General features: G+C 61.5%; 55 protein-coding genes and 1 tRNA gene (2 of these 56 only partly in view). 36 read left to right on the plus strand and 20 right to left on the minus strand.

The window, feature by feature from the left end; all coding sequences use genetic code 11:
- The 4 genes from NBH21_RS10405 to ung all read right to left on the minus strand — a co-directional run.
- On the minus strand, nt 1–839 hold the 5' portion of the coding sequence (locus NBH21_RS10405; RefSeq protein WP_250915571.1) for a DMT family transporter. Its footprint begins 52 nt before the window's first position; only the first 839 of its 891 coding nucleotides appear in the window; the start codon lies at nt 837–839; the stop codon falls past the left edge of the window.
- A gap of 147 nt (nt 840–986) precedes the next feature.
- Complete coding sequence (locus NBH21_RS10410) at nt 987–2,414, minus strand: aldehyde dehydrogenase family protein (protein ID WP_250915570.1); 1,428 nt, start codon at nt 2,412–2,414, stop codon at nt 987–989.
- Between the two features lie 117 nt (nt 2,415–2,531).
- The gene (locus tag NBH21_RS10415) at nt 2,532–3,818 is read right to left on the minus strand and encodes an NAD(P)/FAD-dependent oxidoreductase (RefSeq protein ID WP_280925012.1); all 1,287 of its coding nucleotides are present in this window, start codon (nt 3,816–3,818) and stop codon (nt 2,532–2,534) included.
- A gap of 173 nt (nt 3,819–3,991) precedes the next feature.
- A complete protein-coding gene (gene ung / locus NBH21_RS10420) occupies nt 3,992–4,696 on the minus strand; it encodes a uracil-DNA glycosylase (RefSeq protein ID WP_250915569.1) in 705 nt (234 codons plus the stop codon).
- 204 nt (nt 4,697–4,900) lie between these two features.
- On the opposite strand from ung, the gene NBH21_RS10425 reads away from it, so the two are divergent.
- Nucleotides 4,901–6,097 carry a ceramide glucosyltransferase gene (locus NBH21_RS10425; protein WP_250915568.1) on the plus strand — a complete coding sequence of 399 codons (1,197 nt, stop codon included), beginning with the start codon at nt 4,901–4,903 and terminating at the stop codon, nt 6,095–6,097.
- A gap of 217 nt (nt 6,098–6,314) precedes the next feature.
- Here the strand turns inward: NBH21_RS10425 and NBH21_RS10430 are convergent, their stop codons facing one another.
- From NBH21_RS10430 to NBH21_RS10440, 3 genes are all read right to left on the minus strand, one after another.
- On the minus strand, nt 6,315–7,886 hold the full coding sequence (locus NBH21_RS10430; RefSeq protein WP_250915567.1) for a GMC family oxidoreductase: 1,572 nt from the start codon (nt 7,884–7,886) through the stop codon (nt 6,315–6,317).
- Between the two features lie 105 nt (nt 7,887–7,991).
- On the minus strand, nt 7,992–8,522 hold the full coding sequence (locus NBH21_RS10435; RefSeq protein WP_250915566.1) for a gluconate 2-dehydrogenase subunit 3 family protein: 531 nt from the start codon (nt 8,520–8,522) through the stop codon (nt 7,992–7,994).
- A 131-nt stretch (nt 8,523–8,653) separates the two neighbouring features.
- A complete protein-coding gene (locus NBH21_RS10440; RefSeq protein WP_250915565.1) occupies nt 8,654–9,049 on the minus strand; it encodes a VOC family protein in 396 nt (131 codons plus the stop codon).
- Nucleotides 9,050–9,262: 213 nt separating this feature from the next.
- On the opposite strand from NBH21_RS10440, the gene NBH21_RS10445 reads away from it, so the two are divergent.
- Nucleotides 9,263–9,571, plus strand: coding sequence for a ribbon-helix-helix domain-containing protein (locus NBH21_RS10445; protein ID WP_250915564.1), 309 nt, complete (start codon nt 9,263–9,265; stop codon nt 9,569–9,571).
- An 82-nt stretch (nt 9,572–9,653) separates the two neighbouring features.
- Here NBH21_RS10445 and NBH21_RS10450 read toward each other — a convergent pair whose 3' ends face one another.
- A complete protein-coding gene (locus NBH21_RS10450; RefSeq protein ID WP_250915563.1) occupies nt 9,654–10,985 on the minus strand; it encodes a dicarboxylate/amino acid:cation symporter in 1,332 nt (443 codons plus the stop codon).
- A gap of 264 nt (nt 10,986–11,249) precedes the next feature.
- Between NBH21_RS10450 and NBH21_RS10455 the strand changes: the two genes are divergently transcribed.
- Nucleotides 11,250–13,061, plus strand: a complete 1,812-nt coding sequence (locus NBH21_RS10455; protein WP_250915562.1) for a sensor histidine kinase — start codon at nt 11,250–11,252, stop codon at nt 13,059–13,061.
- 4 nt (nt 13,062–13,065) lie between these two features.
- Complete coding sequence (locus tag NBH21_RS10460; RefSeq protein ID WP_250915561.1) at nt 13,066–14,415, plus strand: sigma-54-dependent transcriptional regulator; 1,350 nt, start codon at nt 13,066–13,068, stop codon at nt 14,413–14,415.
- A 23-nt stretch (nt 14,416–14,438) separates the two neighbouring features.
- On the opposite strand, the gene NBH21_RS10465 is transcribed toward NBH21_RS10460, so the two are convergent.
- Both NBH21_RS10465 and hpaR read right to left on the minus strand, forming a co-directional pair.
- Nucleotides 14,439–14,909, minus strand: coding sequence for a MarR family winged helix-turn-helix transcriptional regulator (locus NBH21_RS10465; RefSeq protein WP_250915560.1), 471 nt, complete (start codon nt 14,907–14,909; stop codon nt 14,439–14,441).
- 118 nt (nt 14,910–15,027) lie between these two features.
- Nucleotides 15,028–15,567, minus strand: coding sequence for a homoprotocatechuate degradation operon regulator HpaR (hpaR, locus tag NBH21_RS10470; protein WP_250915559.1), 540 nt, complete (start codon nt 15,565–15,567; stop codon nt 15,028–15,030).
- 654 nt (nt 15,568–16,221) lie between these two features.
- Here hpaR and NBH21_RS10475 point away from each other — a divergent pair.
- From NBH21_RS10475 to NBH21_RS10520, 10 genes are all read left to right on the plus strand, one after another.
- The gene (locus tag NBH21_RS10475; protein ID WP_250915558.1) at nt 16,222–16,893 is read left to right on the plus strand and encodes a spermidine synthase; all 672 of its coding nucleotides are present in this window, start codon (nt 16,222–16,224) and stop codon (nt 16,891–16,893) included.
- Nucleotides 16,894–16,962: 69 nt separating this feature from the next.
- Entirely contained in the window at nt 16,963–17,916 is a 954-nt protein-coding gene (locus NBH21_RS10480) for a sugar-binding transcriptional regulator (RefSeq protein ID WP_250915557.1), read from the plus strand.
- Nucleotides 17,917–18,070: 154 nt separating this feature from the next.
- Complete coding sequence (locus NBH21_RS10485) at nt 18,071–19,384, plus strand: ABC transporter substrate-binding protein (protein ID WP_250915556.1); 1,314 nt, start codon at nt 18,071–18,073, stop codon at nt 19,382–19,384.
- A gap of 187 nt (nt 19,385–19,571) precedes the next feature.
- Nucleotides 19,572–20,444: a carbohydrate ABC transporter permease gene (locus NBH21_RS10490; RefSeq protein WP_250915555.1), complete on the plus strand. Its 873-nt coding sequence runs from the start codon at nt 19,572–19,574 to the stop codon at nt 20,442–20,444.
- 1 nt (nt 20,445) lies between these two features.
- Complete coding sequence (locus NBH21_RS10495; RefSeq protein WP_112828626.1) at nt 20,446–21,276, plus strand: carbohydrate ABC transporter permease; 831 nt, start codon at nt 20,446–20,448, stop codon at nt 21,274–21,276.
- Nucleotides 21,277–21,287: 11 nt separating this feature from the next.
- Nucleotides 21,288–22,286, plus strand: a complete 999-nt coding sequence (locus tag NBH21_RS10500) for an ABC transporter ATP-binding protein (protein ID WP_250915554.1) — start codon at nt 21,288–21,290, stop codon at nt 22,284–22,286.
- Nucleotides 22,283–23,059 (plus strand): L-iditol 2-dehydrogenase, encoded by a 777-nt coding sequence (locus NBH21_RS10505; protein WP_250915553.1) that lies wholly within the window; start codon nt 22,283–22,285, stop codon nt 23,057–23,059. The genes NBH21_RS10500 and NBH21_RS10505 overlap by 4 nt, the downstream gene beginning before the upstream one ends.
- 46 nt (nt 23,060–23,105) lie before the next feature.
- Nucleotides 23,106–24,590, plus strand: coding sequence for a mannitol dehydrogenase family protein (locus NBH21_RS10510; RefSeq protein WP_250915552.1), 1,485 nt, complete (start codon nt 23,106–23,108; stop codon nt 24,588–24,590).
- A gap of 7 nt (nt 24,591–24,597) precedes the next feature.
- Nucleotides 24,598–25,275 (plus strand): HAD family hydrolase, encoded by a 678-nt coding sequence (locus NBH21_RS10515; RefSeq protein WP_250915551.1) that lies wholly within the window; start codon nt 24,598–24,600, stop codon nt 25,273–25,275.
- A gap of 25 nt (nt 25,276–25,300) precedes the next feature.
- Nucleotides 25,301–26,881, plus strand: a complete 1,581-nt coding sequence (locus tag NBH21_RS10520) for an FGGY-family carbohydrate kinase (RefSeq protein WP_250915550.1) — start codon at nt 25,301–25,303, stop codon at nt 26,879–26,881.
- A gap of 1 nt (nt 26,882) precedes the next feature.
- Here NBH21_RS10520 and dgcA read toward each other — a convergent pair whose 3' ends face one another.
- A complete protein-coding gene (dgcA, locus tag NBH21_RS10525) occupies nt 26,883–27,869 on the minus strand; it encodes an N-acetyl-D-Glu racemase DgcA (RefSeq protein ID WP_250915549.1) in 987 nt (328 codons plus the stop codon).
- A 201-nt stretch (nt 27,870–28,070) separates the two neighbouring features.
- Between dgcA and mnmA the strand changes: the two genes are divergently transcribed.
- The 4 genes from mnmA (at nt 28,071) to NBH21_RS10545 (ending at nt 30,586) form a co-directional block, all read left to right on the plus strand.
- Nucleotides 28,071–29,267, plus strand: coding sequence for a tRNA 2-thiouridine(34) synthase MnmA (gene mnmA / locus NBH21_RS10530; protein ID WP_250915548.1), 1,197 nt, complete (start codon nt 28,071–28,073; stop codon nt 29,265–29,267).
- A gap of 136 nt (nt 29,268–29,403) precedes the next feature.
- Nucleotides 29,404–29,480, plus strand: a tRNA-Met gene (locus NBH21_RS10535).
- 104 nt (nt 29,481–29,584) lie between these two features.
- The gene (locus NBH21_RS10540) at nt 29,585–29,878 is read left to right on the plus strand and encodes a hypothetical protein (protein ID WP_250915547.1); all 294 of its coding nucleotides are present in this window, start codon (nt 29,585–29,587) and stop codon (nt 29,876–29,878) included.
- A 123-nt stretch (nt 29,879–30,001) separates the two neighbouring features.
- The gene (locus tag NBH21_RS10545) at nt 30,002–30,586 is read left to right on the plus strand and encodes a transglycosylase SLT domain-containing protein (protein ID WP_163900657.1); all 585 of its coding nucleotides are present in this window, start codon (nt 30,002–30,004) and stop codon (nt 30,584–30,586) included.
- A gap of 129 nt (nt 30,587–30,715) precedes the next feature.
- Here NBH21_RS10545 and NBH21_RS10550 read toward each other — a convergent pair whose 3' ends face one another.
- The gene (locus NBH21_RS10550) at nt 30,716–31,711 is read right to left on the minus strand and encodes a Tim44 domain-containing protein (RefSeq protein WP_250915546.1); all 996 of its coding nucleotides are present in this window, start codon (nt 31,709–31,711) and stop codon (nt 30,716–30,718) included.
- 276 nt (nt 31,712–31,987) lie between these two features.
- On the opposite strand from NBH21_RS10550, the gene NBH21_RS10555 reads away from it, so the two are divergent.
- The gene (locus NBH21_RS10555) at nt 31,988–32,806 is read left to right on the plus strand and encodes a DMT family transporter (RefSeq protein WP_250915545.1); all 819 of its coding nucleotides are present in this window, start codon (nt 31,988–31,990) and stop codon (nt 32,804–32,806) included.
- Between the two features lie 74 nt (nt 32,807–32,880).
- A complete protein-coding gene (locus NBH21_RS10560) occupies nt 32,881–33,522 on the plus strand; it encodes a TetR/AcrR family transcriptional regulator (protein ID WP_250915544.1) in 642 nt (213 codons plus the stop codon).
- A gap of 81 nt (nt 33,523–33,603) precedes the next feature.
- Here NBH21_RS10560 and serA read toward each other — a convergent pair whose 3' ends face one another.
- The 5 genes from serA to NBH21_RS10585 all read right to left on the minus strand — a co-directional run bounded on the left by serA (nt 33,604) and on the right by NBH21_RS10585 (nt 41,315).
- Complete coding sequence (serA, locus tag NBH21_RS10565) at nt 33,604–35,199, minus strand: phosphoglycerate dehydrogenase (protein WP_250915543.1); 1,596 nt, start codon at nt 35,197–35,199, stop codon at nt 33,604–33,606.
- A gap of 87 nt (nt 35,200–35,286) precedes the next feature.
- A complete protein-coding gene (locus NBH21_RS10570) occupies nt 35,287–36,465 on the minus strand; it encodes a phosphoserine transaminase (RefSeq protein WP_250915542.1) in 1,179 nt (392 codons plus the stop codon).
- A 219-nt stretch (nt 36,466–36,684) separates the two neighbouring features.
- Nucleotides 36,685–37,527 (minus strand): outer membrane protein, encoded by an 843-nt coding sequence (locus NBH21_RS10575; RefSeq protein WP_250915541.1) that lies wholly within the window; start codon nt 37,525–37,527, stop codon nt 36,685–36,687.
- A 293-nt stretch (nt 37,528–37,820) separates the two neighbouring features.
- Entirely contained in the window at nt 37,821–40,142 is a 2,322-nt protein-coding gene (locus NBH21_RS10580) for a methyl-accepting chemotaxis protein (protein WP_250915540.1), read from the minus strand.
- A 171-nt stretch (nt 40,143–40,313) separates the two neighbouring features.
- Nucleotides 40,314–41,315, minus strand: coding sequence for an LLM class flavin-dependent oxidoreductase (locus tag NBH21_RS10585; RefSeq protein WP_250915539.1), 1,002 nt, complete (start codon nt 41,313–41,315; stop codon nt 40,314–40,316).
- Nucleotides 41,316–41,510: 195 nt separating this feature from the next.
- Between NBH21_RS10585 and ruvC the strand changes: the two genes are divergently transcribed.
- From ruvC to NBH21_RS10625, 8 genes are all read left to right on the plus strand, one after another.
- A complete protein-coding gene (gene ruvC / locus NBH21_RS10590; protein ID WP_250915538.1) occupies nt 41,511–42,023 on the plus strand; it encodes a crossover junction endodeoxyribonuclease RuvC in 513 nt (170 codons plus the stop codon).
- A 59-nt stretch (nt 42,024–42,082) separates the two neighbouring features.
- Nucleotides 42,083–42,334 (plus strand): AbrB/MazE/SpoVT family DNA-binding domain-containing protein, encoded by a 252-nt coding sequence (locus tag NBH21_RS10595; protein ID WP_250915537.1) that lies wholly within the window; start codon nt 42,083–42,085, stop codon nt 42,332–42,334.
- A gap of 3 nt (nt 42,335–42,337) precedes the next feature.
- A complete protein-coding gene (locus NBH21_RS10600) occupies nt 42,338–42,751 on the plus strand; it encodes a type II toxin-antitoxin system VapC family toxin (protein ID WP_250915536.1) in 414 nt (137 codons plus the stop codon).
- 12 nt (nt 42,752–42,763) lie between these two features.
- Entirely contained in the window at nt 42,764–43,381 is a 618-nt protein-coding gene (gene ruvA / locus NBH21_RS10605) for a Holliday junction branch migration protein RuvA (protein ID WP_250915535.1), read from the plus strand.
- A gap of 93 nt (nt 43,382–43,474) precedes the next feature.
- Nucleotides 43,475–44,515, plus strand: coding sequence for a Holliday junction branch migration DNA helicase RuvB (gene ruvB, locus NBH21_RS10610; protein ID WP_250915534.1), 1,041 nt, complete (start codon nt 43,475–43,477; stop codon nt 44,513–44,515).
- The gene (locus NBH21_RS10615; RefSeq protein WP_250915533.1) at nt 44,516–45,439 is read left to right on the plus strand and encodes a metallophosphoesterase; all 924 of its coding nucleotides are present in this window, start codon (nt 44,516–44,518) and stop codon (nt 45,437–45,439) included. It begins immediately after the preceding gene.
- A 31-nt stretch (nt 45,440–45,470) separates the two neighbouring features.
- Nucleotides 45,471–46,037: a DinB family protein gene (locus NBH21_RS10620; RefSeq protein ID WP_250915532.1), complete on the plus strand. Its 567-nt coding sequence runs from the start codon at nt 45,471–45,473 to the stop codon at nt 46,035–46,037.
- Between the two features lie 299 nt (nt 46,038–46,336).
- Nucleotides 46,337–46,669 (plus strand): RcnB family protein, encoded by a 333-nt coding sequence (locus NBH21_RS10625; RefSeq protein WP_250915531.1) that lies wholly within the window; start codon nt 46,337–46,339, stop codon nt 46,667–46,669.
- 104 nt (nt 46,670–46,773) lie between these two features.
- Here the strand turns inward: NBH21_RS10625 and NBH21_RS10630 are convergent, their stop codons facing one another.
- From NBH21_RS10630 to NBH21_RS10640, 3 genes are read right to left on the minus strand one after another with little or no spacing between them, the layout of a single operon-like run.
- Entirely contained in the window at nt 46,774–47,658 is an 885-nt protein-coding gene (locus NBH21_RS10630) for an NAD-dependent epimerase/dehydratase family protein (protein WP_250915530.1), read from the minus strand.
- Nucleotides 47,655–48,524 carry a glycosyltransferase gene (locus tag NBH21_RS10635; RefSeq protein WP_250915529.1) on the minus strand — a complete coding sequence of 290 codons (870 nt, stop codon included), beginning with the start codon at nt 48,522–48,524 and terminating at the stop codon, nt 47,655–47,657. The genes NBH21_RS10630 and NBH21_RS10635 overlap by 4 nt, the downstream gene beginning before the upstream one ends.
- Nucleotides 48,521–49,741, minus strand: a complete 1,221-nt coding sequence (locus tag NBH21_RS10640; protein WP_250915528.1) for an NAD-dependent epimerase/dehydratase family protein — start codon at nt 49,739–49,741, stop codon at nt 48,521–48,523. The genes NBH21_RS10635 and NBH21_RS10640 overlap by 4 nt, the downstream gene beginning before the upstream one ends.
- Before the next feature lie 127 nt (nt 49,742–49,868).
- Here NBH21_RS10640 and ybgC point away from each other — a divergent pair, with 127 nt between their 5' ends.
- The 8 genes from ybgC to tilS form a co-directional block, all read left to right on the plus strand.
- Complete coding sequence (gene ybgC / locus NBH21_RS10645) at nt 49,869–50,309, plus strand: tol-pal system-associated acyl-CoA thioesterase (protein ID WP_250915527.1); 441 nt, start codon at nt 49,869–49,871, stop codon at nt 50,307–50,309.
- A gap of 286 nt (nt 50,310–50,595) precedes the next feature.
- Nucleotides 50,596–51,315: a protein TolQ gene (gene tolQ / locus NBH21_RS10650; protein ID WP_099058746.1), complete on the plus strand. Its 720-nt coding sequence runs from the start codon at nt 50,596–50,598 to the stop codon at nt 51,313–51,315.
- 26 nt (nt 51,316–51,341) lie between these two features.
- Nucleotides 51,342–51,791 (plus strand): protein TolR, encoded by a 450-nt coding sequence (tolR, locus tag NBH21_RS10655; RefSeq protein WP_163900695.1) that lies wholly within the window; start codon nt 51,342–51,344, stop codon nt 51,789–51,791.
- Between the two features lie 9 nt (nt 51,792–51,800).
- Nucleotides 51,801–52,925, plus strand: coding sequence for a hypothetical protein (locus NBH21_RS10660; RefSeq protein WP_250915526.1), 1,125 nt, complete (start codon nt 51,801–51,803; stop codon nt 52,923–52,925).
- A 127-nt stretch (nt 52,926–53,052) separates the two neighbouring features.
- The gene (gene tolB, locus NBH21_RS10665) at nt 53,053–54,357 is read left to right on the plus strand and encodes a Tol-Pal system beta propeller repeat protein TolB (RefSeq protein WP_250915525.1); all 1,305 of its coding nucleotides are present in this window, start codon (nt 53,053–53,055) and stop codon (nt 54,355–54,357) included.
- A 154-nt stretch (nt 54,358–54,511) separates the two neighbouring features.
- Entirely contained in the window at nt 54,512–55,045 is a 534-nt protein-coding gene (pal, locus tag NBH21_RS10670; protein WP_163900701.1) for a peptidoglycan-associated lipoprotein Pal, read from the plus strand.
- Between the two features lie 174 nt (nt 55,046–55,219).
- Nucleotides 55,220–56,185 (plus strand): tol-pal system protein YbgF, encoded by a 966-nt coding sequence (gene ybgF, locus NBH21_RS10675; RefSeq protein ID WP_163900703.1) that lies wholly within the window; start codon nt 55,220–55,222, stop codon nt 56,183–56,185.
- 25 nt (nt 56,186–56,210) lie between these two features.
- Nucleotides 56,211–56,582, plus strand: the 5' end (the start) of a protein-coding gene (gene tilS / locus NBH21_RS10680) for a tRNA lysidine(34) synthetase TilS (RefSeq protein ID WP_250915524.1). The gene runs 945 nt beyond the window's last position; the window shows 372 of its 1,317 coding nt (coding positions 1–372); its start codon is at nt 56,211–56,213; the stop codon falls past the right edge of the window.

The raw sequence follows: 56,582 nt of genomic DNA on the forward strand, positions 1-56,582 counted from the left end.
CCGAACAGCGCCGCGAGCACGATGGGGCCGCCAATCATGGTTGCTGCCGAAGGCGTCTCGCCCAGGATCAGCCAGACCCACAGCGGCGTCAGCGGCACCTCCAGCGAGGTCAACAGGCTGGCATCGGCAGCGGGAACCCGGCGCGAACCGGCGGTATAGAGGATCAGGCCGAACGCATTCTGCACGATGCCGAAAACAACGATAAGACCCATATCACTGGCGCTGACAGAAAGAGGCGCCGCGAACGAAAAAGTCATCAGTGAACAGAGCCAGGCGGATCCCGCCATCGCCGGAAGCATCGGCACGCCACGATATTTTCGCATCACAGTTGCCAGAGCGGCGACGGAAATCGTCATGACGACGGCAAGCCCCTTGCCGAGAAGGCCACCGGACTCGCCACCGCTGTCGACCAGCATGACCAGCACGCCGCAGATCGCAACGGCGCTGGCGATCAGGGTTGCGCGTGTCGCCTTCTCGCCGATCCACAGATAGGCAACGCCGGCCGTCACGAAGGGTACGGTGGCATAGATCACCATCGCATCGGCAACGGACGTGTAATACATCGACCCGATGCCGGAGATCATGCTGACGGCGGAAAAGAACATCGCCATGAACGACGGCGCACGCATGCGCTTCAGAATCGTCAGCGCCGCGCCGCGCTCCATGTAGAAGAACAGCATCAGCACGCAGCTGCCCGACACGAGGCCACGCCAGAACAGCATGGTCATCAGATCGGCCGTGATCGTGCGGATGAACAGACCGGAGGTCGACCAGGCGAGCGCGGATATCGCGACATACAACACGCCGAGACGATATTGACGGGGGTCGTCGAGGGTCATGGAGAAACCGGTATGAACGAGAATGCGGCAAGGAGTATCGCGACCGCAAGACCGCCACAAGCTCAGGCTGCGGCGCTTTCAGTCGCGGAATGAGAAAGGCTCGCTTCGACCGCGAGCCTTCCGTTTGGCGATGGATCAGGTCGAGGTTCAGTCGCCGTAGCCGACGATGCCCTTGATTTCGAGGAAGTCGTGAATGCCCCAGTCCGCATATTCGCGGCCGTTGCCGGACTGCTTGTAGCCGCCGAAAGGCGCGAATGTGTCCCACTCAGGATAGTTGAGGTAGACAGACCCCGCCCGCATGCGGGCGGCCACCTTGCGGGCATGGGCGATATCCTGCGACTGCACATAGGCCGCAAGCCCGTAGACGGTATCGTTGGCGATGGTTACAGCCTCTTCCTCATCCTTGTAGGGCAGGATCGACAGCACTGGCCCGAAGATCTCTTCGCGCGCGATGGTCATGTCGTTGGTCACGTTACCGAAGACCGTTGGGCGAACGTAGTAGCCACGATTGAGGTTTTCCGGACGTCCTAGGCCGCCGGCCACCAGCGTGGCGCCTTCCTTAATGCCGGCTTCGATCAGGCGCTGGATCTTGTCGAACTGCAGCTGGCTGACCACCGGGCCGAGCACGGTTTCCTCCGAACGCGGATCGCCAACCACGAAGGTCTCCGCTTCCGATTTCGCGTAGCCGAGGGCTTCATCATGACGATCGGCAGGAACCAGCATTCGGGTCGGCGCATCGCAGGACTGGCCAGAATTGCCGAAGCAGCCCTGAACACCCTTGCGCACCGCCGTTTCAAAGTCTGCATCCGGCAGGATGATGTTAGCCGACTTGCCGCCGAGCTCCTGCGCCACGCGCTTGACCGTATCGGCAGCCGTCTTGGCGACGATGATGCCAGCGCGGGTGGAACCGGTAAAGGAAACCATGTCGACATCGGGATGACCGGCCATGACTTGACCGACATCGGGGCCGTTACCCTGCACCATGTTGTAGACGCCCTTCGGCACGCCTGCGGCTTCCATCACCTCGGAGAAGACGACGCCGGAGATCGGCGCGATTTCGGACGGCTTCAACACGACGGTGCAGCCGGCGGCGATGGCAGGCGCGACCTTGCAGACGATCTGGTTGAGCGGCCAGTTCCACGGCGTGATCAGCGCGCAGACGCCGATCGGCTCCTTGACCACCGTGGTGCTGCCGCGCTTCTCGGAAAACTCATAGGTTTCGAGTGCGGCTATGGTGGATTCCATGTGCGCGCGGCCAGCCCAGGCCTGCGCTTCGCGGGCGAAGGAAAGCGGCGCGCCCATCTCCTGGCTGACGGCTTGGGCGATGTCCTCGAACCGTTCGTTATAGACTTCGAGAACCTTCTTCAGCAGCGCCAGCCGCTCGGCCACCGACCACAGCGAGAAGGAGGCGAATGCCGTCTTTGCAGCGGCTACGGCCTTGTCCACATCCGCCTTGGAACCCACGGAAATCTGCGTGTAAGCCTCTTCGGTCGAGGGATCGATCACATCCAGAACCGCAGGCACGACGGGATCGACCCACACGCCGTCAATGAAAAATTTCAGGTGATTGGACATGCAAGGCTCCTTGGAAGGAAGTGGGGCGGGTTTGTCGCGGCGAACTATCCTTCAAGGCAAAGTCGACCGCAAGAAGATCGCGTCACAGGCGGCGCAAATATTCAACGATGTACGGGGTTACTTCTCCAGACCGTCCAGCAGGCGATACCAGGCGATTGTCGCCGCCACGCCGATTTGCCGAAGGCCGTGAAACGGAATCGGATGAATGGCGGAGACGGGGAAAGGCAGGGCCGTCCGGTCGCCTGTCTCGATATACTTCGCAAGGCGCGGCCCTATCGCAGTCATCAAGCCGACACCCCTCCCTTGACAGCCGGCAACCATCAGCAGGCCTTTTTCCGGCTCGTGAACGTGGGGGAGATGATCTGGTGTCACGGCCACCCGGCCGAACCATCTGTGGGCAATCGAGATATCGCCGAGAGCGGGGAAGAGGCGCAGCATCGCGCGCTGCAGATGCGCCCAGTCCTCCTCACTCTTCGGCTCGGACATTCGCCCTCGCCCGCCGAGTACAAGCCGGCCATCCGGGCTTTTGCGATAATAGACGAGGATGCGCCGGCTGTCGGAAACTGCCTGCCCATGAGGCAGGATCGCTTCCTGCTGCGCTTCGCTCAGCGGCGCGGTGGCGATCTGGAAGGAGTGCAGCGGCACCAGGCTCTGGGCAAGCCCCGGCACCAGACGACCGGAATAGGCGTTGGTCGCCAGCAGAACGGTGCGGGCCGAAATCGACTGTCCGCCGGACAGCGAAACCGTCCAGGCGCCGCTTTCCTGACGAAGCCCAGTCGCGGTCTCTCCCGTAGCGATGCGGACACCGGCAGCAACCGCGAGACGCGCGAGTTCGCAGACGAAAGCAAGCGGATTGATGACACCGGCGCGCCGGTCGAGCCAGCCGCCCAGATAGCCGTGTGCGCCAGTCATCAGGGCGATATCGGATGCATTGAGCAGCGTCACGTCGCCCCCCCGTGCTCGCCACTGCCTGTTGCGCTCCTCGGCATTGCCCATCGCCGTGTGGGTGTGCGCGGCCTGTATCCAGCCGTTACGCAAGTGCTCGACATCAAGCCCCTCGCCTTCGATGAGAGCGAAGACGGCGTCGGCCGTACGTGAAGCGAAATCGATCAGCCGCTCGCCCTTCTCCTCACCAAAGCGGGCGATCAGCCATTCGGGATCGTATTTGAGACCGGGAATGACCTGTCCGCCATTGAGCCCGGAAGCCCCCTCGCCGATGTCGCGGGCCTCCACGACCCTGACGACCATCCCGCTGCGGGCTGCGGCAAGCGCAGTTGAAAGACCCTGAAAACCCGCGCCCACGATGACAAGGTCGACCACCTCACGCGAGCCGACTGGCGTAACAACAATCCGGTCACGATCGGGCCGTCTCCACACCGGGCAGGAAAACCGCGAGGGCACCATAACCAATATCCTGAAAATATACTAAATAGCCGCCGCGCAGACTGAACGCGGCATTTTCCAAAATCAATAGATTTTTAGGGAGCATGCACCCTATCAACAGCGGCCGGGCAAGGCCGGTTTCGAAGCAGGAAGATAGAGCATTGATGGCAGATACGTTCTCGCCGGAAAATGCTCTATTGCGCGATGTCCACACGCTCCGGAAGACGCCAGTCGATCGGCTCCAGCCCACGGGATTTCAGGAAGTCGTTGGCCTTGGAGAAATGCCGGCAGCCGAAGAAGCCGTTATGGGCCGAAAGCGGCGATGGATGCGGTGCCTTCAACACCAGATGGCGCTGCCGGTCTACGAAGGCAGCCTTCTTCTGCGCATAGGAACCCCAAAGCATGAAGACGACGTTTTCGCATTCGTCGTTGACCGCCCGGATGACGGCATCGGTGAAGCGCTCCCAGCCATGCCCTTGATGCGCGGCGGCCCGCGCCTCCTCCACCGTCAGCACGCTGTTGAGCAGGAGCACGCCCTGCCGCGCCCAGCTTTCGAGAAAGCCATGACGGGCCGGCTCGATGCCGAGATCGGTCGCCATTTCCTTGTAGATATTGACCAGCGACGGAGGAGTGCGGACGCCGGGCTGCACGCTGAAGCAGAGACCATGGGCCTGACCCGCGCCGTGATAGGGATCCTGACCGAGAATGACCACCCGGACATTCTGGAGCGGCGTCAGGTCGAGAGCGCGGAAATATTCGTTACCCTTGGGGAAGATGCGCTTGCCGCTCGCCTTCTCCGCCAGCAGGAACTCCCTGAGCTGCTGCATGTAAGGGCTTTGGAACTCCGGCCCCAGCACCCGCTTCCAGCTCTCTTCCAGCCTGACATCCGATGAAGTCATTGCGATACCACCGTGCTGCGTTTCGATCGGAAGTGATTGAAAGCCGAAAGACCGCCCTGTCAATCCCGCAACTTGCCAGTCCGGCGAAACCTCCCCGACCATCCACCGCAGCGCCAATGATCCCCAACGAAATCAGTCACAGGCAGCTTTGCCAAACTGTCACAAGCCGGTGCTATGCGGAACCTTCCACGGTGAGGTTGTCCCATGACTCTGCTGATATGGTTCTGCGCGGTAGCCCTTGTTGTCCACCTCTCCAGCATCGTTCTGGTGCTTGTCTGGAGAAGCACGCGCCATGAGGAACCTCTTCCTCCGCGCCTGCCCGCCGTCACCATCGTCAGGCCCGTCTGCGGATTGGAGAACAATCTGGAATCGACGCTCCATTCGACCTTCCGCCTCGACTGGCCGGATTACGAGATCATCTTCTGCGTCGCGACCGCCAGCGACCCGGCGATTGCGGTCGTCCGCCGCTGCATGGCGTCGCATCCGCATATACCCGCCCGCCTGCTGATCGGCGACGACAGGATCAGCGTCAATCCGAAACTCAATAACGTCATCAAGGGTTGGCGATCCGCCCGCTACGACTGGATCGTGCTGGCCGACAGCAACGTGCTGATGCCGGAAGACTATATCCGCCAGCTCTTCTCGCGCTGGCTTCCGGGCACGGGAGCCGTGTGCTCGCCGCCCATCGGCTCCGCGCCGGAAGGCTTCGCCGCCGAACTGGAATGCGCATGGCTGAACAGCTTCCAGGCCCGCTGGCAGTTGCTGGCCGATGCCATCGGCCTTGGCTTCGCCCAGGGCAAGACCATGCTGCTCAACCGCCAGATCATGGCCCGCGCCGGCGGCTTCGAGCGGCTCGGCGAGGAAGTGGCGGAAGATGCGGCGACAACCGGCCTGATCCGCGGGCTGGGCCTCAAGGTCCGGCTGGTGAAGCAGCCCTTCCCCCAGCCGCTCGGTCGCCGCGATCTCGCCTCGGTGTGGAAGCGGCAATTGCGCTGGGCTCGCCTGCGACGCGCGTCCTTCCCGCTCTATTTCGTGCCCGAACTCATTGCCGGCGCAGCCCTGCCGCTCGCCGCATTGACAGCACTCGTAGCGACCGGAACCTGCTCGCCATTGAGCGCGCTCCTCTACCTTGCCGCATGGTATGGCGGCGAAACCCTGCTCAACAAAAGCTTCGGATGGCATACGGGCATCCTTGGCCTGCCTGCCACGGTGGCGAGGGATATCGCGCTTCCGGTTCTGTGGATCGCGGCATGGTTCGGAAACGGCTTTGTCTGGCGAGGCAATGCCATGACGGTGGCGTCCGATGAGAACGCCGAAACATCATCCGCCAAGGCCCGCCTTCGTCGCGTGGTGGACAAGACCCGCGAGCGGGCAAAAACGCTGACCGCGTTCCGCAATTGACCCCCGCGGGACCGGGAATCTGGTTCGGGTCCGCCTCCTGATATCATCACGAACGGAATGACTGCGAACGGAGGCAAGGCCGAAGCCCCGCCCCCGCCCGCAGGGAGGTTTCCTTAGAGCGTGTCGCAATCTTGCAGATTCGCTCCATACGCTTGAAGTCCGTGCTTCATCGCATGTCGCTGCCGCAAGACCGGTGCACACTTATGCGCAACAAGCCTTAGATCACGCCCGAGCCCATCTGCCCGGCGATATATTCCGCCTGCCGGATTGCCAGCGTGACGATGGTCAACGTCGGGTTCTCCGCGCCGCCCGTCGTGAACTGGCTGCCATCAGAGATGAACAGGTTCTTGATGTCGTGGGTCTGGCCATGCTTGTTGACCACGCCATCCCGAGCCTTCTCACTCATCCGGTTGGTGCCGAGATTGTGGGTCGAGGGATAAGGCGGGGTCGGGAAGGAACGGGTTGCCCCGACCGCTTCGTAGAGCGCCATGCCCTGCTTGTAGGCGTGATTGCGCATGGCGTCGTCATTCGGATGGTCGGTGAACCAGACATCCGGGATCGGCATGCCGTACTTGTCCTTGAGCTCCTTGTGCAGCTTCACCGCATTCTGTTCCTGCGGCATGTCCTCGCCGACGATCCACATGCCGGCCATATTGGCATATTGGTCCATCGCCGAGGTGAACGAGCGCCCCCAGCCACCGGGATCGAGGAACGCCGCCATGAACGGAATGCCGAGCGACAGCGTCTCCAACTCGTAGCCGCCGACGAAGCCGCGCGACGGATCGTGCTTCGCTTCGTCGCGGATGATGCCGGCCATCGTCGTTCCGCGATACATGTGTACCGGCTTCTCGAACACGGCATAGACCGAGCCGGTCGTGTGGCGCATGTAGTTCTTGCCCACCTGACCGGACGAGTTGGCAAGGCCGTCCGGAAACATCGAGGAATGCGAATTGAGCAGCAATCGCGGGCTTTCGATCGAATTGCCGGCGACCGCGACGATGCGGGCCTTCTGGCTCTGCAGCTTGCCGTCCTTGTCGGCATAAACGACCGCCGTCACCTTGCCGGACTTGTCATGCTCGATCTTCACCACATGGGAATTCGGCCTGACTTCCAGCTTGCCGGTCGCCTCGCCTTTCGGGATTTCGGTGTAAAGCGTCGACCACTTGGCGCCCCACTTGCAGCCCTGGAAACAGAATCCCGTCTGCTGACAGCCGACACGGCCGTCGCGGTCGGTGGAGTTGATCGCCATCCGTCCGGTATGGCACTCCTGATAGCCAAGCTTGTCGGCGCCTGCCTTGAAGACCTTGAAGTTGTTGCTCCCCGGCAGGCCCTCGATGCCATTGGTGCGGGTCACGCCCATCTTGTCCTCGGCCTTCGCGTAATAGGGCTCAAGGTCGGCAAGCGTGATCGGCCAGTCGAGAAGGTTCGCGCCTTTCACCTTGCCGTAATGGGTGAGCGTCTTAAACTCATGTTCCTGAAAACGCAGCGAGGCGCCCGCCCAGTGAGTTGTGGTGCCGCCGACCGCCTTGACGATCCAGGCCGGCAGATTGGGAAAATCCTTCGCCACCCGCCAGCCGCCGCCGGTGGTGCGATGGTCAAGCCAGGCGAGCTGGGCGAAACTGTCCCATTCGTCGTTGATGAAATCCTCGTGCTCGATCCGGTTTCCGGCTTCGAGAACGACGACATCGATGCCCTTCTGGGCAAGTTCGTTGCCGAGCGTTCCGCCGCCCGCACCCGAACCGATGATGACGACCACGCTGTCGTCGTTGAGATCATAAGGCGCTGCCATGGTTTCCTCCCAGGAATATCAATCGGGAATGTCCTCAATGCGCCGCCGCTCCGCTATCAGCGGGCCTCCTCGGGCGGCTTGCATCGTCGGGTTACAATCGGGGCGTCAGAGCCATTCGAGATCGTCGAAGCCACGGTGGATATAGCCACCCTTCGAGAAGGATTCGCCCTCGTAGCCGAAGATCGGCCAAAGCTCCTTCTGGTTATAGAGGCTGACCACGAGGTCGCCCCGCACCGCCTGGAAGAAGGGCGTCTTCTCGATGTCGCGCAGGATAGCCACGCGCTCATCCTCCCAGCCAAGCCCGGAGTAGCCGCCGGCGCCGGCGCGCTTGTCGAGATCGGCGATGCCCTCCTCCACCAGCTTCTTGTGCGCGGGGTCCTTTGCCGCGAGATCGTCCTGTCCCTTGACGGCGATCGCATAGAACCGGTCGGCGAGTTGATCGTGCGGATAGATGTCGCGAGCGAGTTTGATCAACGTCGCCATGGTTTCGGGCTTGAGGGCCTTGGCTTCGAGCGCCCAGGCCGCCTGCGGACAGATCACCGCCGAACCGCTGATGACGAACAGCGCACCCACGCTCCCGGTTTTCAGCAGGTCACGGCGCGAAAGCCCATTGGTCTTTTCGTAAAGCGTTACCACGTCAGTCTCCTCCCAAGGTCTTGTGGCAATCGACGGACCCTCATCCTCCGGTCCGTCAGGAGCGGCGCGCGAACGCGCCGCCCGATGTCAACGCGCTGCCGGAAGGTCCTCCAACCCTCCGGCGGCACGGATCACTTGAAACGTCCGTAACGCTGCAGAACCTCGATCTTGTAGCCGTCCGGATCGGTGATGAAGAAGAAGCGGGCGAAGAGCGCGCCATCGCGGTTGAACTCGACGATCTTGTTCGGGTTGAGCCCGAGATCCGTGAGCCGCTTGTGCTCGGCATCGAGATCGATGACGCTCACGGCAAGATGGCCGTAGCCATTGCCGAGATCATAGGCTTCCTCGCGGCCCTTGTTGACGGTGAGTTCGAGCTCGAACTCCGTTTCCGCATTGCTCAGATAAACCAGCGTGAAGGTGTCGAAATCCAGTCTTTCGGCAATCTGCAGGCCGAAAGCCTGTTCGTAGAACGCGACGGACCGAGCTTCTTCCAGCACCCGGATCATCGAATGGATCATCTTCGCCAAGGGCAACTCCTAGTTCATGCAAATCATCAATGCTGAAGAGTGTCCTATGCCGGCGGCAAATCGGGTAGCAGCCCACTACCGCACCCATGATTTCGAGTGGTTTTTTTCGTATTCTTTGCGTTTGAGGCAAAGCATTACGGCGATCTGTGAAATTGACCGGGATCGCGCCCGGTCTCATAATGACCCAAAACAAGAGACGCGGAGGAGCATGCCATGTGTGAAGTCTTTGCCGGACAGGATCCGGCCCGCTACCGCGCAGTCAACCGCTCGGTGAGGATCGGCGGCCACTCGACCAGCATCCAGATCGAGGCTGCCTTCTGGGACCTGATCGACGAGATCGCCGCGGGACAGTCGATGTCGACCTCGCGTTTTCTCTCGACACTCTATGACGAAGCCTTGGAGCGGAACGGCACGGTCTCCAATTTCGCCTCGCTGCTGCGGACAAGCTGTCTGATCCACCTGATGGGCAAGGCCCAGCATCCGGACGCGCCCCAAACCTTCCACATCATCGCCGCGGAATAGGCAATAAAAAACGCGGCCCGCTTCGAAGTCGGGCCGCGTTTCATATCCGGTCGCCGTCTTGGGTCGGCACCGAACGAACGGTTCATTCCGCCGCCTGCAACTCTGGACGCTTGGCTTCATCCTCATAGACGACGCCGCCGAGGGCAGCATGGAAGAGCTGCTCGTCCAGCTCACCTTCCCAACGGGCGACGACAACGGTCGCGACCGCATTGCCGATGAAGTTGGTGAGAGCGCGGCATTCCGACATGAAGCGGTCGATGCCGAGGATCAGCGCCATGCCGGCAACCGGAACGGACGGGACGACCGAGAGCGTTGCGGCAAGCGTGATGAAGCCTGCGCCGGTGATGCCGGCGGCACCCTTCGAGCTCAGCATGGCGACGGCGAGCAGCAGGATCTGGTCGCCGAGCGACAGATGGATGTCGGTTGCCTGGGCGATGAACAGCGCGGCAAGCGTCATGTAGATATTGGTGCCGTCGAGGTTGAAGGAATAGCCGGTCGGGATGACCAGGCCAACGACCGAACGCTTGCAGCCGGCCTTCTCCATCTTGTTCATCAGGCCCGGCAGCGCGGCTTCGGACGAAGACGTGCCGAGAACCAGAAGCAGCTCTTCCTTGATGTAGCGGATGAGCGAGAGGATCGAGAAGCCGTTGTAACGGGCGACCGCACCGAGAACCACGACCACGAACAGGATCGAGGTGAGGTAGAAGGTGCCGATCAGCATGGCGAGGTTGGCGACCGATGCGATACCGTACTTGCCGATGGTGAAGGCCATCGCGCCGAAGGCGCCGATCGGGGCAGCCTTCATCAGAATGGCGACCAGCTTGAAGATCGGATTGATGACGGCATGCAGGAAGTCGGTGACCGGCTGGCCGCGTTCGCCGACCAGCGCCAGCGAAATACCGAAGAGCACCGAGAAGAACAACACCTGCAGAATGTCGCCATCAGCAAACGCGCCGACGATGGTCGTCGGGATGATGTTCATCAGGAAGCCGACGATGGTCGAGTCATGCGCCTTTTCGGCATAGGAAGCGACCGCCTTGGCGTCGAGCGAGGCCGGATCGATATGCATGCCCGAGCCCGGCTGGATGACGTTGGCGACGATCAGGCCGACGACCAGCGCCAGCGTCGAGAAGGTGATGAAGTAGAGCATCGCCTTGCCGGCGACGCGGCCGACCTTCTTCATGTCGGTCATGCCGGCGATGCCGGTAGAGACCGTCAGGAAGATGACCGGCGCGATGATCATCTTGACGAGCTTGATGAAGGCGTCACCGAGCGGCTTCAACTGCGTGCCGATATCCGGGTAGAAATGGCCGAGCAGGATGCCGGCTATGATAGCCGCCAGAACCTGGACATAGAGATGCTTATACAAAGGCTGCTTGGCCCCGGAAATCGGAGCCGCGGATGGGATATTCATGATGTCCTCCGTTTCGTACCCTGTCGGAACAAGTTCCGGCCTCCCGGGCACAGCGATTTGAACGTTAGCAACGGTTCAGCGTTGTGTTTACGAAATTGCAAGACCCGTGCCAGAATTGTGAAACGTCATTCAAACCATTGATTCAAATAGACTTATGAAGTCACGAAATCGTCGTGAAATTCAACAAAGTGCGATTTTCCGCACTGCCATCTTGGCTTTCCGTGCGATTTGACGCACAGTGAAAAGATGTTTTCTAGACTGAAAATGAAGGATCGTACCGTCTGGGCCGTCTTCGCCCTCGTTGCGGCTCTCATCCTTGCGGCCGGCTCCTATTATGCGGGCCGTGTGGGCCGCGAGGCTGCGCTTGTCGCGCTGGCGGACGATGCCGGCAATGACGTGGCTCTGAAGAGCGCGCTGCTGCAGGCCGTGCTGGAACGCCCGCGCTCGCTGCCCCTTGTACTGGCCGACGACGCGGAACTGCGCAGCGCCCTGTTCACGGGAAGCGAGGGTGAAATCGCCCATCTCAACCGCAAGCTGGAAAAGCTGGTCGAGGATAGCCAGGCCGCCGTCATCTACGTCATCCCGCCGAACGGCATAGCTATCGCGGCCAGCAACTGGCAGCAGACCGACAGCTTCATCGGCAACGACTACAGTTTCCGGGAATATTTCCAGCAGGCGATGGCGACGGGACGCGGAGAGCACTATGCGCTCGGCACGGTGAGCAAGCGACCGGGCCTTTATCTTTCCCGCCGCGTAGAAGGCAGCAACGGCAAGGCACTCGGCGTCGTCGTCGTCAAGGTGGAGTTCGACGGACTGGAAAAGGACTGGGGCCTCTCCGGCAAACCGACCTTCGTGACCGACCGCAACGGCATCGTGCTGATTACCAGCAGACCGGAATGGCGCTTTTCAGCGATTACGGCCATTCCTCCCGAAAAGCGCGCTGCCATCCGCGAAAGCCTGCAATTCGGCGAGGCCTCGCTCAGAATGCTGCCGATCGCGCCGCCGCTTCAGGCCGGCGGCCGACCGCTGGTGAATGTCAACGAACCCGCAATGCAGAAGACAGGGCGTTTCCTGGCTCTCGCCTCGCCCGTCCCCGGCACGCCTTGGAGCCTGCACCTGCTGGTGCCTGCCGATATTGCGCTGACCGCGGGCATTCTGCAGGGACGCCTTCAGGCGCTTGCGGGACTGCTGCCGCTGGTCGGCCTTGGCGCCCTCCTGCTCTTCCGCTGGCAGCGCACCCGCCAGCGAGAGGCGGCCGAAAGGGCAGCAAGAGACGAACTGGAACGCAAGGTGAAGGAACGCACCGGCGAACTCAGCCTCGCCCGCGACCGGCTGGAAACCGAGATCGAGGAACACCACGCCACCGAGACCCGGCTGCAGAAGGTGCAGCAGGAACTGGTGCAGGCAAACCGCCTCGCCATTCTCGGTCAGGTCGCAGCCGGCGTCGCCCACGAGATCAACCAGCCCGTGGCCACTATCCGCGCCTATGCCGACAATGCCGGCACCTTCCTTTCGCGCGGCCAGAGCGAACCGGCCGCTGAAAACCTTGCATTCATCGCCAAGCTTACCGAGCGGATCGGCACGATTACCGACGAACTCAAGACCTTTGCCCGCAAGGGCCGCGCGGCGGCAGAACCCGTTGGGCTCAAGACCGTCGTCGACGGTGCTCTTCTGCTCCTCAGAAGCCGCTTCTCCGGCCGACTGGACATGCTGCACGTCGCCGACATTCCGACGGATATCCGTGTGCTCGGCAGCCGCGTGCGGCTGGAACAGGTGCTCATCAACCTCTTCCAGAATGCCCTCGAAGCCATTGCCGGCAATGCCGACGGACACATTGTCGTGCGTCTCGGCGAAAGCGACGAGGGAGAAGCGACAATCGTCGTCTCCGACAACGGCCCCGGCATTCCGCCCGAAATACTGAAGGGCCTTTTCACGCCGTTCAACACCTCCAAGGAAGGCGGCCTCGGCCTCGGGCTGGTGATTTCCAAGGACATCGTCGGAGATTATGGCGGACGCATTGCCGTGGACAGCGGCCCGAACGGAACGACTTTCACCGTGACCCTGAAACGAGCCTGAGCCCATGCGGGACAAGACCGACATCATCCTGATCGACGACGACACCGACCTGCGCCGCGCCACCCGGCAGACACTGGAACTGGCCGGCTTCGCGGTGGAGGATCATGCCAACGCCCAATCGGCTCTCGGCGCGCTTTCAGCCGCAACCCCGGCCATCGTCGTCACCGATATCCGCATGCCCGGAATGGACGGGCTGGAGCTTTTCGCCCGCATCAAGACCATCGATCCGGACCTGCCCGTCATCCTGATCACCGGCCATGGCGACATCACCATGGCCGTGCAGGCGATGCATGACGGTGCCTACGACTTTATAGCCAAGCCGTTTCCGGCGGACCGGCTGGCGCAGACCGTGCGCCGCGCCGTGGAAAAACGCCGTCTGGTGATGGAGAACCGCGCCCTGCGGCAGGCGGCGGAGGAAAGCCGCGACGACCTGCCGCTCATCGGCCAGACGCCGGCCATGGAACACCTGCGCCAGACACTCCGCCAGATCGCCGACACCGATGTCGACGTGCTGATCGCCGGCGAGACCGGAAGCGGCAAGGAAGTCGTGGCCACCCTGCTGCATCGCTGGAGCCGCAGGCGAAGCGGCAATTTCGTCGCGCTGAATTGTGGCGCGCTGCCGGAAACGGTGATCGAAAGCGAGCTGTTCGGCCACGAGGCCGGCGCCTTTACCGGAGCCCAGAAGAAGCGCGTCGGCCGGATCGAACATGCAAGCGGCGGTACGCTTTTCCTCGACGAGATCGAGAGCATGCCGGTCGCGACGCAGGTGAAGATGCTGCGCGTTCTGGAAATGCGCGAGGTGAGCCCGCTCGGCACCAACGAGGTCCGCCCGGTCGATCTCAGAGTCGTTGCAGCGGCAAAGATCGACCTCGGCAATCCGGCCGAGCGCGGCGATTTTCGCGAGGACCTCTACTATCGGCTCAACGTCGTGACCGTTTCCATTCCGCCGCTGCGCGAGCGGCGTGCCGACATACCGCTGTTGTTTTCCCACTTTCTCGCCCGGGCCGCCGAGCGCTTCAGGCGAGAGGTACCGCCCTTGACCTCTGCCGTGCACCAGCATCTTGCAAGCCATTCATGGCCGGGTAATGTGCGCGAACTTGCCCATTATGCGGAGCGGGTGGCGCTCGGCCTTGCCGAACCGGCCACACCCGCCGCGGCCACGGACTCCATACCGTCGGATGGTCATGCAAGCCTGCCCGAACGGATGGAACAGCACGAAGCCGAACTGATCCGCGCGGCGCTGATCGAGAACGAAGGCGACGTGCGCCGCACGATCGAGGCGCTGCAGATCCCCCGCAAGACCTTCTACGACAAGCTCCAGCGGCACGGCATCAACCGCGCCGACTACGAATAAGCCCGAAGAAAACCGGAAAGCCGCTATTCCTCGTCGCTGCGCATCGGAGCACGGCTGTGCTCGTTGCCGGCCTCCACCGCCTTCTGCAGAAGCTTCACCAGCACTTCGCCCTCGCCTACCGAAAGCCCGGTGAGAATGCGCCGCTGCACCTCCTCGACCAGCGGCTCGATGTCGGCCCGAACGCGCTTGCCCTCCTCGGTGAGCGAGAGTTGTTTGGCGCGGCGGTCCCGGCTGCTGGTGTCGCGATCGACAAGTCCCTTGGCGACGAGCCGATTGACCACACCGCCGATGGTCGCACGGTCATAGGCGATGCGCGCTGCAAGCGTCGCCTGATCTATGCCGGGCGCGATCTCCAGTTCGGCCAGCGCTGCGTACTGCACGGGAGTCAGGTCGTAGCCACCCTTGCCCACCTCCTCCAGAAACAGGGAGACGGCCACCTGGTTCAGGCGGCGAATGAGATGGCCCGGCATCTGCGCGATCTTGGACATGTTCATAGCCGCCTTCCCGGCCGCATCCACAAAGCCGGCAGAGGGCCGACGCTTTCGATATCGCGATTACATAGGCCAGCGAGTGTCGACTTGCCAACAGGCATGAAAACCGAACCGGACGCGCTCAATCGTCACCTACGAAGCCCGCGGCAGCATCGACCGCGGAGACATCGACCTGAGCCATGGCGGTTTCCAGCTCTTCGAGAAGCTTCTGTAGATCGCGCATGCGGTCGGCTCCGTAGGCGCTGATGATCTCGCCGTAGATCTCGTCGGAATGGCGGGTCATCTTCTCTATGAGTTCAAGGCCTGCCGCGCTGATCGAAATGCGGGCACGCCTGAGGTCGTTTTCGTCTGGATGGCGCTCGATCAGGTGCCGGCCCTCGAGATCCTTCAGAATGCGTGAGAGGCTCGGGCCGAGCAGGAAGGTGGCGCGCGCCAACTCCGTTACCTCGATTTCCTTCACCGTGACCAGCGCCCGCAGGATGCGCCACTGCTGCTCGGTGATGTCGTACATCCGCAGTGCATTGCGGAAATGTTTCATCACCGATTCGCGAGCGCGTAGCAGAAGCATCGGCATCGAACGCGAGAAATGGCGCAGCCGCAATCGTTGCGCGCTTGCGCTGCCATCCCTGTGGCTATCGTCAGCCTCGCCGTATTTGTCCATTATGCCGTCCCCACAGAGGCCCTGTCGTCGCATCGACATGCCTGCGACGGTGGGCCTCTTATAATTTCAAGAATAACTTATATAGCCTTTGTTAGGCGTCTCTATACCAATCATTGCCTGCCACCGGCAAGAACACCCATCCAACGGCAATATCGCGGATCAACTGCGCATCCTGTCCCATCCCCACCAAATATATATACCCGAGATCACGGTCGCGTTATCCACAGATAATTAACACGTTAAATATCAAAGTGCATTTCTGCGATTCAGACGCTTGACAATCTCTCCCGGATATCATCTTATTAACTTGTTAAGTTCGCTTTCACCCCTCGAGGAGGCCGTCTGCTGCACTTGGTGCCGGACGGGAGGGGGCTTCCAAACTCCGGGAGGGAGGAGAATGCCGGTTGGCGTGGGAGGACGCCATTACCGGCATTTCTCATTTTTGGGGCATGCTTAAAGCGGCCGGCATTCGCAGGAACAACAACGCGCCGGCCAGGCTCTTTTCAGCTCCTTCGGCCGACATCCAATAAGCCCGCTGGCTGACGCGCATGGCAGCAACCCCACACATCCCCTGATCACATCGCTCGATTGAAGTGTTGCATGCGCTCGTGATAGGAGAGCGCGAAACTCCTGCACATATAAAGAAAGACCAGCATGATCCCCTGGAAGCAGCTCGATATCGCCAGCATTCCGGGCGGCGGTGAATTGCGCCTCAAGCAGCGGGGAACGGAATTCTCCATCATGCTCGGCACCAACGAGCTGATGAACAGCCGCCTCAGTGGTTCAGAGGAAGCATTGGCCACGCTTTCTTGCGAGTATATCAAGGACAAGAAACGTCCGGCGGTCCTGATAGGCGGACTGGGCATGGGCTTCACCCTGCGCGCAGCTCTTGCCGTCCTGCCCGATGATGCCGAGGTTACCGTTGCCGAACTCGTGCCTGCTGTCGTCGCCTGGGCGCGCGGCCCGATGGCCGAGATTTTCAAGGGCAGCCTCGGTGATCCCCGTGTGCGGGTCCATGAAGGCGATGTCGGCGCGCTGATCCGTACCTCGCCCGGCAAATTCGACGCCATCATGCTGGACGTGGACAACGGTCCGGATGGCCTGACCCGCGCCTCGAATGACGGCCTCTACGATTTCGGTGGCTTGAATGCGTCGAAGACCGCGCTTCGGGCGAACGGCGTGCTTGCCGTCTGGTCGTCGGGGCCCAATGCAGGCTTCACCCGCCGCCTGCAAGGCAGCGGTTTTACCGTGAAGGAAGTCAATACACGCGCCAACGGCAAGCGTGGCGGCGCTCGCCATGTCATCTGGCTGGCGAGCAAGCGATAACCTCCAGACTAACCGCCGAATTGACAGCAAACGGCTGCAACGCTACTCAAAATCGAGCAAAGGATTTCGATGGCGAAAAGAGCTGGCAATCTTGGACGGCTTGACGACGCGGCCCGCGCCGGCTGGCTCTATTATGTCGCCGGCCGGACCCAGGACGAGATCGCGGCCGCCATGGGCATTTCCCGCCAGAGTGCCCAGCGCCTCGTTTCTCTCTCCGTCGCCGAAAAGCTGATCAAGGTCCGGCTCGACCATCCGATCGCCGTCTGCATGGAACTCGCCGAGGCGGTGAAACAGAAGTACGGTCTGCGTCAGGTCGAGATCGTTCCGACCGATCCCGGATCCGATGCGGCCCCGACCGGCGTGGCGGAAGCTGGTGCTGCCGAACTCGAACGCTGGCTGAAACAGCCAGATCCGCTGATCATCGCCATGGGTACCGGACGTACGCTGCGCGCCGCGGTCGATCAATTGTCGCCGATGGAGTGTCCGCAGCATCGCATCGTGTCGCTGACCGGCAATATCAGCCCCGACGGCTCGGCCGCCTATTACAACGTCATCTTCTCCATGGCCGACGCCATCAAGGCACGCCACTTCCCGATGCCGCTTCCGGTGCTCGTTTCCTCCCGCGCGGAGCGGGACCTCCTGCACCAGCAGGCGCTCGTCCGGCCGACCATCGCACTCGGCACCAGGGCCGACGTGACCTTCGTCGGCATTGGTGAGATAGACCCCCAGGCCCCTCTCCTGCTCGACGGCTTCCTACAACCTCAGGAAGTGGAAAGCCTCATGCAGGCCGGTGCCACAGGTGAGATCTGCGGCTGGACTTTCGATGCGGACGGCAAGCTGCTCGACAACCCCGTCAACGAGCGGGTGGCCAGTATTCCGCTTCCATCGCGGGACACCTCCTGCGTTATCGGACTAGCCCGCGGCAGGCGAAAGCATGCCGCCATTCGCGCCGCATTGCGCGGTGCCCATATCAATGCACTCATCACGGACGAGGATGCAGCCCGTTTCCTGCTGCAATCCTGACCACTCCTGAAAACAACAATTCCCCGTTTTAACGCAGAGACTTAACCGTCATCTTCGGCGGCGCAGCATGGAATCCGCATTGACTCTTCACGCGACAAAGTGAGAAATTGCTCACGAGCAAAGCGAATGCTCATTTTTCTTCTGGGAGGAAGATATGACATTGAAGACAATTTTGCTGGGCGCATGCTCGGTATTGGCCATGGCTGGCCTGGCTTCCGCCGAAACCCTCACCATCGCCACCGTCAACAACGGCGACATGATCCGCATGCAGAAGCTGACGGACGACTTTAAGGCGAAAAATCCCGGCATCGACCTCGAATGGGTAACGCTCGAGGAGAACGTATTGCGCCAGAAGGTGACGACCGATATCGCCACGAAGGGCGGCCAGTTCGACGTCCTGACGATCGGCACCTATGAAGTTCCGATCTGGGCCAAGCAGGGCTGGCTCCTGCCGCTCGACAATCTCGGCGCAGACTACGACGTGAACGACCTCCTGCCGGCGATCCGCTCTGGCCTGACCGGCGATGACGGCAAGCTCTATGCAGCACCTTTCTACGGCGAAAGTTCGATGGTCATGTACCGCAAGGACCTGATGGAGAAGGCGGGCCTGACCATGCCCGACGCTCCGACCTGGGACTTCATTGCCGATGCGGCCCGCAAAATGACCGACAAGGCCAACGAGGTCTACGGCATCTGCCTGCGCGGCAAGGCCGGCTGGGGCGAGAACATGGCCTTCCTGACGGCCACTTCCAACGCCTTCGGCGCCCGCTGGTTCGACGAAAACTGGAAACCCCAGTTCGACCAGCCGGAATGGAAGAACACGCTCGAATTCTACGTCAACCTGATGAAGGATGCAGGACCTCCGGGCGCCTCCTCCAACGGCTTCAATGAAAACCTGGCGCTCTTCCAGACCGGCAAGTGCGGCATGTGGATCGATGCGACGGTTGCTGCTTCCTTCGTATCGAACCCGAAGGAATCCACGGTCGCTGACAAGGTCGGCTACGCACTCGCTCCCGACACCGGTCTCGGCAAGCGCGGCAACTGGCTCTGGGCATGGAACCTCGCCATTCCCGCCGGCACCAAGAAAGCCGATGCCGCCGAGAAGTTCATTTCCTGGGCAACCGGCAAAGACTACCTGAAGCTGGTCGCTGACAAGGATGGCTGGGCCAATGTTCCTCCGGGAACGCGCACCTCGCTCTACGAAAACCCGGAATACCAGAAGGCAGCGCCCTTCGCGAAAATGACGCTCGACTCGATCAACGCGGCCGACCCGAAGAACCCCTCGGTCAAGCCCGTTCCCTATGTCGGCGTGCAGTTCGTCGCCATTCCGGAATTCCAGGGCATCGGTACCGCCGTCGGCCAGCAGTTCTCGGCAGCACTCGCAGGTCAGGTCAGCGTCGATCAGGCACTGAAAAGCGCCCAGCAGCTGACCGAGCGCGAAATGATGAAGGCTGGCTACATCAAGTAAACTCCCGTGGACTGGGGCCGGGCGACGAGAGCGTCCGGCCTGCCTGGAGCGGGATAGAAAGAGGCGGCGTCAGCCACCCCTCTCCTCCCGCTTCTCTTTTTCGGACAGCCACGGCCTTCCGCAGATGGCCGAAGCCCGAACATGGCCGACATTTGAAAACTGCGATCGAGAAAGGCGCGGGATCGTCATGGCGACTACGCACACCCACTCCTCGGCGCGCCTGATGATGGCGCCCTCCGTTCTTCTCCTCTTGGCATGGATGATCGTGCCGCTGGCGATGACGGTCTATTTCTCCTTCCTGCGCTACAATCTGCTGATGCCGGGGATGGAAGAGTTTGCCGGTTTTATGAATTACCGGTTCTTCCTGACCGACCCGGCCTTCTTCGCGGCCTTGACCAACACCCTGCTGCTCGTCGGGGGCGTTCTCGCCATCACCGTGATCGGCGGCATCGCCTTCGCGCTGCTGCTCGACCAGCCGATGTTCGGTCAGGGCATCGTGCGCATTCTGGTGATCGCGCCCTTCTTCATCATGCCGACGGTTTCCGCGCTGGTGTGGAAGAACATGCTGATGAACCCGGTCAACGGGCTCTTCGCCTGGATCGCCAAGCTCTTCGGCCTGCAGCCGGTCGACTGGCTTGCCAATTATCCACTGCTGTCGATCATCATGATCGTCGCCTGGCAATGGCTGCCCTTCGCCACGCTGATCCTTCTGACCGCGCTGCAATCGCTCGATGAGGAGCAGAAGGAAGCCGCCGAGATGGATGGCGCAGGCCCCGTCTCCAAGCTCATCTATATCATCCTGCCGCATATGGCCCGCGCCATCACGGTGGTGATCCTGATCGAGACGATCTTCCTGCTCTCCGTCTTCGCCGAAATCCTCGTCACCACCAATGGCGGTCCCGGCTACCAGAGCACCAACATCACCTATCTCGTCTATGCCCAGGCGCTGCTGCAGTTCGACGTGGGCGGCGCATCCGCCGGCGGCATCGTCGCCGTGGTGCTCGCCAACATCGTCGCCTTCTTCCTCATCCGCCTGATCGGCAAAAATCTGGAGAGCTGACATGGCACGCGCTATTTCCACCCGCCGCAAAGTCGCCTGGACCGCCATCGCCTGGACGCTCGGCATCCTGATCTTCTTCCCGATCCTCTGGACCTTCCTGACGAGCTTCAAGACGGAAGCCGAAGCCATCGCTTCGCCGCCCTCCTTCCTGTTCTTCGACTGGACGACAGAAAACTATGCGGAAGTGCAGAGCCGTTCGAACTACTTCCGCCACTTCATGAACTCGGTGGTGATCTCGTTCGGCTCCACGCTGCTCGGCCTCATTATCGCCATTCCGGCCGCCTGGGCCATGGCGTTTTCGCCAACGAAGCGCACCAAGGACATCCTGATGTGGATGCTCTCCACCAAGATGCTGCCGCCGGTCGGTGTGCTGGTGCCGATCTACATCCTCTTCCGCGACTTCGGACTGCTCGACACCCGGACCGGCCTCGTCGGCGTGCTGACCCTCATCAACCTGCCGATCATCGTCTGGATGCTCTACACCTACTTCAAGGAAATTCCCGGAGAAATCCTTGAGGCGGCGCGCATGGACGGAGCGTCGTTGATGAAGGAGATCGTCTACGTGCTGACGCCGATGGCCGTGCCCGGCATCGCGTCCACGGTGCTCCTCAACATCATCCTCTCCTGGAACGAAGCCTTCTGGACGCTGAACCTCACGGCATCCAAGGCCGCACCTCTCACCGCCTTCATCGCCTCCTATTCCAGCCCCGAAGGGCTCTTCTACGCCAAGCTCTCCGCCGCCTCGACCATGGCGATCGCGCCCATCGTCATTCTCGGCTGGTTCAGCCAGAAACAGCTCGTCCGCGGTCTGACCTTCGGCGCCGTCAAATAAGGAACACACACATGGGTAGCATCAAGCTCGAAAATGTCTCCAAGTCTTTCGGCGAAGCGACCGTCATTCCCTCGATCGACCTCGAGATCAACGACGGCGAATTCGTGGTCTTCGTCGGCCCCTCCGGCTGCGGAAAGTCCACCCTGCTGCGACTGATCGCCGGGCTGGAGGACGTCTCCGGCGGCCGCATCCTGATCGACGGAAAGGACGCGACCGAGACCGCGCCCGCCCATCGCGGCCTTGCCATGGTGTTTCAGTCCTATGCGCTCTATCCGCATATGAGCGTGCGCTCCAACATCGGCTTCCCGCTGAAGATGGCCGGCGTCGACAAGGCAGAGATCGACCGCAAGGTGAACGACGCCGCGCGCATCCTGAACCTCACCGACTATCTTGACCGCAAGCCCCGCCAGCTTTCCGGCGGCCAGCGCCAGCGCGTCGCGATCGGCCGCGCCATCGTGCGCTCGCCGGAATGTTTCCTGTTCGACGAACCCCTGTCGAACCTCGACGCGGCGCTGCGCGTCAACATGCGCCTCGAAATCTCCGAGCTCCATCATCAGCTCAAGGCCACCTCGATCTATGTGACCCATGACCAGGTCGAGGCCATGACCATGGCCGACAAGATCGTCGTCCTGAACAAGGGGCGTATCGAGCAGGTCGGGTCGCCGCTGGAACTTTATCGCAGTCCGGCCAATCTCTTCGTCGCGGGCTTCATCGGTTCGCCGAAGATGAACCTGATTTCCGGCCCGACGGCGCAAGGCTACGGCGCACCCACCATCGGCATCCGTCCCGAGCATGTAACGCTGTCGACCGAAAGCGGGACGTGGATGGGCAAGGTCGCAGTCGCCGAACATCTGGGCTCCGACACCTTCCTCCACATCACGGTGGATGGCATCGGCCAGATCACCGCCCGCGCCGGCGGCGAGTTCGCGGCAAGGAGCGGCGACACGGTGTTCGTCAGCCCCGACACCGACCGCATCCATCGCTTCAATGACAAGGGACTTGCAGCATGACCGGCAGACTTCAGGGCAAATCGGCGCTGATTACCGGATCAGCGCGCGGCATCGGCCGCGCCTTCGCGGAAGCTTATGTCCGCGAAGGAGCAACTGTCGCCATCGCCGACATCAACTTCGAACGCGCCAGCCAGACTGCCGCGGAGATCGGGAATGAGGCCTATCCGGTGCTGCTCGACGTCACCGAGCAGGCCTCGATCGACGCCGCTGTCAAGGCGGTGGAGGAGAAGACCGGCGGCATCGACATTCTCATCAACAACGCCGCCCTTTTCGACCTTGCGCCAATCGTCGAAATCACCCGCGAAAGCTATGACAGGCTCTTCTCGATCAATGTCGCGGGCTCGCTCTTCACACTGCAGGCCGTCGCGAAATCGATGATCGCCCGCGGCAAGGGCGGCAAGATCGTCAACATGGCAAGCCAGGCGGGGCGGCGCGGCGAAGCGCTCGTCGCCGTTTACTGCGCCACCAAGGCCGCGATCATCTCGCTCACCCAGTCAGCCGGTCTCGACCTCATCAAGCACGGCATCAACGTCAACGCCATCGCGCCCGGCGTCGTGGACGGCGAACACTGGGACGGCGTCGATGCGCTTTTCGCCCGCTACGAGAACCGCCCCCTCGGGGAAAAGAAACGGCTCGTCGGCGATGCCGTTCCCTTCGGCCGCATGGGCCGCGCCGAAGACCTCACGGGCATGGCGATTTTCCTCGCCACGGCGGAAGCAGACTACATCGTCGCCCAGACCTACAACGTCGATGGCGGCAACTGGATGAGCTGAACGCCGCCGCCGGCACCCATCATGTCTCGCTTTGAGGAAGACTGAAATGACCCGCAAGCTATCGCTGGCAAACCTTGCCGAAATCTCTGGAACCGCAGCCATCCCGGCCTATCGCCGCGAACAGTTGAAGGCCGGCATCCTGCATTTCGGCGTCGGCAACTTCCACCGCGCCCATCAGGCCGTCTATCTCCACGAACTCTTCAATCAGGGCCGGGACATGGATTTCGGCATTCTCGGAGCCGGCGTCCTGCCGTCCGACCGCAAGATGAAGGAAACGCTGGAAGCGCAGGATTATCTGACGACGGTGGTCGAGCAGGACATCAACCGCAGTACCGCCACCGTCACCGGACCGATGACCGGCATGATCGCCGCCCCCGACTTCGGCGACATCATCGCGGCCCTTTCCGATCCGGCGATCCGCATCGTGTCGATGACCATTACCGAGGGTGGTTATTTCATCGATCCGGCAACCGGCAAGTTCGACCCCGACCATCCGGCCATGGTAGCCGACGCCGCCAATCCCGGAGAGCCGAAGACCGTGTTCGGCCTCATCATCGCCGGCCTGAAGGCCCGGCGGGCGAAGGGCATGCCCCCCTTTACCGTCATGTGCTGCGATAACATTCCCGGCAATGGTGAGGTGACGGAAGCCACCATCACCGGCCTTGCGAAGCTCTCGGATGCCACCTTCGCCCACTGGATCCACGAGAACGTGGCTTTCCCAAATTCCATGGTCGACCGCATTACGCCCGCAACCGGCGAACGCGAGATCGCGATTGCCCGCGATACCTACGGCATCGAGGATGGCTGGCCGGTCTTCTGCGAGGAATTCAAACAATGGGTGCTGGAGGACAATTTCCCGCTCGGCCGCCCGGCGCTTGAGGCAGTCGGCGTCACCTTCGTGCCGGATGTCGCGCCCTATGAACTGATGAAGCTGCGCATCCTGAACGGCGGCCACGCGGCCATCGCCTATCCGGCCGCGCTGATGGACATCCACTTCGTCCATGAAGCCATGGAAAATCCGCTGATCCGCGCCTTCCTCGCAAAGCTGGAGCGGGATGAAATCATCCCCGTCGTGCCGCCGGTGCCGGACACCAACCTCGACGACTATTTCCAGCTCATCGAAAGCCGCTTCTCCAATCCGAAAATCGGCGACACCATTCCGCGACTGGCGCAGGACGGCTCGAACCGCCAGCCAAAGTTCATCCTGCCCTCAACCGCCGACCGGCTGAACAAGGGGCTGGATGTCGTGGGGCTGGCTCTCGTCTCAGCTCTGTGGTGCCGCTACTTCGAGGGAAAGTCCGACAGCGGCAAGGCCATCGCTTTCAACGATGCCAGCGCGGAACGCCTGCAGAAGGCGGCTCTTGCCTCTCGCGACGATCCAAAGGCTTTCCTCGCGCTCGGCGATATCTTCGGCGCGGTGAGCCAGAACCCGCTCTTCATCCAACGCTTCAGCCATGCTCTGGCAACGCTTCGCGAGGTCGGCACGGCAGAAACGCTGAAGCGCTATCTCGACAGCAGGCTGGCGGCCTGATCCCGTCATGGAAAAAGATGGAAGACGGCTGGTCATCTTCGATTGCGACGGCGTGCTCGTCGACAGCGAGCCGATTTCGCTCGCCGTTCTCGTCGATGCCTTCGGGCAGGCCGGCGTGACGATCGACGCGGACTATGCCCACCGGCGTTTTCTCGGCAAGAGCCTCGCGGCGGTGATTGCGACGGCACGCGACGAATTTTCGCTCGAAATCGGAGAACCCTTCCTCCTCGACCTGAGGAACGCCCTCTATGCAAGATTCCGCAGCGAGCTCAAACCGATGCCCGGTATTGCGGAAGCGCTCGATGCGCTGGCCGCAGCCGGTATCCGCTGGTGCGTTGCCTCGTCCAGCCAGCCGGAGCGTATCGCCCTGTCGCTGACGGTCACGGGTCTGATGGACCGTTTCTCGCCACATCTCTTTAGCGCGACGATGGTCAAAAACGGCAAGCCGGCGCCCGATCTCTTTCTTCATGCCGCCGCCGCCATGGGTTTTGCCCCCCGCGACTGCGTCGTGATCGAAGACAGCCCCGCCGGCATCATGGCCGCAAAGGCAGCCGGCATGACCGTCTTCGCCTTCACCGGAGGCTCGCACACGACGCTTGCCGCCTATCGCGACGAAATTGCAGCCCTTCGACCGGACCGGCAGTTTGACGATATGGTCGAATTGCTCCACCTTGTGCAAAAATGAAAAAACGGGACGGAAACAGGCCACGATGCGCGACCACTTGATTGCGGTGGATGTCGGAACAGGCAGCGCGCGCGCCGGTGTCGTCGACCGACAAGGCCGGCTGCTTTGCCGCCGGGAACATCCGATCGGGATGCGACAGATCGGCGACCACATCGCCGAATACGATTCCGAACAGATATGGAGCGCCACCTGCATGGCCGTCCGCGAGGCGCTCGCAGCCGCCGACCTGCCGGCTGAACGCATCGCTGCCCTTGCCTTCGACGCCACCTGCTCGCTGGTGCTACGCGATACCAGGGACGAGCCGTTGGCGCTAGCTCGCGAAAGCGGCGCCACCTTCGACACGATTGCCTGGCTCGACCATCGCGCCAGCCGCGAGGCCGCCGAGATCAGCGCGACGCGCCACCCGTTGCTCGCCTATGCCGGGGAGGCGATCTCGCCGGAGATGCAGATCCCGAAGCTGATGTGGCTGAAGCGGAACCGGCCCGATCTCTGGGCGATATCCGGCCATTTCTTCGATCTCGCCGATTTCATGAGCTGGCGCGCCACCGGCAGCACCGGCCGGTCGCTTTGTACGCTCACATCGAAATGGAATTTTCTCGCTCATGAGAAAAGCGGCTGGAGCCCCGATTTTCTCGACAGGATCGGCCTCGGCGACCTTCTGGCGCGGGGCGGCCTGCCGCAACAGGGTGTGGCCGTCGGCAAGGCGGTCGGCCCGCTGACGGACAAGGCCGCAACGGAACTTGGCCTCAACACCCACGTCGTGGTCGCTGCCGGCATGGTCGATGCCTATGCCGGCGCGCTGGGCGTGCTGGGCTCAATCGCGGATCAGCCTGACGCGCTGGAAAAGCGGATCGCCCTGATCGGCGGGACCTCGAGCTGCCTGATTTCCTTTGCCGCCGCACCCCATTTCGGCAAGAGCCTCTGGGGACCTTTTTTCAACGCGGTGTTTCCCAGCCAATGGCTGGTCGAAGCCGGCCAGTCGGCAACGGGTGGCTTGCTCAATCATCTGCTGCAGCTACATGCGGAAGGTGGAGAACCGACGCCTTCGCGGCATCGACAGGTCATCGAACGGGTGCAGGCTCTCAGACAGGCGGAAGGGCCGGACTTTGCCGCCCGCCTCCTTATCCTGCCGGACTTTCACGGCAACCGCTCCCCCTTTGCCGATCCGAACCTTACCGGCGCGATCTCCGGCCTGACGCTCGATAGTTCCTTCGACGGCCTCTGCCGCATCTACTGGCGCGCCTGCGTGGCGATTGCACTGGCCCTTCGCCAGATCCTCGAAGCGATGGAAGGGAGCGGCATTCGCCCAGAGCGGCTGCATCTCACCGGTGGGCACGTCAAGAACCCACTGCTGGTCGAGCTTTACGGCGATGTCACCGGTCGCGAACTGGTGATACCCGATACCGACGATGCCGTGCTGGTCGGCACCGCCATGAATGCGGCAGCCGCCGGCGGGCTTTATCCGTCGCTTGCCTCTGCCGGCGTCGGCATGGCCGCCCCCTCACACAGCAGACAGCCGGATGCAGCGAAACACGCCCTCTACGAGCGCGACTACCGGCGCTTCCTTGCCATGCAACGCCACCGCGCCGAACTGGATACTCTCTGACTCAGCCCCAGAGACGGGAAGACGGCGCCTGCATCATCGACCCGTCGTAGCGGATCGGATCGTCGCGGTCGGCGGCGAGCAGCAGCGGCCCGTCGAGGTCGACATAGGGCGCGCCCTGCGCCACCAGAAAGGCCGGCGCCATGGCAAGCGAGGTGCCGAGCATGCAGCCGACCATGATGTCGAAGCCGGCAACCAGCGCCACCTCGCGCATCGCCAGCGCCTCGGTCAGGCCGCCGGTCTTGTCGAGCTTGATGTTCACGGCATCATATTTGCCGACGAGCTTTGCAAGCGAAGCGCGGTCATGGCAGCTTTCGTCGGCGCAGACGGGCAGCACTCTTTTGATATCGAGAAGAGCATCGTCCTTGCCCGCCGGCAGTGGCTGTTCCACGAGCGTGACGCCGAGCTTGACCAGAACGGGCGCAAGCGCCTGATACTGCTCGACCGACCAACCCTCATTGGCATCGACGATGATTTTCGAGGTGGGAGCGCCTGCCCTCACCGCCTCGATCCGTTCGACATCGCCTTCGCCGCCGAGCTTCACCTTGAGGAGCGGCCGGGCCGCGTTCTTCGCCGCAGCCTCCCGCATGCTTTCCGGCGTACCGAGCGACAGCGTGAAGGCGGTCTCGACCGGTTTCGGCGCGGGAATTCCGGCGATCTGCCAGGCAGGCCGCCCGCCGCGCTTTGCCTCAAGGTCCCAGAAGGCGCAATCGAGGCCGTTGCGTGCCGCACCCGCCGGCAGCCGCGATTGCAGCGCCTCGCGCGTCATGCCCTTCTTCAGGTCGGCAGCACAGGAGAGAATGGTTGCAATCACCCCGTCGACGGTCTCGTCGTAGCGGGCATAGGGCACGCACTCCCCTCGCCCGATGAAGCTACCGTCCGAAAGCGTGACCGTCACGACGCGGATTTCGGTGCGCGACCCACGCGAAATGGTGAAGCTGCCGGCAACCGGGAAACGCTCCTCCGTCGCGGTCAGAATGAGGCCAGTCATCGTCTTTCATTCCTTTCCCTGCAGGGCGTCCCGCGCCGCTGGCGAATCGCCGCCCCTTGCGCGGGACAACAATCCTTTCTATATCCGTCAACAATCTGGTCGAGGTCTTCGCGATCCATAATCGCAATTTGCCGCATTCCGATGGCGGAATGCCGGCCGCATGCCTCGCCTTTCAACGCATGAAATTGGCGGATATGCCCCGTGAATACGCTGGATTTTGACAAGAAGCCTGAAGATACCCGCGTCGTTGTGGCGATGTCGGGCGGCGTGGATTCCTCCGTTGTCGCCGGCATTCTCAAACGCGAGGGCTATGACGTCCTCGGCATCACGCTACAGCTCTACGATCACGGTGCCGCCGTGCATCGCGCCGGCTCCTGCTGTGCCGGTCAGGATATCGACGATGCGCGCCGCGTCTGCGAAACGCTCGGTATTCCCCATTACGTGCTCGACTACGAACAGCGCTTCCGCGACACGGTCATCAATCCGTTCATGGAAAGCTACGTCGCCGGCGAAACACCGATCCCCTGCGTTGCCTGCAACCAGACGGTCAAGTTCGCCGACCTGCTGGCGACCGCGAAGGAACTCGGCGCTGACGCGCTGGCGACCGGCCACTATATCCGTTCGCGCGCGACGCCCCTACCGGATGATCCGGGTCACCGGGCGCTGTTTCGCCCGATCGACAGCGAACGCGACCAGAGCTACTTCCTGTTCGCCACGACGCAGGAACAGATCGATTACCTGCGCTTTCCACTGGGAGGCCTTTCCAAGGCCGAAACCCGCGTGCTGGCCGAGGAAATGGGCCTCGTCGTCGCCCAGAAGGCCGACAGCCAGGACATCTGTTTCGTGCCGCAGGGCAAGTATGCCGACATCATCACCAAGCTCCGTCCCGACTCGGCGCTGGGCGGCGACATCGTGCATCTCGACGGCCGCGTGCTCGGCCGCCATGAAGGCATCCTTCATTACACCATCGGCCAGAGGAAGGGGCTCGGCGTCGCCACCGGCGAACCGCTCTACGTCATCTATCTCGATGCCCGTTCGCGCCGCGTGATCGTCGGTCCGAAGGAAGCGCTGGAAACCCACCGCGTCTATCTGCGCGACATCAACTGGCTGGGCGACAGGGCACTCGTCGATGAAGCCCGTGATGGCTTCGCCTGCTTCGCCAAGGTCCGCTCCACCCGGCCGCCGGCACCGGCTATGCTGCATGCCGACGAAAACGGCATCTATGTCGATCTGGAGATCGGCGAAGCCGGCATTGCTCCGGGTCAGGCCTGCGTTCTCTATTCTGCGTCGGGCGCTGACGCCCGCGTCTATGGCGGCGGCTTCATCGATCGCTCCGAACGGGCAGCCAATGCGGAGGCCTCGCTAAAGGCGCTTCTTTCCTCTCCCGTCGCCGCCTGAAAGGCCTGCTTTCAAACGTCGGTGAAAACGCTTCTGTTTTTGCCTGTCACGCGCTTGACACTAACGGGAGCCTCGCCTTATAAGCCGCCCATCGCTTCGGGCGGCTTTGATTTTTCAAAAGCGCCGATCGATGTGTGGCGGGGTAGCTCAGGTGGTTAGAGCGTGGGATTCATAACCCCAAGGTCGGCGGTTCAAGTCCGCCTCCCGCTACCAAATTTTCTTACTTCTTGATGATGCTGTTCTAAACACCTTCGGGTGCATATTGTTCACACACTTTTTCCGTGCAATGAGTTCCGTGGAGACACGGGAGAGCCCTTATGTGGACGGCATTCAGGAATCTGTTTTCTTGGCCAGACAGATTTGACGGACTGTTCGGCGACGTCGCGTTCAGGACCGAGCAGGAGACCGGCCAGTTCCAGCATTCCTTCATGGAATGGCGGGTCAAGAAAGGCTTGAACAGCGGTGAACTGCTGATCGGCCTCGCCATGAAGCCCGACGGCTACGCCGGACCGGACGGATCGGTGACGAACTACATCAACTTCGATCTGGCTACCGCCGTGAGATTGCGTGACAAGCTCGACGAATGCATCGAATTCGCCAGCAGGCGATAAAAGGAATCGCGCGGAGACTGCGGTGTGCGCATTTTTTTCCTCCACCCTTATCACCATAAAGGTCAGAAAACTTTTCATTAAATTTTAAGGAATAGACTGGGCGCTCCAAGAGAGGTCTTTGTCATGCGTACCGCCCTTGTCTCTACGCTCAGCGTCATGCTGATCCTGTCCGCCTGCGCCAAGCCGCCGAACCAGACGCGCAATGCCTGCGCGATCTTCGAGCAGCGCGATGGCCTGTTCAACAACTGGCGGCGGGCGGCCCGCAATACCGAGCGCGAATATGGCGTGCCGGTGCCGATCTTGATGGCCACGATCTATACGGAATCGGGATTCCGCTCCAACGCCAAGCCCCCGCGCACCAAGCTCTTCGGCTTCATCCCGTGGAAGCGCAAATCGACGGCCTACGGCTATTCGCAGGCGCTCGACGGCACCTGGGATCGCTATCAGCGCGAAACCGGCCGTTACTCGGCACGCCGCACCGATTTTGCCGATGCCATACAGTTCATCGGCTGGTATCACCGCCAGAGTAACATCAAGAACGGCATTCCGCTGAACGAGCCCTACCAGCTCTACCTCGCATACCATTCCGGTCATGTCGGCTACTCGCGCGGAAGCTACCGCAGCAACAGCGAGGCGCTACAGGGCGCCAAGCGCTTTACCAACATCGCCTACACCTATTCCAGGCAGTTGCAGAGCTGCCCGAACTGACCACGCAATACCAATCCTTCGAGGATGGCAAGCCGCGCTGGTGGCACCCCTGACGGAAAAAGCCGCCCGCAGCAATCTGCCACGGGCGGCTTCATTGAATGATACCGGGGCCGATTTGGCCCCGTCTTTTTATGCCGCGTCGCCGACGGCCTGGATCGCCGAAATCTGCCAATCGGTGCCGGGGCGGCGAACGAAGGTCCAGATCTCGGTAGACTCCGAGGGATGGTCGGGATCGCCGCTGACGACGCTGCCGTTGTTACGGTCGCGCAGGACGTCGATGCTCTCGTAACGCATGGCGACGGTCGCATATTCGACATTACCCTCGCGCCAGGATTCGGCGACATCGCCCTGAACGAGATGAACGTCCCGAACGTCGTTCTTCACGCCGCGCGTGGCGTTTTCGCTCAGTTCCTCAGCGAGATAGGACATGGCTTCCGGCGTGGTGATGCGACGCAAGGCCGAATAATCCTCTGCAGCATAGGCAGCCTGCATTTCCTGCAGGAGACCCTCGAAGCGTTCGAGGTCGGACTGGCCGATGCCCAATTCGTCGGGATTGCCGTTGCGCGGTGCTGCCGGAGCAGCGGAGGCGGAACCGCCACCCATGCGCGGGATCTCGAAAGAGGGGCGCGAAGGCTGCTGTGTGTCACGCGCCATGCCGCCTGCACCGGAGAATGCCGGCTGCCGGTTGGCGAACATGCGCATGGCGAAGCGGATGACAAAGAAGATCGCCGCCGCCTGCAGCAGCAGGCCGAGGAAGCCGAAGCCACCGCCGAAGCCGGAGCCCATCAGCATGCCGAACAGGCCGCCCATAAGCAGGCCGCCGAGGAGGCCGCCGCCGATACCACCGAGCAGACCACCGAACATGCCGGGGCGCTGGGCGTTCTGCTGACGCGTCTGGGCGGCCGAAGGCGCGGCCTGGGAGGTGCCGGTGTTCGGCGTCATCGAGCGCTCGATCGGAGCGGCCGGAGCAGGTGCGGTCCGGGTGGCCGGCGGAGCGGAAAAGGTGCGCGTTCCGCGGCTGCCGAAGCCGCCGCTTGCCTTGCGTGCTTCAGCCATGTCGGCCACGCTCAGCGCAACCGCCATGCCGATTGCCAGAACTCCGAAAAACTTACCGTATCGCCCCATGGCCTGATCTGTCCCTTCCCATTGTTCACCGGCACAAGCGCCGGAATTCGATGCACCCCATATGGGGGAGCTTCGCGAAATATTGAAGACTTGCGATACGCTTTTCCCGGATACGATCCGGAAAGGTCAGCATTTCCGGGTTTTTGACGGGAACACGAATCTTCACGTTTTAGTGAACTGTGAACACAGTGTTCAATAAATACGAAACTGTATTAAATTGATACGATATCGTACATTATGATAGGCGGTCTGATCACTCCAGCACCGAGGTCCTTCATGAATCCCAAGCTGTCAGCCGCTCTTGCCACCATTCTCTGGGGCTTTACCTACATCATCACCACGACCATGCTGCCACCGAACCCGATGTTCATCGCGGCCGTGCGTGCCATCGGCGGCGCCCTGCCGCTCCTGCTGCTCGCCCGGGAATTGCCTCCAAGGGAATGGTGGGGGAAGATTGTCATTCTCGGCACGCTGAATAGCGGGCTGTTCTTCGGCCTTCTGTTCATCGCCGCCATCCGACTGCCGGGCGGCGTCGCGGCAACGTTCCAGGCTCTGGGGCCGCTGTTCATGGTGCTGCTGGCCTGGCCACTGCTTGGCGCGATCCCGGCCATCGCCAAGGTCGCCGCCGTCTTCGTCGGCGCGGTCGGCGTGGCCATGGTCGTGCTGAAGAGCAATGCCGCCATCGACCCGATCGGCGTCTCCGCAGCGCTTGGAAGCGCGCTCTCGGTCGCGCTCGGCGGCATACTCGTTCACAAATGGGGCCGGCCGCGCTCGCTGCTCGGCTTCACTGCATGGCAGTTGCTCGTCGCCGGTATCGAACTCAGTCTCGTCACCGCCGTCGTTTCCGATGTTCCTGCCCGGCTCTCTGCCCTCAATGTGGTCGGCTTCGTCATCCTTGCCCTCTTCGTGACGGCACTTGCCTTTGCACTGTGGTTCCGGGCGATCCAGGGCGCGGGTGCTGCCAATGTCGCGCCGTTCTTTCTGTTGACACCGATCACCGCCTTTGTTCTGGATGCGGTCTTCCGGGGCTTCGTGCCCAACACCGTGCAGATCGTCGGCGTGGTGCTCGTGATCGGCAGCCTGCTATACAGCTAGCATGTCGACCGCCGCGGTTTCCGCCCGGCCCACCACGTTCATCCGACGAAGAAAAACTAAGGACGCATGCCATCATGACCAGGGACGCCGCACCGGACCATGTCGACCGGACAACATCGCGCGGATTGGCGCGGCGCAACCTGATCGTGACAACCGCAACCGACCTTTTTCTCGAGCAGGGATACGACGCCGTCACCGTCGACGAGATCATCCGCGTCGTCGGCGGTTCCAAGACCAACCTGTACAAACATTTCGGCGGCAAGGAGGGTCTGTTCTCCGAAGTCGTCGAACAGCTCTGTCACGACTTCCTGCAGCCTCTCTCGCTTCTGGAGGTCTCGAGCCTGCGTCCGGCCGATGGGTTGCGGGTGCTCGGCTCCACGCTTCTGAAAATGCTGATGGCGGACCGGCATGTCGCGTTCCAACGGCTAATGCTGGCCGTATCCGGCCGCTTCCCGGACCTGACGGGCGTCTGGTTCGAAAGCGGCCCTGCCCAGTCCCGCAAAGCCTTCGCGAATTTCATCGCCTCGAAACAATCGACCGGGGAAATGCGGGAGGCCGATCCGCACATGCTGGCCATCCAGTATCACGACATGATCGTCACCAATCCGCTTTACCTCGCCTTGATGGGAAGAAAGCCCTCCCCCGCCGAAATCGAACGTTCCATCGAAAGCGCGGTAGCAACATTTCTGCTGGGGCAATTGCCGCGCGCCAACTGACCAACCTCAGGCGACGCATAAAAGAAAAGCCCGGTAGGACTGGTCCTGCCGGGCTTTTCCGCTTCTCTTGGGAGAGATGACTTATTCGACGCTGAAGGTCAGCGGCTTGGCCTGTTTGATGGCCTGGTTCGCCGTCAGCTTGTCGAGAACGGCCTGATCCACCTCGCCGTCGACATAAAGAAGCGCGATGGCGTCGCCGGCTTCCTTTTCGCGTCCGAGCTGGAAGTTGGCGATGTTCACGCCGGCATTGCCGAGCGTCGTGCCGATGAAGCCGATCATGCCGGGAACGTCGGTGTTGGTGATGTAGATCATGTGCTGACCGACATCGGCATCCATGTTGATGCCCTTGATCTGGATGAAGCGCGGCTTGCCATCCGAGAAGACCGTACCGGCAACCGAACGCGTCTGCTTTTCGGTCGTGACCGTAAGCTTGATGTAACCGTCGTAAACGCCGGTCTTGTCGCGCTTGACCTCGGACAGGATGATGCCCTTTTCCTTCACCATGACCGGTGCCGACACCATGTTGACGTCAGCGACCTGCGGTCGGATGAGACCGGCGAGCAGGGCCGAGGTCAGCGCCTTGGTGTTCATGGACGCGGTCTGGCCGTCGTAAAGGATCTCGATTTCCTTGATCGGGCCTTCCGTAACCTGGCCGACGAACGCGCCGAGAACGTCGGCGAGCCTGATGAACGGCTTCAGGATCGGAGCTTCTTCAGCCGTAATCGACGGCATGTTGATGGCGTTGCTGACCGCGCCCTTGACCAGATAGTCCGACATCTGCTCGGCAACCTGCAGAGCGACGTTTTCCTGTGCTTCCGTCGTCGATGCGCCGAGGTGCGGGGTGCAGACGACGTTCGGCAGGCCGAACAGCGGGCTCTCGGTCGCCGGCTCGACTTCGAACACGTCGAAACCGGCACCGGCAACATGGCCGGACTTGATCGCGTCGGCGAGAGCCGCTTCATCGATCAGGCCACCACGGGCGCAGTTAATGATGCGAACGCCCGGCTTGGTCTTGGCAAGGGCTTCCTTGTTGAGGATGCCGCGGGTCTTGTCGGTCATCGGCACGTGCAGGGTGATGAAATCAGCCTGGGCCAACAGTTCGTCCAGCTCGACCTTGGTCACGCCCATTTCCTCGGCGCGTTCCTTCGACAGGAAGGGGTCATAGGCAAGGACGCGCATCTTGAGGCCGATGGCGCGCGAGCAGACGATGGAACCGATATTGCCGGCGCCGATGACGCCAAGCGTCTTGCCGGTGATTTCGACACCCATGAACTTCGACTTTTCCCACTTGCCGGCCTGCGTCGAGGCGTCGGCAGCCGGAAGCTGACGGGCAACCGCGAACATCAGGGCGATGGCATGCTCGGCGGTCGTGATCGAGTTGCCGAACGGGGTGTTCATGACAATGATACCGCGGCGCGATGCAGCCGGGATATCGACGTTGTCGACGCCGATACCGGCGCGGCCGATGACCTTCAGGTTGGTCGCGGCGGCGATCAGCTTTTCCGTTGCCTTGGTGGCGGAACGGATGGCGAGACCGTCATAATTGCCGATGATCTCGGCGAGCTTGTCCTTGTCCTTGCCGATCTTCGGCTGGAAATCCACATCAACGCCGCGATCGCGGAAGATCTGGACGGCGGTTTCCGACAGTTCGTCGGATACGAGAACGCGAGGTGCCATTGCGAGGCCTCCTTCAAAGAGTTCGTGTCGATGAATTCTGGAAATTTTCAAAGAGGCTCCGCCTTCTGTCGGCCGAGCCGCCGGAAGTCAGGCAGCAGCCTTGGTCAGCGTGGCCTTCTGGGTCTTGTAGGCCCAGGCGAGCCACGGCATCAGAGCTTCCATGTCGGCCTTCTCGATGGTGGCGCCGGCCCAGATGCGCAGACCGGACGGAGCGTCGCGGTAAGCACCGATATCGAGAGCGACGGCTTCCTTCTCGAGGAGAGCAACAACACCCTTGGCAAAAGCCGCCTGTGCATCTGCGTCGAGCGCCGCCACATCCTTGTCGACGATCTTCAGGCAAACGGACGTGTTGGAGCGGGTCTCGTCCTTGACGGCGAGGTTGACGATCCAGTCGTTTGCGGCGACGAAGTCGAAGATAACCTTCGCATTGGCATCGGCACGAGCGGTCAACCCATCAAGGCCACCGATCTGCTTGGCCCAAAGCAGCGCGTCGATATAGTCTTCGACGCAGAGCATGGACGGCGTATTGATGGTCTCGCCGGTGAAGATGCCCTCGATCAGCTTGCCGCCCTTGGTCATGCGGAAGATCTTCGGCAGCGGCCATGCCGGCGTGTAGCTTTCCAGACGCTCGACGGCGCGCGGGGACAGGATCAGCATGCCGTGACCGCCCTCGCCGCCCAGAACCTTCTGCCAGGAGAAGGTGACGACGTCGAGCTTCGCGAAGTCGAGGTTCTGCGCGAAAGCAGCCGAAGTCGCGTCGCAGATGGTCAAACCCTTGCGGTCGGCCGGGATAAAATCGGCGTTCGGAACGCGAACGCCCGAGGTGGTGCCGTTCCAGGTGAAGACGACGTCGCGGTCGAAATCGACGGCAGCGAGATCGGGAAGAACGCCGTAATCGGCTTCGAACTTGCGGACGTCCTTGAGCTTCAGCTGCTTGACGACGTCGGTAACCCAGCCGGCGCCGAAGCTTTCCCAGGCCAGCATGTCGACGCCGCGCTCACCGAGCAGCGACCAGAGCGCCATTTCGACGGCGCCGGTGTCGGAAGCCGGAACGATACCGATGCGGTAATCGGCCGGAACCTTCAGAATTTCGCGGGTAAGATCGATGGCCTGCTTCAGCTTGGCCTTGCCGACCTTGGCGCGGTGCGAACGACCGAGCGGTGCATCGGAAAGAGCCTCAAGCGTCCATCCGGGGCGCTTGGCGCAGGGGCCAGAAGAAAAATGAGTATTCGCCGGACGCGCGGCGGGGGCGACGATATCAGCCATATAGATACCCTTCCAGGTAATTAGCCTCTCGTTGGGGAGAGGTGTCCCGCCGTCGGAACTACGCCTGTCGCGATTTCCCGTCAAGCGAATTTCGTGTCGCTCCTGGAAAATTTTTCGACGCTCCCGGATCATGCGATACGCGCCCATAAATGCACGCAAAACGAGAAAGGCCGCCCGCGCGTGCGGACGGCCTTTTCACGACTGGAGTATAGAAAAGTATTACTTGTAGACGATCGGCTGCGGCGGAGGCTCATAGGCTACCGGCTGTTCGCAGGCGCCGAAGACATAGCGCGCACCGGCGCGGATTTCGTGGCTGTAAAAGCCCTTGTCGTAGCCCGGACCACCGTTCTGCTCGTAGCCGAACATGTCGCCGCCCATCGTCTGGCGGAAGCGGTAGCCGACATCGGCCTTCACGTTGCAGCTCACATCGATCGTGGTGCCAGCCATGAGCTGGTAGGCGAACCGCCAGCTGCCCTTGCCGCCATGTTCGACCGTGTCGTCGCAGCTGCTGCCGTCATCGGCGCAAGATGTGTTGCGTAGCTTGTCCCACTTAACGTAGGAGCCACCGATACCGCCACCGACGTAAGGCGTGAACAGGCCGTAGGTGCCAAGGTCGACATAGGCGTTGGCCATCAGCGTATAGGCCCGCATCGCGGAGAGGTCGTTCGAGGTGCAGGGACCGACGCAGGCGCCGAAATCAGCGCCGCCACCATGCGTGGAACCGCGGAAATCCGACTTGAACATGTAGTCGAACGTCAGATCGGTGCGCAGGTAGTTGTTGACCTGATAACCGACACCGGCGCCGATCGTGAAGGCATCCTTCAGCGAGGCGCTGGCGAAATCCGCACGATAGCCGTTCGAACCCTGGAAGAAGTCAGCGCCGCGAAGCTTGTTGAAGGAGTAACCGAGATCGCCGCGAAGGTACCAGCCGGATGCTTCCGACACCGTGACCTCCGGCGCATCCATGATCGGAGCCGGCTCGGGTTGATACAGATCCGCAGCGAAGGAAGCGGTCGTACTGACAAGCAGTGCGGCCGCCGCAGCAAAAAGGCTCGTCTTCATGGCTAGATACTCCAAAATCTATCGTTGAGTTATCGGACCCGCACATGGCCGAAATCGTGATTTCTCTTGGATAATGAAGGAGAAAAGTTAAGGCTGGCTTAACTACGTCTATTTACCGTGTTTGCTGGGATTTTACTTACCATAGGCGCGTTGCGCAAAAACAAGACACCTGCAAAAGGCCTTCAAAAAAATCGCCTTTTGGTTGCATTTCCAGATTGATAGCTTGCCGGACAAACGAAAAACGCGGCAGGTTCGGCCCGCCGCGTTCCGAGTAAAACCGAAAGCTCCAGGGACTAGCTTGCCCGTCGCATTTCATAAGGTCTGGCGTGGCGCGGAGCCGACGCCTGCTGGCCGAGTGTGAAGTGTCCGAGCTGCTGATCCATTTCGGCAGCCTCCGTCGCCAGCCGGTGGATGGCGGCGGTCGTCTCTTCCACCATCGCGGCATTCTGCTGGGTCATGACATCGAGCGCATTGATCGAGCCGTTGATCTCGGAGATCGTCTGCGCTTCTTCACGCGTCGAATGCATCATGTCGCCGATCTTGCCGTTGATCGACAGCACATGCTCGCCGATCCCCTGCAGCGCGTGGCCAGCCTTCTCGACGAGGCTCACGCCATGAGCCACCTCGCCGGCCGATTTGGCAAGCAGGCTGGTGATCTGCTTGGCCGCACCAGCCGAGCGCTGGGCAAGCTCGCGCACTTCCTGGGCAACGACGGCGAAGCCCTTGCCGGCCTCGCCCGCACGCGCGGCCTCAACGCCGGCATTGAGCGCCAGAAGATTGGTCTGGAATGCGATCTCGTCGATCACGCCGATGATCTGGTTGATCTCCTGCGACGAGCCGCGGATGGCCTCCATCGCCGCAATCGTCTCCCTCATGATGTGGCCGGATTGCTCGGTTTCATCCTTGGCGTTACGCGCGCTCCGCTCGGCATCCTCACCACGGGCGATCTGAACCTTGACCGCATCGGTCATCGCCTTGATGGCGCTTGCGGTTTCAGTGAGCGCCGCGGCCTGCCGCTCGGTGCGCTCCGCCAGCTGATCGGCGCCGGCACGCATTTCCTCCGAACCGCCGCGCACGGCAAGCGAATTGCCGCCGATGCCGGAGAGCGTCGCGCTCAGGGTGGAGAGCGCATTGTTGAAGTTGACGCGCAGGGACTCCAGCTCGCTCGGGAACGGCTGGCGGATCTCGAAGGCGAGATCGCCGTGAGCCAGGCGGTCGAGACCCTGATCGAGCGCGGCAACGACGCCTTCGAGCGTACGGGCCTCCGCCTCGCGTTCCGAGAAGCGCAGGCGGCGTTCATTCTCCGCCTGCTCTCGCTCCTCGCTCGCGCGGCTTTCAAGCTGCTGCTGCTCGATGAGCGCGGTGCGGAAACGTTCCAGCGCCCGGGCCATGGTGCCGATTTCATCCCCGCGATCCTGGTTGGCGACGGGGTTGTCGAGCTGGCCGTCAGCCACCTGCCCCGTTACCACGGCAAGGCGGGCGAGCGGCGCAAAGAGACGGCGGGTCAGAACGCCCGTGGCAATAGCCATGACCGCCAGCGCCGCCATGGCTATTGCCGTCAGCGTCAGGGCGATCTGCAGCGAGCCGGCGCCAAGTTCGGCAAGCGTCAGGCTTTCCACCATCAGGTATTTCTGGCCGCTGAACTCGACCGCGCGACCATAGGCCCTGGCCGATCCGTCATCGCGGTCGAAATCGCTGGTGACGATGCCGCCATTGCCCTGCATGGCCTCCGGCGTGAAGCCGAAGGGAGCCGCGGCAATGTCGATGAGCTTGCCGTCAGTGCCAAGGCTGATGCCCGCGCCATCCTCGGAAAGAACGGCAGCACGCTCGACGCTGTCAGCGGCAATGCCCTTCGAAAGCAGGCTTGTGATGGCCGTATCCTTGAGCTGGAACAGGATCGAGCCCTTGAAGGCTCCGAATTTCACCACCGGCACCGAGAAATAGATATCCGGAGACTGGGCGTCGCTGCCGGTCTTGAGGCCCGAGAACGCGGTCGGCGCTACATCCTCGACGGCCTTGGCGGCAGCATCGGCGCTGCGTGCAAAGGCCTGACCGAGACCACTGCCGGCAAGTTCGCTGCCCGTGGCATTCTCGGCGAAGAACGGACCCTTGCGGTACGAATAGATGACATTGCCCGCCTGATCGACCATCAGCAGGTCGCGGAACTGGGTATCGCGCAGATAGCTGGCAACGAGGTTCTGGGTTGCCTCATGGTTCGAATAGTAGAAACCACTCGGCCCTTCAGGCTTCAGGAGCTTTTCGCGCTCTCCCGCCGGATAGGGGTTGTTCTTGACGAAGACCGTCTGAAGCTCACCCTTCGCATCGCCGGAATTCTTGACGATGGTGTTCCAGCCGCTCTTCATCGACGTGAACGACTGCTGGAGACCTTCGATCTTGGCGATGGATGTCGCCTGGTTCTCCAGTTGCTGCAGCTGCTCCCTGAGCATGTCGCCCCGGAAGGTCAGTGTCCCGTCCATTGCACGATAGGTCTGCTTGTCGAAAAGCGAACTGGAAGTGAAGTAGGCAAGAACATTGAGGATCCCCACCGACAGCGCCGTTAACAGCAGGAATATCCCGATCACCTTAGAGGAAAGGGAGTTGAACCGAAAAACCATAACCGAATCCCCGTGGCCGCTGTCGCCCAACTCTTGAGCGCAGCGATCTTTCAAACTATTTTAGGCACAACCGCTACAACGCGGACACCCCGGAGATTGCATCATTCAGGTTGTTGCTTAAACGGCAGTTAAAACGAACAGCAATTTATGGCGGTTGATGCACCGCAAAACTCAGCTATTTTCGGGAACTTTCTGCATGACGCTGCCGAATATCTCCACCGAGCGCAAGCGCGCATTGATGTCATGGATCGGCATGGAAACGATGAGTTCGTTGGCACCGGTCTCGTCAAGGAAATCCTCGAGCTTCTTCTCGATGGTGTCCTGGGAGCCGACCATGGCATAACTCAGCGTGTGCTCGACGCCGATACGCTCCATATCGGTCCACAGACCGTCCATGCTGTCCACCGGCCGAGGGAAAGGACGCCTCACATTGCGCCGAAGATTGACGAATTGCTGCTGTGAGGAGGTGAAGAGATATTGCGCCTCTCCATCGCTTTCCGCGCCGACCCCCATCACGCCGACCATCACATATGGCTTGTCCAGTTCAGCCGAGGGCTGGAACCGTTCGCGATAGATGGCGATGGCCTCCATGAGCGAGTCCGGCGCAAAATGCGAGGCGAAGGCATAGGGAAGCCCCAGAGCCGCGGCAAGATGGGCGCTGTAAAGGCTGGACCCCAGCAGCCAGATCGGCACATGGCTGCGCGCACCTGGCACCGCCAGCAGCATCTGGTCTTCCGCCGGATCGCCCAGGAGGCGCTGCAATTCGATGATATCGTGCGGAAAGCTCTCCGCCCCCGCATCGAGATTGCGGCGAAGCGCCCGCGCCGTACGCATGTCGGTTCCCGGCGCGCGGCCAAGACCGAGATCAACACGATCGGGGAACAGCGCCGCAAGTGTGCCGAACTGCTCCGCGATCACCAGCGGCGAATGGTTCGGCAACATGATGCCGCCGGAACCGATGCGAATACGTTTCGTCGCGGCCCCCACATGAGCAATCACGATGGAGGTCGCGGCACTCGCAATCCCCGGCATACCGTGATGCTCGGCAAGCCAGAAGCGATTGAAGCCGAGTTCCTCCGCCTTCTGGGCCATCAGACGGGAGGCATCCAGCGCCTCCGTCACGCTATGTCCCTCGGCGATCGGTGAAAGGTCGAGGATCGAAAAGGGTATCATGCGCGGCATCCCATCTGCTCTTGGAGTGACCTCATATGTAGAGGCTGGAAAACGCAATACCAGAACGAAATGACGGTTTCGCCGAACCGTCACCGCAATCTTTTTGAACCGACATTGCACTTCGCTGAAACGGATGTTTTTGGTTTGTTCACTTTTCACTGGCAGATCCATGGATCAGCAAGCTAGGATATCGCCATGCGAGACACGATTCGGATTATCGGCATTGACCCGGGCCTCAGGCGCACTGGATGGGGTGTGATCGAAACGCTCGGCAATTCGCTGCGCTTCGTCGCCTCCGGCACCGTCACGTCCGATGGAGACATGGATCTCGCCTCCCGCCTTCGCCAGTTGCATGACGGGCTGGCTGATGTGGTGCATAGCTACCAGCCCCATGAAGCCGCGGTCGAGCAGACCTTCGTCAACAAGGACGCGGTCGCGACCCTGAAGCTCGGCCAGGCCCGCGGCATCGCCATGCTGGTTCCGGCCCGCGCCGGCCTGCCCGTGACCGAATATGCACCGAACGCGGTGAAGAAGTCCGTGATCGGCGTCGGACACGGCGAAAAGCAGCAGATCCACATGATGCTGAAGATCCTGATGCCCAAGGCGGAATTCAAGGGCAACGACGCCGCCGACGCACTCGCCATCGCCATCTGCCACGCCCACAATCGCGGCGGCGACCGTATGCGCAAGGTCCTTGCCTCCGCCTGATTTGTTCTTGACTTGTTCCGTCAGTAAGATATTTTCTTACTCAATAAAGGAGCAAGGCAATGCGAGTTACATCGAAGGGGCAGGTCACCATTCCGCGCGACTTGCGCGAGCTTGCCGGCATTGAACCAAACAGCGAAGTCATCTTCACGATTGAAGATGGCAAGCTGGTTGTCTCTCCCAAGAAGACAGGGCAGCAAGGCGTCGAGCGCGAGCGCCTGCAGGCCTTCATGCGCTCTCTTGATGCCATGGAAGGGACCGGCGACCAGACGATCGACGCAGATGCGCTGATGACCATGACACGAGATCGTTGATCCATGACGACACTTGTGGACACGAATGTGCTCGTGGACCTGGCCGTTCGCGATCCGGTTTGGCTTCAATGGTCACGCAATGCTCTGTTGCGCATAGCCCAGACGCAACCGCTCATCATAAATCCGATCATCTACGCCGAATTCTCGGTGCGCTACGATGATATCGACATGGTTGATCGCCTGTTGCCACGCAGCGAATTCCATAGAGAAAGCCTACCGTGGACTGCCGCATTCGCTGCTGGGGTAGCGTTCAAGCGTTATCGAGCAGGCGGAGGAAAGCGGGAACGCGTTCTGCCGGATTTCCTGATCGGCGCGCATGCGGCCATTCGCGGCTATTCAATTCTCACTCGGGACACCAAGGGCTATCGCTCCTATTTCCCGATGGTGCCCCTCATCTCCCCCGAAACCCATCCCTGACGGACACACTTCATGATCGGCAAGCTCAAAGGCACCATCGACGAAATCGGCGACGACCATGCGCTGATCGACGTGCATGGCGTCTGCTACATTGCTCACTGCTCCTCCCGCACGCTGTCCCGGCTCGGTTCGCCGGGAGAAGCCGCCATCCTGTTCATCGAGACCTATGTCCGCGAAGACCAGTTGAAGCTCTTCGGCTTCCTGACCGCGCTGGAGCGCGAATGGTTCAACCTGCTGCAGAGCGTGCAGGGCGTCGGCACCAAGGTAGCGCTCGCCGTTCTTTCGACGTTGACGCCGTCCGAACTCGCCAACGCCATCGCGCTGCAGGACAAGACGGCCGTGTCCCGCGCACCCGGCGTCGGGCCTAAGGTCGCAGTCCGCATCATGACCGAACTGAAGAACAAGGCCCCAGCCTTTGCCGGAGAAGCCGCCGCCAATATCGGGCTGAAGCAGGAGCTCGGGGAAGGCGTCGCCGCAGCCCCCGTCGCCGATGCCGTATCGGCGCTCACCAATCTCGGCTATTCGCGCGAGCAGGCTGCAAACGCCATCGCGGCAGCGCTCAAGAATGGCGGAGAAGGCTCAGACAGCGCAAAGCTGATCCGCCTCGGCCTCAAGGAGCTGTCGCGGTGATACCGCGCTTTACCCCTTCTACTGAATCTGGTCAAAGGCGCTTGAGCGGCCCCCTCCGCCCTGCCAAGATGGCCGCCAACCGGAAGTACTGTCATGAGTGAAGCCGACCGTCTCATTTCATCGGAAAAGCGTGGCGAGGATATCGACACCGCGCTGCGTCCGCAGTCGCTCGATGAATTCACCGGCCAGGCCGAAGCACGCGCCAACCTTAAGATCTTCATCGAAGCCGCCAAGAACCGCGGCGAAGCGCTCGACCATGTGCTGTTCGTCGGCCCGCCCGGCCTCGGCAAGACCACCCTTGCCCAGATCATGGCGAAGGAACTCGGCGTCAACTTTCGCTCGACCTCCGGCCCCGTCATCGCCAAGGCCGGCGATCTTGCCGCCCTCTTGACCAATCTCGAAGAGCGCGACGTCCTCTTCATCGACGAAATCCACCGGCTGAACCCGGCGGTGGAGGAAATTCTTTATCCGGCCATGGAGGATTTCCAGCTCGACCTCATCATCGGCGAAGGCCCCGCCGCCCGCTCGGTCAAGATCGACCTGTCGAAGTTCACCCTCGTCGCTGCGACCACCCGCCTCGGCCTGCTGACGACGCCGCTTCGCGACCGTTTCGGCATTCCGGTGCGTCTCTCCTTCTATACCGTCGAGGAGCTGGAAGGCATCGTGCGCCGCGGTGCTCGCCTGATGGGCCTCGGCATGACAGACGAAGGCGCCCGCGAGATTGCGCGGCGCGCCCGTGGCACGCCCCGTATCGCCGGCCGCCTGCTGCGCCGCGTGCGTGACTTCGCCGAAGTGGCCCGCGCGGAAGCCGTCACCCGCGAGATCGCCGACGAGGCGCTGACCCGCCTGCTCGTCGACAATATGGGTCTGGACCAGCTCGACAAGCGATACCTCAACATGATCGCCGTAAACTTCGGCGGCGGCCCGGTGGGCATCGAAACCATTGCCGCTGGGCTCTCCGAGCCGCGTGATGCGATCGAAGACATTATCGAGCCCTACATGATCCAGCAGGGCTTCATCCAGCGCACACCGCGCGGCCGCGTCCTGACCGCCATCGCCTGGAAACATCTCGGACTGCAGCCGCCGAAGGATCTGGAGGCCGCGCAGTTCCGCTTGACCCTCGAGGAGGATTGAATGATCGCGCGGCGCGGGTTCCTCAAGCTTCTCGGCGGCCTCCTGATGGCAGGCTTCGGAACCAGCGCCTACGCGGTCGGCATAGAGCCCTTCGCCCGGCCTCGCGTTACGCGATACGCTCTCACCCCTCGCGACTGGCCGCAAGATCTCAAACTGAAGATCGTCGCACTCGCCGATTTCCATGCCTGCGAACCATGGATGTCGGCCGAACGCATCGCCGCGATCTGCGATCAGGCGAATACCCTTGAGGGCGACATGATCCTATTGCTCGGCGATTACATGACCAGCATGTGGTTCAACACCGGCTATGTCGAGCCCGCGAGATGGGCGGAAGCCCTGTCACGGCTCAGTGCGCCGCTCGGCGTCCATGCTATCCTCGGCAATCACGACTGGCTGAACGATCCCGTCGCTCTGGCGGCCGGTCACGGCCCGACGCTCGCGCACAAGGCGCTCGGTGATGTCGGAATCCCGGTCTACGACAACCTCGCCATCCGGATGGAGAAAGACGGCAGCCCTTTCTGGCTGGCCGGCCTCGCCGACCAACTCCAGCCCGGCAACCCGGCACCTGACGGCTCCGGCATCATCCCGGGGCTCGATGACCTGCCGGCAACGCTCGCACAAATAAAGGGCGATGAACCCGCGATCCTCATGGCCCACGAGCCGGATATTTTCGTCGAGGTTCCCGGACGGATTGCGCTGACGCTTTCGGGACATACCCATGGCGGTCAGCTCAGGCTCTTCGGCTACTCGCCGCTGGTGCCCTCGCGTTTCGGCAACCGCTATGCCTATGGCCACATCGTCGAGGATGATCGCCATCTCATCGTTTCCGCCGGCTTCGGCCTTTCCAACCTGCCGATACGGCTGGGAGCGCCCCCGGAAATCGTCGTGGTCGAACTCGGCGGAGCAGGCCTGCCGGCAGCATGAAGATGGAACCTCGGGGCAAGGAAGTGACACCATGACGGATCCAGTCGATCCCTGCCGCGTGTTTCGAAAACTCGCCCGCAACAACACCTTGGCCAATCTCAGGCTCCATGAGGCGGTAGCGCGTCTTCAACCCGGAGAGTTCGAGGCAAAGCGCACGAGCTTCTTCCCCTCGATCCACGCCACGCTCAATCACATCCTCATCATCGACTGGTTCTATGTCGACGCACTGGAAGGCGGAATACTTGGGCCAAAGGCATGGGAGAACGAAATACCCTTTGCCGAACGACAGGCGCTCCAGGCCGCACAGGCCGACGTCGATCGCCGCTTGCTTGAGTTTTGTAACGGCTTGGGGCCTCAAGATCTAGGACGAACGGTCAATGTTCACCGTGGCAGCCGCATCCAGCAAGACCGCTGCGACGACATCCTTAGCCATCTCTTCCAGCACCAGACCCACCATCGCGGGCAGGTGCATGCCATGCTGGCCGGCACCAGCGTCAGGCCGCCGCAGCTGGATGAATTCATCGTCGGTGACGATGCGCAGGCGCGAGAAAAGGAGAGGATAGCGCTCGGATGGAGCGAGAACGAACTGATGCGTTGAAGGAGCACATAACATCCCCTTGCGTCTAACCTTAAGACTTGTTCACCAACCGGAACTCTACGCTCCGACTAGCGCATCGGCCCGAAAATCGGAATCGATTTTCGGAAAGCTCGATGCGTAGATTCAAGATGTTAGAGCGTCCTTTGTGCGTCCAAATGGACGCACGGCGCTCTAGGCCGGCAGCAGATGAGAAGCATACACAATTAGTTGTTTTTATTAAATATTATTAATTATAATATTCATATTGCATTCACATCTCGAAGTCTAGCGTCATGCCATAGACAACGAGGAACGAGACCATGAAGAAAGCATTCCTGATCGCACTTGCCGGCCTGATGATCGCCGCCCCGATGGCCCAAGCCCAGCAGTATCGCCCGGACGACCGCCGTCCGCCCCAGCACAATCAGGTCAAGCCGCAAAGGCCCGCTCCCCACAAGGCCGCGCCCAAACCCTACTACTGGAAGAAGGGGCAGAACATGCGGGACTGGCGCCGCCACAATGAAATCAACGACTACCGCCGTTACGGCCTGCGCAAGCCGGGTCGGGACCAGCGCTGGATCAGGGTTGACAACCAGTACCTCCTGATCGGCATCACCTCCGGTCTGATCGCCGGCATCGTGACCGCCCGGTAAGCAGCCAGAACCCCGAGAATCGAGCCGCAGGCGCGAACGTGTCTGCGGCTTTTCCTATCACGGACCGGCAGGCCTTCACGACGATCGTCAGGCGACGGAAGATTTCAATAACTGTCGGCGAGACAGTGAACAGTACTCTCGAACAGAGACCGCCCGCCCGGCTTCCAGCCGAGAGCGGTGATCTTCTCCACCGGCATTGCTCTGACAGCCATCTTGTCCGCCGGCTCGGGCAATGGCCGCGGACACTGGACCGCCGACTGGAAGATATCGAGAATATCGCGGGTATCCGCCACAATGTCGGAAACATTGAAGGAATGGCCACTGACTTTCGCCGCTTCGGCAGACAGCGTGAGCCGCACTGCCTGCCCTACATCGCGACCGTGGACTTCCGACCCGGCCCGCTGAGGAACCTCCCGCCCTGCAAGATAATCGGAGAAAAGCGCATCCCACTTGTTCGGTCGTGTAGCGCCATAAACGCCCGTTACCCTGAGGCTGGAGGTCACGAAACCGGGGGCGGCAAGATTGGCCAGCACCCGCTCGGCCAAAAGCTTCACCTCGCCATAAAGACTGGTCGGTTCCAGAAACTGCTCCTCGGTCAGCGCTTTTTCGGCCGCAAGTCCGTCATAGACCGCCCGGCTGGAAAGGAAGACCACTCGCCTGACACCGGCCTGCCTTGCGGTCTCGAACAGGCGGATGGAGCCATCGAGATTGAGCCTGCGAAAACGATCGGGATCACCACCCTCCCCGCCCCGGTATTTGCCGGGCAGATGGTCGAAAGCCGCATGAACGAAGAAATAGGCGTCATCGAAAGCGTCTGTCTGGTCTTGCTGCGGATCGAGCGACAGCAGACGGAATTCGACCGGCTGCGAAAACAACCCTTCCGCCGGCGGATGACGCGCACCGATGACGACCGCATAACCTGCGGCAAGCAGGTCTTCGACGATATAGCGTCCGACCAGCCCCGTTCCCCCGGATACCAGAACTTTCATGCAGCCGCCTGCTCGGGCCTCGAAAGCGAGGCGATTTCCGGGATACCCTGGCCCGTGTAATAGGCGTGCCAGAGATCGATCAGCGGCTTCAGTGCCGCCGCCTTGGGATGATCCTTCTCCCACGGCTTTTCATACTGGTAGTGAAGGATGCCGATCTGCCGCCAGTCCCACAGCTCCGGCAGATTGAACCACACATATTGCAGCATGTTCATGAACACCGGGAGACCATGCCAGTCCGGAAAATAGCTCTCAAGGAAGGTCTGGTCCGTGCGCCGCCAGAAGACATCCGGTTGATCCAGATTGCGCAGCATGTCCTCGAAGGTAGCAAGCGACGGACGCGCGACGAACACCCCGGAATTCAGCCGATGGAAATCGACAAGGCTTTCATAGACATTAGGCGCGGCGGAAAATTCCGGATAGTCGAACAGCCGGTCCACATTGCGCAGAACGATCGCATCCGCATCGATGAAGACGCAGGTCTCGTAGTCGATGAGCTGCCAGAGCCGGAGCTTGCAGAAATTGTCGAGAGGCGAGTGAAAGGCCGGCTTGCGCCCCTTGGTGAAAGGCGCATTGGCATGCAGATTGCCGCGCGCATGCCGCTGGTTGAAGCCATCGGACAACGGCAGGTGCTCGACCGCAACCAGCCGGCAACCGAGCCGGTCGAGCGGCTGAAGCGCATCCGGCTCCACGCCGCCGGTAAAGAGCACGACGACATCGGCGGAACTGCCGGTCAACCGGATGGAACGCGCAAGTGCCGTCGCGCCCATGGCATAGTCGCGATTGGTCACCAGCGTGACATAGGCCTCACGCGAACCGGCCGTCGTTGCCGGTCGTATGCCCTTCAGCAGTTCAGCCCCCATCATCATGACACCGATTTCAGCTTCTTGCCCTCCGGATCGCGATTGATCGTCCGCGCGATATCCTTGGTCCAGGCGGAAACCGCCGGCACGCGGGACCGGTCGACGCGGTAGGCAAACTTCTTCGCGACATCGACGATCTCTTCCAAAAGCCCACCTTGCAACGTTATCGGTTGCAATCCGAGCCCGAGGAACTTCTCGTTTTTGACGATGAGGTCGTTCTCCGCTGCTTCCTTGCGCGGATTGGGCAGCCAAGCGATGTCCGCGCCCGAGATCTTCGCAATCATCTCCGCAAGGTCCCGCACCCGGTGCGTTTCCGTCATTTGGTTGAAGATCTCGACCCGCGATCCGCGCGCCGGCGGATTGCTCAGCGCAATCTCGATGCAGCGAACCGAATCCTGAATATGGATGAAGGCACGCGTCTGGCCACCGGTACCATGCACCGTCAGCGGATAGCCGATTGCCGCCTGGATCAGGAAGCGGTTCAAAACCGTGCCGTAGTCGCCGTCATAGTCGAAGCGGTTGACGAGCTGCGGATGACGGCGCGTCTGTTCCGTATGGGTGCCCCAGACGATGCCCTGGTGCAGGTCGGTGATTCTCAGACCGTCGTTCTTCGCGTAGAACTGAAAGAGCAACTGATCGAGGCATTTCGTCATGTGGTAGATCGAACCCGGATTGGCCGGATAGAGGATTTCCTGCGAGACCGTCTCGCCTTCGGTCGTTTCGATCCCGACCGGCAGATAGCCCTCGGGGATGGCCGCGCCGACGGTCGAATACCCATAGACACCCATTGTGCCGAGATGGACCAGATGCGAATCGAGCCCGATCTCGACGAGCGCGTTCAAGAGATTGTGAGTCGCCGAAACGTTATTGTTGACCGTGTAGTTCTTGTGCCGGTCGCTCTTCATCGAATAAGGCGCGGCACGCTGCTCGGCGAAATGGATGATCGCATCGGGCCGCTCTTCGGCCAGCCACTTCTTCAGAAGCTCATAGTCCTTGGCGAGGTCGATGAGGTTGAAATGGATCCGCCGGCCGGTTTCCGCATGCCAGATTCGGGTGCGTTCCTGTATGGAATCCATCGGCGTCAGGGACTGAACACCGAGTTCGGTATCGATCCATCGGCGAGACAGGTTATCGAGGATATGAACGTCGTGGCCGGCATCGGAAAGATGCAATGAGGTAGGCCAACCAACGAAACCATCCCCGCCCATGACTGCGATCTTCATAAGATGCTCTCCTTTGCCGATGAGGTATCAAACCTGATAATGCCGATTTATGACAGAACTACAATCGCCGCCGAAAAGCCCCCCCCCGGCCGACGCGGACAGGCATTTTCCGAATAAGGACAACATGATGACGCATATGGATTTTTCCCTTTCCGGACACTTGGTGGAGCACGGACACCGGCTCGTTCAGCGCGTCTATTATGAAGACACCGATTTTTCCGGTCTGGTCTATCACGCCCGCTACCTGCACTTCCTTGAACGGGGCCGTACCGACTATCTTCGCTGCCTCGGCGTCGAGCAGAGCGCGCTGATCGGGATAGACGAGGAAGGCCTCGTTTTCGTGGTCCACCGCATGGAAATCGACTTCAAGTCGCCGGCCCGCATGGATGACATACTGGAGATCAGGACGACCACCACCAAGGCCGGCGGCGCCAAGATGGTGCTGGAGCAGGAAATCCGGCGCGGCGAAGACCTTCTCATCGCCGCGAAGGTCGTCATCGCCGTCGTCAACCGTCGAGGACGCCCCCGCCGGCTGCCGGAGGATCTCGCCGCGCAGTTTCTTGCCTGATTCGCAGTATCCCGCCGCAAGCGGACACGAATGCTTCGACGGCAATCACTCACAGCTGACATGCGGCGGTGATAACGGTCCCTTAACCATAATGATGTCTTACTAACATTATGGGAAATTGTGCGCCGCACGCCTTCCTTTGACCAAATTTCGAGGCAAGAAGGCAATCTGGGAGCTTGAAGCGGGATTAGGGCGTTCGGCGAAGGCTACCGCAAATTTCCGGTAACAGAGCTTTTTCACCGCCCGGTCATGCGCCGGGCGTTTGGATTTCGGGGATTACAAAGCGATGGAAGAAGTTGGATTGGCAGCAGCGACCCATGACGTGAGCCTCTGGGCCCTGTTCATGCAGGCCGGCTTCGTGGTGAAGCTCGTAATGCTGGGACTGCTCGCAGCCTCGGTATGGACCTGGGCGATCGTCATCGACAAGTTCATGAGCTACTCGCGGGCCCGCCGGCAGTTCGACCAGTTCGAACAGGTGTTCTGGTCCGGCCAGTCGCTCGAGGAACTCTACCGGACGCTGGCCGAGCGCAGCAACACCGGCCTTGCCGCGATGTTCGTAGCAGCCATGCGCGAGTGGAAGAAGAGCTTCGAGCGCGGCGCACGATCGCCGATCGGCCTCCAGATGCGTATCGACCGCGCCATGGACGTGACGCTGGCGCGTGAGTCGGAAACGCTCGAAGCACGGCTTGCATCGCTTGCCACCATCGGTTCGGCCGCCCCGTTCGTCGGCCTCTTCGGTACGGTTGTCGGTATCATGACCTCGTTCCAGGCGATTGCCGGTTCGAAGTCGACCAATCTCGCCGTCGTTGCCCCCGGTATCGCGGAAGCACTTCTGGCGACGGCAATCGGCCTCGTCGCCGCTATCCCCGCCGTTATCGCCTACAACAAGTTCTCCGGCGAGGCCGGCAAGCTGACCGCCCGCATGGAAGGCTTTGCCGACGAGTTCTCCGCCATTCTTTCGCGCCAGATCGACGAAAAACTACAGCCCCGTCAGGCGGCGCAGTAATCGGTCCGACTTAGGAGACGCAAGCAATGGGTATGTCTGTTGGATCGAGCGGTGGTGGCGGTGGACGTCGTGGCAGGCGCGGCGGCCGCAAGGCACCGATGAGCGAGATCAACGTGACACCGCTGGTCGACGTCATGCTCGTACTGCTCATCATCTTCATGGTCGCCGCCCCTATGATGACCGTGGGCGTACCGTTGAACCTGCCCAAGACGGGTGCCAAGGCTCTCAATTCCGAAACGCAGCCCATCACCGTTTCCATCAAGGCCGACGGCTCGGTGTTCATTCAGGAAACCCAGATTCCCGTCGACGAAATCGGCGCCAAGCTCGCCGCCATTGCGACGACTGGCTACACCGAGCGCATCCATGTGCGTGGCGACGGCGAAGCGCCTTATGGCGTGATTGCAGACGTCATGGCCCGCATGCAGGCCGCAGGCTACACGAATGTGGGCCTTATAACCGAGCAGAAGACAAACTGATTTACAGCGATGAAGGTCAGCCTCGCGACATCGGCGGTACTGCATGCACTGGCGCTCACCTGGGCGCTGGTGTCTATCAGCTCGACCGAAACTCTTGACGTATCGAACGTCGAGGCGCTGCCTGTTGAACTCGTCCCTATCGAGGAACTGACACAGATTCAGCAGGGTGACCAGAAGGCTCCGAAGGCGGAAAAGGCAGCCCCCGTTCCGACCAAGAAACCGACGTCTGTCGAGAACGCCGAAAACTTCGGTGACAACAAGATCGACCTGAAGTCGGTTCCGACCCCGAACGCGAAACCGAACGCCACTGAGTCCTCCGCCGCGCCGGAGAAGGTCGAGAAGGTCCAGCCAAAGCAGGACAACGAAACCAACGACATCAAGGAAATCATCAAGGAAGACACGGTCGCCGAGCCGCAGAAGGAAGTGGCCAAGGCCGAACCGCCGAAGCCGCAGGTGACGGAACCGCCGGCACCCGAAAAGCCGCCGGAACCCACTCCGCAGCAGCCTGACGAGACCGCGGAAATTCCGCTGCCGGAAAAGGCGCCCGTCCCGTCCACACGTCCCAAGCCCGAGGCGCCGAAGCCGGTCGAGACCAAGACCGCCGAAGCCAAGCCGACCGAAAGCCAGACGGAGAAATCGCCGGACAAGAAGAAGGACACCAAAACTCAGGAGACGTCCAAGTCGAAGGCGACCAAGGAAAGCGACTTCAACGCCGACGAGGTAGCGGCCCTTCTCAACAAGAAGGACCCGACAGCCGGCGGCGCCAAGGCCTCTCAGGAAAAGGCGGCCCTTGGCAGCAAGAAGACGATCGGTGTAGCTCTCAGCTCCAGCGAAATGGACAATGTGAGGGGGCAGATCGAGAATAACTGGTCGGTTGTTGCTGGCCTGCCCGGCATTGAGGAAGTTCGCGTGCAGATCACGGTTGAACTCGACCAGTCCGGCAATATTGTCGGGACGCCAGAAGTTAAGACAACGGGTGGCTCCGAATCGGCCCAACGGGCAATCGAAGGAAGCGCCCGTCGCGCGCTATACAAATCGGCACCGCTGAAGAACCTGCCGCTTGAGAAATATGACGGTGAGAAGGGATGGAACAAGCTGGTCCTGAACTTCGACCCAAGTGAATTTGCATTGTGATTGACAGAGACCGGGCAACGGAGACTGCACTTCACGGGACTTCCCATGGACCGCTACCATACTGGTCTGTGATCACGTTAAACCTAGAATACGTCAAGAACTGATGGAAGAGCTGAAAGGCTTTGCGATGAAAATCAACCTTCTTCGATATCTGGCGGTGATCGTCGGCCTTGCCGGCGCCTTCGCTACACCGGCCCACGCGGTCGTCGAGATCAATATCAGCAAGGGCAATGTCCAGCCGTTGCCGATTGCAATCACGGACTTTGCTTCCGGCAACGGCATCGGCGCGAAGATCTCGGCTGTGGTCGAGGCGGACCTGAAGCGTTCCGGCCTTTTTGCTCCGGTGAGCCGCGCAGCGTTCATCGAGAAGATCAGCAATCCCGACCAGACGCCGAACATGCAGAGTTGGACCGTGCTGAATGCGCAAGCCCTCGTCGTAGGTCGCGTCAGCCAGGAAGGCGATGGCCGTCTGCGCGCCGAGTTCCGCCTGTGGGATACCTTCGCCGGCCAGCAGATGGCAGGCCAGCAGTTTTACACCCAGCCGGAAAACTGGCGTCGTCTCGCTCATATCATTGCCGATGCGATCTACGAGCGCATCACCGGTGAAAAGGGCTACTTCGACACCCGCGTCGTCTTCGTTGCCGAAAGCGGCTCCAAGGCCGACCGCAAGCGCCAGCTCGCGATCATGGACCAGGACGGTGAAAACGTCCGCACGCTGACCAACAGCAAGGACATCGTTCTGACGCCGCGCTTCTCCCCGAGCCGTCAGGAAATCACCTACATGTCCTTCGAGGGCCAGCAGCCGCGGGTTTACCTCCTGCAGCTTGAATCCGGCCAGCGCGAAGTCGTCGGCAACTTCCCCGGCATGACCTTCTCGCCGCGCTTCTCTCCCGATGGGCAGCGCGTCATCATGAGCCTGCAGCAGGACGGCAATGCCAACATCTACACCATGGACCTGCGCTCGCGCACCACGACGCGCCTGACCTCCACGGCCGCCATCGACACCTCCCCCTCATACTCACCGGATGGTAACCGCATCGCCTTCGAAAGCGACCGCGGCGGCCGCCAGCAGCTCTACGTGATGAACGCCGACGGCTCCGGCCAGCAACGCATCTCCTTCGGCGACGGCTCATACTCGACGCCGGTCTGGTCGCCGCGCGGCGACCTGATCGCCTTCACCAAGCAGTCCGGTGGCAAGTTCTCCATCGGCGTGATGAAGACCGACGGTTCGGGCGAACGCATCCTGACCACCGGCTTCCACAACGAAGGCCCGACCTGGGCGCCGAACGGTCGCGTGCTGATGTTCTTCCGCCAGAGCGCAGGTGCCGGCGGTCCGCAGCTCTACTCGATCGATCTGACGGGCTACAATGAACAGCTCGTCAAGACCCCGGGCTACGCCTCCGACCCGGCCTGGTCGCCGCTTCTCGAATAGGACACAGCTACGCCCTCTTCCTGCCGCAAAGTGTTGGGAATCAGCGCATTGCGGCAGTGTTTTGACACTTTGTTAACCATGTTCGTTCGAAGCCGGTTAACCTCGAATGGTTAAAGTCCGGCAACCCTAACGGAAAGAATCAAGGAGACCGGCGATGAGCCGCATTCACACCCCGGCGAAGAGCCGCATGCAGCAGCTGGCAAGCAACCCCGCAATCGTCGCCATCGCGATGACGCTGGCACTTGCCGGTTGTGCCTCGAAGAAGAACCTCCCGAACAGCGCTTCCGAACTCGGCCTCGGCGCCGGCGGTTCCGCGACCCCGGGTTCGACGCAGGACTTCACCGTCAACGTCGGCGACCGCATCTTCTTCGACACCGACTCGACCTCGATTCGCGCCGATGCCCAGCAGACCCTCGACCGTCAGGCCCAGTGGCTGCAGCGCTACCCGAACTACGCCATCACGGTCGAAGGCCATGCCGACGAACGCGGTACCCGCGAATACAACCTGGCGCTCGGCGCACGCCGCGCAGCCGCCACCCGCGATTACCTCGCTTCGCGCGGCATTCCGGCAAGCCGCATGAAGACCATTTCCTACGGCAAGGAACGCCCGGTCGCCGTCTGCGACGACATCTCCTGCTGGTCGCAGAACCGCCGCGCCGTCACCGTGCTCGGTGGCGCAGGCCTCTGATCCGGGACATCGATCGACGCCCGATCGATCAACCCCATGTGAAGGCGGCCCCCGGGCCGCCTTTTCTTTTCTCCACACTTTGGCCGAACTTGAGTTGCTTTTTTACGGTCAATTGTAAAAATCCGCTGTGCACGCCATTCGGCGTGACGATTCAAGGATAACAGGACGAACCATATGAAGAGACTTGTCATGGCCGCATTGCTTGCGACGGCCTCGCTGGCAGGCCTGAACGGGACGGCAAACGCGTTGCAGCTGTTCCCGTCGCTGCACAAGAGCCAGCCGGCTCCGGCTGCCAACAGCCGCCAGCCTGTGCAGCTTGCGCAGAGCGCCGACCCCTCCATCCGGGTGCAGCAGCTCGAAGAAGAGATCCGCACCCTCAACGGTCGTATCGAGGAAATGAGCTATCAGTTGCTGCAGATGCAGGAACAGATGCGCAAGACCCAGGAAGACAATGAATACCGCTTCCAGGATCTGGAAAAGGGCGGCGCCAAGAAGAGCGGTGCGCTCGACAAGCCGGTGAATGCGGGTGCGACGCAGCAGGATTCGGTCGCCGAGATCATCACCCAGGAACCGGCAGCCGGTGGAAACACCGGCGCCTCCTCTTCGTCGCTCGGACAGCCCGAGCAGACGCTCGGTTCGATCGAACTCGACTCCAGCGGCATGCCGCAGACTGCGACAATCAACCAGGATGCCGTCAACAAATCCTCGGCCCTGCCCGGCGTGGCCGCTCCCTCGTCAACCCAGTCCGCAGCCGGCGGGTCGGAAGGTGATGTCTATCAGGTTGCCTACGCCCATGTTCTCTCCGGCGATTATGGCATGGCTGAAAACGAGTTTCGCGACTTCATCACCCGCTACCCCAAGAGCAACAAGATTGCCGACGCCAATTTCTGGCTGGGCGAAGCGCTCTATTCGCAGGGCAATTTCAACGAGGCCGCCAAGACCTTCCTGAACGCACATCAGGCTTACAGCACGTCACCCAAGGCGCCCGAAATGCTGCTGAAGCTCGGCATGTCGCTGGCTGCACTCGACAATACCGACACCGCCTGCGCCACCCTGCGCGAAGTGTCGAAGCGTTACCCGAAGGCCTCTCGCGCGGTGGTTTCCAAGGTGGCGAGCGAACAGAAGCGCCTCGGCTGCTGATCCGCGTCCGCCCGGCCGATCCGCCGTGGACCACACCCAATCCCCCGAAGATGCAGCCGCAAGGTTCCTCGACCGATTATCCGGTTCGCGCAGGCTGCTTGTCGCCATTTCCGGCGGCAGCGATTCCACCGGCCTGCTGATCGCTCTCGATCGCGCCCTTCGTTCGCGCCGCCTGCCCCACTCCCTCGCCACCGTCACGATTGACCACCGGCTGAGAGCGGAGAGCACCGCCGAAGCCGAGACCGTCGGCACCCTTTGCGCCTCGCTCGGTATCCCTCATCACATCATCGCCTGGAACGACGAAAAGCCCAAAACGGGAATATCGGCAGCAGCCCGCGAAGCGCGCTATCGTCTTCTCGCCAACGCAGCAAGGGAAGTCGGCACAGACCTCATCGTC

This window comes from Ciceribacter sichuanensis (assembly GCF_024055605.1).
GTDB classification, from domain to species: Bacteria; Pseudomonadota; Alphaproteobacteria; order Rhizobiales; family Rhizobiaceae; genus Allorhizobium; species Allorhizobium sichuanense.

Excerpts from the sequence above, each read along its gene's own strand:
- NBH21_RS10410 (WP_250915570.1), bottom strand. The coding sequence starts at position 2,414 with ATGTCCAATCACCTGAAATTTTTCATTGACGGCGTGTGGGTCGATCCC.
- NBH21_RS10415 (WP_280925012.1), bottom strand. The coding sequence starts at position 3,818 with ATGGTGCCCTCGCGGTTTTCCTGCCCGGTGTGGAGACGGCCCGATCGT.
- ung (WP_250915569.1), bottom strand. The coding sequence starts at position 4,696 with ATGACTTCATCGGATGTCAGGCTGGAAGAGAGCTGGAAGCGGGTGCTG.
- NBH21_RS10425 (WP_250915568.1), top strand. The coding sequence starts at position 4,901 with ATGACTCTGCTGATATGGTTCTGCGCGGTAGCCCTTGTTGTCCACCTC.
- NBH21_RS10430 (WP_250915567.1), bottom strand. The coding sequence starts at position 7,886 with ATGGCAGCGCCTTATGATCTCAACGACGACAGCGTGGTCGTCATCATC.
- NBH21_RS10445 (WP_250915564.1), top strand. The coding sequence starts at position 9,263 with ATGTGTGAAGTCTTTGCCGGACAGGATCCGGCCCGCTACCGCGCAGTC.
- NBH21_RS10450 (WP_250915563.1), bottom strand. The coding sequence starts at position 10,985 with ATGAATATCCCATCCGCGGCTCCGATTTCCGGGGCCAAGCAGCCTTTG.
- NBH21_RS10455 (WP_250915562.1), top strand. The coding sequence starts at position 11,250 with ATGAAGGATCGTACCGTCTGGGCCGTCTTCGCCCTCGTTGCGGCTCTC.
- NBH21_RS10460 (WP_250915561.1), top strand. The coding sequence starts at position 13,066 with ATGCGGGACAAGACCGACATCATCCTGATCGACGACGACACCGACCTG.
- NBH21_RS10465 (WP_250915560.1), bottom strand. The coding sequence starts at position 14,909 with ATGAACATGTCCAAGATCGCGCAGATGCCGGGCCATCTCATTCGCCGC.
- hpaR (WP_250915559.1), bottom strand. The coding sequence starts at position 15,567 with ATGGACAAATACGGCGAGGCTGACGATAGCCACAGGGATGGCAGCGCA.
- NBH21_RS10475 (WP_250915558.1), top strand. The coding sequence starts at position 16,222 with ATGATCCCCTGGAAGCAGCTCGATATCGCCAGCATTCCGGGCGGCGGT.
- NBH21_RS10480 (WP_250915557.1), top strand. The coding sequence starts at position 16,963 with ATGGCGAAAAGAGCTGGCAATCTTGGACGGCTTGACGACGCGGCCCGC.
- NBH21_RS10485 (WP_250915556.1), top strand. The coding sequence starts at position 18,071 with ATGACATTGAAGACAATTTTGCTGGGCGCATGCTCGGTATTGGCCATG.
- NBH21_RS10490 (WP_250915555.1), top strand. The coding sequence starts at position 19,572 with ATGGCGACTACGCACACCCACTCCTCGGCGCGCCTGATGATGGCGCCC.
- NBH21_RS10495 (WP_112828626.1), top strand. The coding sequence starts at position 20,446 with ATGGCACGCGCTATTTCCACCCGCCGCAAAGTCGCCTGGACCGCCATC.
- NBH21_RS10500 (WP_250915554.1), top strand. The coding sequence starts at position 21,288 with ATGGGTAGCATCAAGCTCGAAAATGTCTCCAAGTCTTTCGGCGAAGCG.
- NBH21_RS10505 (WP_250915553.1), top strand. The coding sequence starts at position 22,283 with ATGACCGGCAGACTTCAGGGCAAATCGGCGCTGATTACCGGATCAGCG.
- NBH21_RS10510 (WP_250915552.1), top strand. The coding sequence starts at position 23,106 with ATGACCCGCAAGCTATCGCTGGCAAACCTTGCCGAAATCTCTGGAACC.
- NBH21_RS10515 (WP_250915551.1), top strand. The coding sequence starts at position 24,598 with ATGGAAAAAGATGGAAGACGGCTGGTCATCTTCGATTGCGACGGCGTG.
- NBH21_RS10520 (WP_250915550.1), top strand. The coding sequence starts at position 25,301 with ATGCGCGACCACTTGATTGCGGTGGATGTCGGAACAGGCAGCGCGCGC.
- dgcA (WP_250915549.1), bottom strand. The coding sequence starts at position 27,869 with ATGACTGGCCTCATTCTGACCGCGACGGAGGAGCGTTTCCCGGTTGCC.
- NBH21_RS10540 (WP_250915547.1), top strand. The coding sequence starts at position 29,585 with ATGTGGACGGCATTCAGGAATCTGTTTTCTTGGCCAGACAGATTTGAC.
- NBH21_RS10545 (WP_163900657.1), top strand. The coding sequence starts at position 30,002 with ATGCGTACCGCCCTTGTCTCTACGCTCAGCGTCATGCTGATCCTGTCC.
- NBH21_RS10550 (WP_250915546.1), bottom strand. The coding sequence starts at position 31,711 with ATGGGGCGATACGGTAAGTTTTTCGGAGTTCTGGCAATCGGCATGGCG.
- NBH21_RS10555 (WP_250915545.1), top strand. The coding sequence starts at position 31,988 with ATGAATCCCAAGCTGTCAGCCGCTCTTGCCACCATTCTCTGGGGCTTT.
- NBH21_RS10560 (WP_250915544.1), top strand. The coding sequence starts at position 32,881 with ATGACCAGGGACGCCGCACCGGACCATGTCGACCGGACAACATCGCGC.
- serA (WP_250915543.1), bottom strand. The coding sequence starts at position 35,199 with ATGGCACCTCGCGTTCTCGTATCCGACGAACTGTCGGAAACCGCCGTC.
- NBH21_RS10570 (WP_250915542.1), bottom strand. The coding sequence starts at position 36,465 with ATGGCTGATATCGTCGCCCCCGCCGCGCGTCCGGCGAATACTCATTTT.
- NBH21_RS10575 (WP_250915541.1), bottom strand. The coding sequence starts at position 37,527 with ATGAAGACGAGCCTTTTTGCTGCGGCGGCCGCACTGCTTGTCAGTACG.
- NBH21_RS10580 (WP_250915540.1), bottom strand. The coding sequence starts at position 40,142 with ATGGTTTTTCGGTTCAACTCCCTTTCCTCTAAGGTGATCGGGATATTC.
- NBH21_RS10585 (WP_250915539.1), bottom strand. The coding sequence starts at position 41,315 with ATGATACCCTTTTCGATCCTCGACCTTTCACCGATCGCCGAGGGACAT.
- ruvC (WP_250915538.1), top strand. The coding sequence starts at position 41,511 with ATGCGAGACACGATTCGGATTATCGGCATTGACCCGGGCCTCAGGCGC.
- NBH21_RS10595 (WP_250915537.1), top strand. The coding sequence starts at position 42,083 with ATGCGAGTTACATCGAAGGGGCAGGTCACCATTCCGCGCGACTTGCGC.
- NBH21_RS10600 (WP_250915536.1), top strand. The coding sequence starts at position 42,338 with ATGACGACACTTGTGGACACGAATGTGCTCGTGGACCTGGCCGTTCGC.
- ruvA (WP_250915535.1), top strand. The coding sequence starts at position 42,764 with ATGATCGGCAAGCTCAAAGGCACCATCGACGAAATCGGCGACGACCAT.
- ruvB (WP_250915534.1), top strand. The coding sequence starts at position 43,475 with ATGAGTGAAGCCGACCGTCTCATTTCATCGGAAAAGCGTGGCGAGGAT.
- NBH21_RS10615 (WP_250915533.1), top strand. The coding sequence starts at position 44,516 with ATGATCGCGCGGCGCGGGTTCCTCAAGCTTCTCGGCGGCCTCCTGATG.
- NBH21_RS10620 (WP_250915532.1), top strand. The coding sequence starts at position 45,471 with ATGACGGATCCAGTCGATCCCTGCCGCGTGTTTCGAAAACTCGCCCGC.
- NBH21_RS10625 (WP_250915531.1), top strand. The coding sequence starts at position 46,337 with ATGAAGAAAGCATTCCTGATCGCACTTGCCGGCCTGATGATCGCCGCC.
- NBH21_RS10630 (WP_250915530.1), bottom strand. The coding sequence starts at position 47,658 with ATGAAAGTTCTGGTATCCGGGGGAACGGGGCTGGTCGGACGCTATATC.
- NBH21_RS10635 (WP_250915529.1), bottom strand. The coding sequence starts at position 48,524 with ATGATGATGGGGGCTGAACTGCTGAAGGGCATACGACCGGCAACGACG.
- NBH21_RS10640 (WP_250915528.1), bottom strand. The coding sequence starts at position 49,741 with ATGAAGATCGCAGTCATGGGCGGGGATGGTTTCGTTGGTTGGCCTACC.
- ybgC (WP_250915527.1), top strand. The coding sequence starts at position 49,869 with ATGACGCATATGGATTTTTCCCTTTCCGGACACTTGGTGGAGCACGGA.
- tolQ (WP_099058746.1), top strand. The coding sequence starts at position 50,596 with ATGGAAGAAGTTGGATTGGCAGCAGCGACCCATGACGTGAGCCTCTGG.
- tolR (WP_163900695.1), top strand. The coding sequence starts at position 51,342 with ATGGGTATGTCTGTTGGATCGAGCGGTGGTGGCGGTGGACGTCGTGGC.
- NBH21_RS10660 (WP_250915526.1), top strand. The coding sequence starts at position 51,801 with ATGAAGGTCAGCCTCGCGACATCGGCGGTACTGCATGCACTGGCGCTC.
- tolB (WP_250915525.1), top strand. The coding sequence starts at position 53,053 with ATGAAAATCAACCTTCTTCGATATCTGGCGGTGATCGTCGGCCTTGCC.
- pal (WP_163900701.1), top strand. The coding sequence starts at position 54,512 with ATGAGCCGCATTCACACCCCGGCGAAGAGCCGCATGCAGCAGCTGGCA.
- ybgF (WP_163900703.1), top strand. The coding sequence starts at position 55,220 with ATGAAGAGACTTGTCATGGCCGCATTGCTTGCGACGGCCTCGCTGGCA.